This window comes from Streptomyces showdoensis, from assembly GCF_039535475.1.
GTDB classification, from domain to species: domain Bacteria; phylum Actinomycetota; class Actinomycetes; order Streptomycetales; family Streptomycetaceae; genus Streptomyces; species Streptomyces showdoensis.
In genome coordinates this window covers 1-45602 of record NZ_BAAAXG010000008.1, presented here as the reverse complement: position 1 = coordinate 45602, position 45602 = coordinate 1, and the positions used below count along the sequence as shown (strand labels likewise).

44 protein-coding genes and 5 pseudogenes are annotated in these 45602 nt (G+C 67.8%); 23 read left to right on the top strand and 26 right to left on the bottom strand.

Annotation, left to right across the window (positions count from 1 at the left end; translation table 11 throughout):
- Both ABD981_RS04765 and ABD981_RS04760 read right to left on the bottom strand, forming a co-directional pair.
- Positions 1-345, bottom strand: a 345-nt coding sequence (locus ABD981_RS04765) for a hypothetical protein (protein WP_345528035.1), incomplete at its 3' end; no start/stop codon positions are given.
- A 548-nt stretch (positions 346-893) separates the two neighbouring features.
- The gene (locus ABD981_RS04760; protein WP_345528033.1) at positions 894-1301 is read right to left on the bottom strand and encodes a hypothetical protein; all 408 of its coding nucleotides are present in this window, start codon (positions 1299-1301) and stop codon (positions 894-896) included.
- Between the two features lie 1179 nt (positions 1302-2480).
- On the opposite strand from ABD981_RS04760, the gene ABD981_RS04755 reads away from it, so the two are divergent.
- The 3 genes and pseudogenes from ABD981_RS04755 (at position 2481) to ABD981_RS04745 (ending at position 4527) form a co-directional block, all read left to right on the top strand.
- Positions 2481-2828 carry a hypothetical protein gene (locus ABD981_RS04755; protein WP_345528031.1) on the top strand — a complete coding sequence of 116 codons (348 nt, stop codon included), beginning with the start codon at positions 2481-2483 and terminating at the stop codon, positions 2826-2828.
- A gap of 314 nt (positions 2829-3142) precedes the next feature.
- Positions 3143-4017: pseudogene (locus ABD981_RS04750) on the top strand (IS5 family transposase).
- A gap of 72 nt (positions 4018-4089) precedes the next feature.
- Positions 4090-4527 (top strand): HflX-like GTP-binding protein, encoded by a 438-nt coding sequence (locus tag ABD981_RS04745; protein WP_240495456.1) that lies wholly within the window; start codon positions 4090-4092, stop codon positions 4525-4527.
- Between the two features lie 751 nt (positions 4528-5278).
- On the opposite strand, the gene ABD981_RS04740 is transcribed toward ABD981_RS04745, so the two are convergent.
- Positions 5279-5518: a hypothetical protein gene (locus ABD981_RS04740; protein WP_345528029.1), complete on the bottom strand. Its 240-nt coding sequence runs from the start codon at positions 5516-5518 to the stop codon at positions 5279-5281.
- A 123-nt stretch (positions 5519-5641) separates the two neighbouring features.
- Between ABD981_RS04740 and ABD981_RS04735 the strand changes: the two genes are divergently transcribed.
- The 3 genes from ABD981_RS04735 to ABD981_RS04725 all read left to right on the top strand — a co-directional run bounded on the left by ABD981_RS04735 (position 5642) and on the right by ABD981_RS04725 (position 8493).
- Entirely contained in the window at positions 5642-6127 is a 486-nt protein-coding gene (locus ABD981_RS04735) for a GNAT family N-acetyltransferase (RefSeq protein ID WP_123955134.1), read from the top strand.
- A gap of 384 nt (positions 6128-6511) precedes the next feature.
- On the top strand, positions 6512-7102 hold the full coding sequence (locus ABD981_RS04730) for an RNA polymerase sigma factor (RefSeq protein ID WP_123955135.1): 591 nt from the start codon (positions 6512-6514) through the stop codon (positions 7100-7102).
- A 62-nt stretch (positions 7103-7164) separates the two neighbouring features.
- Complete coding sequence (locus tag ABD981_RS04725; RefSeq protein ID WP_165591023.1) at positions 7165-8493, top strand: helix-turn-helix domain-containing protein; 1329 nt, start codon at positions 7165-7167, stop codon at positions 8491-8493.
- A 337-nt stretch (positions 8494-8830) separates the two neighbouring features.
- Here the strand turns inward: ABD981_RS04725 and ABD981_RS04720 are convergent, their stop codons facing one another.
- Positions 8831-9301, bottom strand: coding sequence for a hypothetical protein (locus ABD981_RS04720; protein ID WP_123955137.1), 471 nt, complete (start codon positions 9299-9301; stop codon positions 8831-8833).
- A gap of 273 nt (positions 9302-9574) precedes the next feature.
- Between ABD981_RS04720 and ABD981_RS04715 the strand changes: the two genes are divergently transcribed.
- Both ABD981_RS04715 and ABD981_RS04710 read left to right on the top strand, forming a co-directional pair.
- On the top strand, positions 9575-9877 hold the full coding sequence (locus ABD981_RS04715; RefSeq protein ID WP_046911494.1) for a hypothetical protein: 303 nt from the start codon (positions 9575-9577) through the stop codon (positions 9875-9877).
- A gap of 217 nt (positions 9878-10094) precedes the next feature.
- Positions 10095-10310: a hypothetical protein gene (locus ABD981_RS04710; RefSeq protein WP_240495457.1), complete on the top strand. Its 216-nt coding sequence runs from the start codon at positions 10095-10097 to the stop codon at positions 10308-10310.
- Between the two features lie 514 nt (positions 10311-10824).
- Here ABD981_RS04710 and ABD981_RS04705 read toward each other — a convergent pair.
- From ABD981_RS04705 to ABD981_RS04695, 3 genes and pseudogenes are all read right to left on the bottom strand, one after another.
- Positions 10825-11226: pseudogene (locus ABD981_RS04705) on the bottom strand (ATP-binding protein); the annotation flags it as partial.
- Between the two features lie 299 nt (positions 11227-11525).
- Complete coding sequence (locus ABD981_RS04700) at positions 11526-11942, bottom strand: restriction endonuclease (protein ID WP_240495458.1); 417 nt, start codon at positions 11940-11942, stop codon at positions 11526-11528.
- Positions 11943-12328: 386 nt separating this feature from the next.
- Positions 12329-12514 carry a hypothetical protein gene (locus ABD981_RS04695; protein ID WP_046911496.1) on the bottom strand — a complete coding sequence of 62 codons (186 nt, stop codon included), beginning with the start codon at positions 12512-12514 and terminating at the stop codon, positions 12329-12331.
- Between the two features lie 404 nt (positions 12515-12918).
- Between ABD981_RS04695 and ABD981_RS04690 the strand changes: the two genes are divergently transcribed.
- Positions 12919-13383 (top strand): hypothetical protein, encoded by a 465-nt coding sequence (locus tag ABD981_RS04690; protein ID WP_123955138.1) that lies wholly within the window; start codon positions 12919-12921, stop codon positions 13381-13383.
- A gap of 193 nt (positions 13384-13576) precedes the next feature.
- Here ABD981_RS04690 and ABD981_RS38765 read toward each other — a convergent pair whose 3' ends face one another.
- From ABD981_RS38765 to ABD981_RS04640, 11 genes are all read right to left on the bottom strand, one after another.
- Positions 13577-13705 carry a hypothetical protein gene (locus ABD981_RS38765; protein ID WP_382748794.1) on the bottom strand — a complete coding sequence of 43 codons (129 nt, stop codon included), beginning with the start codon at positions 13703-13705 and terminating at the stop codon, positions 13577-13579.
- On the bottom strand, positions 13684-13971 hold the full coding sequence (locus ABD981_RS04685; protein WP_382748796.1) for an NUDIX domain-containing protein: 288 nt from the start codon (positions 13969-13971) through the stop codon (positions 13684-13686). Before ABD981_RS04685 ends, ABD981_RS38765 begins: the two co-directional genes overlap by 22 nt.
- A 147-nt stretch (positions 13972-14118) precedes the next feature.
- A complete protein-coding gene (locus ABD981_RS04680) occupies positions 14119-16065 on the bottom strand; it encodes a DUF3732 domain-containing protein (RefSeq protein ID WP_046911497.1) in 1947 nt (648 codons plus the stop codon).
- A 21-nt stretch (positions 16066-16086) separates the two neighbouring features.
- A complete protein-coding gene (locus ABD981_RS04675) occupies positions 16087-16575 on the bottom strand; it encodes a three component ABC system middle component (protein WP_046911498.1) in 489 nt (162 codons plus the stop codon).
- Between the two features lie 3 nt (positions 16576-16578).
- Entirely contained in the window at positions 16579-17805 is a 1227-nt protein-coding gene (locus ABD981_RS04670; RefSeq protein ID WP_240495459.1) for an ABC-three component system protein, read from the bottom strand.
- Positions 17806-17996: 191 nt separating this feature from the next.
- On the bottom strand, positions 17997-18557 hold the full coding sequence (gene tpg / locus ABD981_RS04665; protein ID WP_046911499.1) for a telomere-protecting terminal protein Tpg: 561 nt from the start codon (positions 18555-18557) through the stop codon (positions 17997-17999).
- A 10-nt stretch (positions 18558-18567) separates the two neighbouring features.
- Positions 18568-20790 (bottom strand): telomere-associated protein Tap, encoded by a 2223-nt coding sequence (tap, locus tag ABD981_RS04660; RefSeq protein ID WP_046911500.1) that lies wholly within the window; start codon positions 20788-20790, stop codon positions 18568-18570.
- 261 nt (positions 20791-21051) lie between these two features.
- Positions 21052-22434 (bottom strand): hypothetical protein, encoded by a 1383-nt coding sequence (locus ABD981_RS04655; protein WP_046911501.1) that lies wholly within the window; start codon positions 22432-22434, stop codon positions 21052-21054.
- A 50-nt stretch (positions 22435-22484) separates the two neighbouring features.
- On the bottom strand, positions 22485-23303 hold the full coding sequence (locus ABD981_RS04650; RefSeq protein WP_123955139.1) for an AAA family ATPase: 819 nt from the start codon (positions 23301-23303) through the stop codon (positions 22485-22487).
- The gene (locus ABD981_RS04645) at positions 23297-24094 is read right to left on the bottom strand and encodes an AAA family ATPase (RefSeq protein WP_046911502.1); all 798 of its coding nucleotides are present in this window, start codon (positions 24092-24094) and stop codon (positions 23297-23299) included. The genes ABD981_RS04650 and ABD981_RS04645 overlap by 7 nt, the downstream gene beginning before the upstream one ends.
- Positions 24091-25605: a Mu transposase C-terminal domain-containing protein gene (locus ABD981_RS04640; protein WP_046911518.1), complete on the bottom strand. Its 1515-nt coding sequence runs from the start codon at positions 25603-25605 to the stop codon at positions 24091-24093. Before ABD981_RS04640 ends, ABD981_RS04645 begins: the two co-directional genes overlap by 4 nt.
- 892 nt (positions 25606-26497) lie before the next feature.
- Between ABD981_RS04640 and ABD981_RS04635 the strand changes: the two genes are divergently transcribed.
- The 3 genes from ABD981_RS04635 (at position 26498) to ABD981_RS04625 (ending at position 27293) form a co-directional block, all read left to right on the top strand.
- Positions 26498-26746 carry a hypothetical protein gene (locus tag ABD981_RS04635; protein ID WP_131723937.1) on the top strand — a complete coding sequence of 83 codons (249 nt, stop codon included), beginning with the start codon at positions 26498-26500 and terminating at the stop codon, positions 26744-26746.
- 19 nt (positions 26747-26765) lie between these two features.
- Positions 26766-27050 carry a hypothetical protein gene (locus ABD981_RS04630; protein WP_046911503.1) on the top strand — a complete coding sequence of 95 codons (285 nt, stop codon included), beginning with the start codon at positions 26766-26768 and terminating at the stop codon, positions 27048-27050.
- A gap of 117 nt (positions 27051-27167) precedes the next feature.
- Positions 27168-27293, top strand: coding sequence for a hypothetical protein (locus ABD981_RS04625; protein ID WP_276205615.1), 126 nt, complete (start codon positions 27168-27170; stop codon positions 27291-27293).
- 202 nt (positions 27294-27495) lie between these two features.
- On the opposite strand, the gene ABD981_RS04620 is transcribed toward ABD981_RS04625, so the two are convergent.
- From ABD981_RS04620 to ABD981_RS04610, 3 genes and pseudogenes are all read right to left on the bottom strand, one after another.
- The gene (locus tag ABD981_RS04620; RefSeq protein ID WP_046911504.1) at positions 27496-28227 is read right to left on the bottom strand and encodes a DUF2625 domain-containing protein; all 732 of its coding nucleotides are present in this window, start codon (positions 28225-28227) and stop codon (positions 27496-27498) included.
- A 158-nt stretch (positions 28228-28385) separates the two neighbouring features.
- Positions 28386-29627, bottom strand: coding sequence for an IS110 family RNA-guided transposase (locus tag ABD981_RS04615; RefSeq protein ID WP_046911519.1), 1242 nt, complete (start codon positions 29625-29627; stop codon positions 28386-28388).
- A 407-nt stretch (positions 29628-30034) separates the two neighbouring features.
- Positions 30035-30803, bottom strand: a pseudogene (locus ABD981_RS04610) (IS5/IS1182 family transposase).
- A 324-nt stretch (positions 30804-31127) separates the two neighbouring features.
- Here ABD981_RS04610 and ABD981_RS04605 point away from each other — a divergent pair.
- The 6 genes from ABD981_RS04605 (at position 31128) to ABD981_RS04580 (ending at position 35547) form a co-directional block, all read left to right on the top strand.
- Entirely contained in the window at positions 31128-31817 is a 690-nt protein-coding gene (locus ABD981_RS04605; RefSeq protein ID WP_345528011.1) for a hypothetical protein, read from the top strand.
- A gap of 54 nt (positions 31818-31871) precedes the next feature.
- Entirely contained in the window at positions 31872-32216 is a 345-nt protein-coding gene (locus ABD981_RS04600) for a DUF6479 family protein (RefSeq protein ID WP_345528009.1), read from the top strand.
- A 1058-nt stretch (positions 32217-33274) separates the two neighbouring features.
- Complete coding sequence (locus ABD981_RS04595; protein ID WP_046908791.1) at positions 33275-33517, top strand: hypothetical protein; 243 nt, start codon at positions 33275-33277, stop codon at positions 33515-33517.
- Between the two features lie 7 nt (positions 33518-33524).
- Positions 33525-33881: a DUF2071 domain-containing protein gene (locus ABD981_RS04590; RefSeq protein WP_338058642.1), complete on the top strand. Its 357-nt coding sequence runs from the start codon at positions 33525-33527 to the stop codon at positions 33879-33881.
- A 320-nt stretch (positions 33882-34201) separates the two neighbouring features.
- Complete coding sequence (locus ABD981_RS04585; RefSeq protein WP_240495295.1) at positions 34202-34525, top strand: hypothetical protein; 324 nt, start codon at positions 34202-34204, stop codon at positions 34523-34525.
- A gap of 413 nt (positions 34526-34938) precedes the next feature.
- Positions 34939-35547, top strand: coding sequence for a hypothetical protein (locus ABD981_RS04580; RefSeq protein WP_240495294.1), 609 nt, complete (start codon positions 34939-34941; stop codon positions 35545-35547).
- Positions 35548-35557: 10 nt separating this feature from the next.
- On the opposite strand, the gene ABD981_RS04575 is transcribed toward ABD981_RS04580, so the two are convergent.
- Together ABD981_RS04575 and ABD981_RS04570 are read right to left on the bottom strand one after the other, a co-directional pair.
- Positions 35558-36319 (bottom strand): transposase family protein, encoded by a 762-nt coding sequence (locus tag ABD981_RS04575; protein ID WP_123954628.1) that lies wholly within the window; start codon positions 36317-36319, stop codon positions 35558-35560.
- Positions 36320-36694: 375 nt separating this feature from the next.
- Complete coding sequence (locus ABD981_RS04570) at positions 36695-36904, bottom strand: hypothetical protein (protein ID WP_165590958.1); 210 nt, start codon at positions 36902-36904, stop codon at positions 36695-36697.
- 108 nt (positions 36905-37012) lie between these two features.
- Between ABD981_RS04570 and ABD981_RS04565 the strand changes: the two genes are divergently transcribed.
- The 5 genes and pseudogenes from ABD981_RS04565 to ABD981_RS04545 all read left to right on the top strand — a co-directional run bounded on the left by ABD981_RS04565 (position 37013) and on the right by ABD981_RS04545 (position 42507).
- Positions 37013-39940 (top strand): NACHT domain-containing protein, encoded by a 2928-nt coding sequence (locus ABD981_RS04565; protein ID WP_240495293.1) that lies wholly within the window; start codon positions 37013-37015, stop codon positions 39938-39940.
- Between the two features lie 175 nt (positions 39941-40115).
- Positions 40116-40478: a hypothetical protein gene (locus ABD981_RS04560; protein ID WP_240495292.1), complete on the top strand. Its 363-nt coding sequence runs from the start codon at positions 40116-40118 to the stop codon at positions 40476-40478.
- Positions 40456-40671: pseudogene (locus ABD981_RS04555) on the top strand (helicase associated domain-containing protein); the annotation flags it as partial. The gene ABD981_RS04560 and the pseudogene ABD981_RS04555, both read left to right, overlap by 23 nt.
- Before the next feature lie 39 nt (positions 40672-40710).
- The gene (locus tag ABD981_RS04550) at positions 40711-41391 is read left to right on the top strand and encodes a helicase associated domain-containing protein (protein WP_240495291.1); all 681 of its coding nucleotides are present in this window, start codon (positions 40711-40713) and stop codon (positions 41389-41391) included.
- Between the two features lie 528 nt (positions 41392-41919).
- Entirely contained in the window at positions 41920-42507 is a 588-nt protein-coding gene (locus tag ABD981_RS04545; RefSeq protein ID WP_420865743.1) for a restriction endonuclease, read from the top strand.
- Between the two features lie 621 nt (positions 42508-43128).
- Here ABD981_RS04545 and ABD981_RS04540 read toward each other — a convergent pair.
- From ABD981_RS04540 to ABD981_RS38760, 3 genes and pseudogenes are all read right to left on the bottom strand, one after another.
- Positions 43129-43749, bottom strand: coding sequence for a ParB/RepB/Spo0J family partition protein (locus ABD981_RS04540; protein ID WP_240495290.1), 621 nt, complete (start codon positions 43747-43749; stop codon positions 43129-43131).
- A 135-nt stretch (positions 43750-43884) separates the two neighbouring features.
- Positions 43885-44714 (bottom strand): annotated as a pseudogene (locus tag ABD981_RS04535) (IS5 family transposase).
- 27 nt (positions 44715-44741) lie between these two features.
- Positions 44742-44951: a DUF5959 family protein gene (locus ABD981_RS38760; RefSeq protein WP_382747609.1), complete on the bottom strand. Its 210-nt coding sequence runs from the start codon at positions 44949-44951 to the stop codon at positions 44742-44744.
- Positions 44952-45602 lie beyond the last annotated feature (651 nt).

Here is a 45602-nt window from a genome sequence, read left to right as displayed (position 1 = left end):
GGCTGTCCACGACACCTGCAACGTCCCGGATAGGGGTTGTTCGGTCACGGCCACGAACGGAACCAGGTCCTCTGACAAGCCGACGCGCACGTCCTCCTCGGGGAAGACAACCGTGTTCCCAACCACCTCGATCTCCCATGTATGCGGCAGGGAGGCAGGCATGACACCCAGGGAGGGCTGCAAGAGGGAGGGAGGAAAGCCGCCATACAGGTCTCGCTTCACCGGCCCGTAAGGGCGGGGCGCCTTGGGCAGCTCTCTCGAGACCGGATCGCTCTTGTCCTGGTCATCGGGGTCCATCGGAGGCAGGGCGAGTACGCCGTCCGGCAACTCCAGCCTGATCTGCACGTCCTTGAGGTGGATGTGCGTGCGATTGTGCAGACGCAGCGCGATGCGCGGTGCGGCGAGTGCCGCGACTTCCGGCAGTGTCTTCGGGAGGGCGTTCCTGAGCGCCTCCAGATACTGGTTGACCTCTTCCAGATACCCTTCGCGGCTGCGTGGATCCGGGGTCGATCCCGGATAGGAGAAGCCTCCTCATCATCTGCTCCATGGCCAACCCCCCTGTAGCAGACCGCAGAGGTCTGACGAGGCGCTCGCGTTCCGCGTCGACAACGCGGTCCAGGTCGTCAGCTGGAGTGACTACATGGGGCACGACACCCTGTTGCACGGAAAGCGTCAGGTCGAGCGCCTGGTGCCTACGCAGGAGGCGCTCGCCCAGACGATCGATGTCAACCGCTCGGGCACGGTCCGTCCGGCCGTACGCCGTACGAAGATCGTCGCTTCGCGGATCGTTTCCTTGTCCTTCGTCTGCTCCGATTCACCCCGTGGAGGCGGCGGGATCTCCTTACGGATGCAATAGATCGGATCGCCCCAGCTCGGAGGACTGACCGTGACGATCAGGACCGGAAGCCGTTCATGCCCTTCCTCGCTGACGTGGACGTAAGTGGTGCGCCAGTCGATTTCCTCACCGACGTACGGCGCGTGATCCACCGCTCCAGCTCGACGCTGTCGAGTTCGTCGACGCCGTAGTAGCCCTCTGGATCGACCCCGACTACCAGGAGCCCGTATCCTTCCACGTTGCGCAGGGCAACGTCGGGCTGGCGGTTAGCGAAACCGATGATGGCGCGTGCCAGATGTGCACGAGCGCTCTTGTCCGCCTTGTTCTTCGGCTGAAATTCCAGCGTCGACTTCCACTCCAGCCAGTCCAGCTCGTCCGCTGCGCTCGCCGCGCGGACCGCCTTGACCAACTCCAGATACTGCGAGGCACGGACCGGTGGACGGCGTGTATCGAACTCCAGAGCCATTAGCGAGTCACCCTTCACTCAATCCCAGCAGTATCCCTGGTGAGCGTGGGACTGCGGAGCGCCTGTCCTACCCGCTCCCGCTCGTCGCCGCGGACACGCCACTCGGCCCAGAGCAGGCCTCCGCCGGCCAGCGAATCAATCAAACGTTGAGGGGCGGCTGTCGCGCAGGCTGTGCCCTCGTGTGCGTAGGCTCCAGCAGTATGGCCGCCGACAGCATGGTGCAACTCATCTCCTACCTCACCGCGCAGAAGCCGAACGAGATCCTGGGCACGCCAGAGAGCGAGTGGGTCGACTTCAAGAGCGTCCCGCCCCAGCGGGCCGTACGACCTAACGGACCGACAAGGGGAAGTTCGAGCTCGCCAAGGACGTCGCCGCGTTCGCGAACGCCGGCGGCGGTCTGATCGTGTGCGGCTTCAAGGCCAAGAAGCGCCCGAGCGAGCTCTATGAGGTTGCGGAGAAGGTGACGCCCTTCGAGAGGAAGGTGGTGAACACCGACTCCTACAAGGACGTCCTCAACGAGTACGTACGCCCACTGCTCAAGGTTAAGTTCTACTGGTACGACCACCCCGCCGCCGACCCGACGGCGTCCGGGCACTACTTCGTAATCGAAGTACCGGCGCGCCCGAGTCCGAGCGATGGGCGCTCGTCACACGCGGGATCACCGAGAACGGCCAGTTCGTCAAGGGCAGCTGGACGGTCCCAATCCGCAACGGCGACACCACGGTCTACCTCCGGCCGGATGAGGTGTACCAGCTGGTGAACGACGGCCTGCGCACTCGGCGCGCGCCCGATGGCCGCCCCCACTCCGGCCGCGGACCGTCGTGAGGAGCCGGGAGGACCTGCGCGTAACCCTGGGAGTTGAGGAGACGCCGGTGCTCTTCTTCCAGAGCGTCCCCGATCATCCGCGCGGGATCTGTTTCCGGCATGTACGGCGACGGCGGCCCTGCGGGATGTCCTGACGCACCAGAGCACGCTCCGGAGTCCCTACGGCTTTCAACTGGTCCTCGGACTACAAGCGTCCAGAGCCTCGTGAGGGCGGTCTCCTCTTGGCGGAACCTCCTCGCCGTGGGTTGCTGGTCGAATCGGATGGGACGGTCACGGCGGCCGCAGCCGCGACCACGGACATGCTCGGCTGGGCGATGGAGCGAAACTCCAGCAGCGAGGGACGCCCGGATCAGCGTGTTCGTACTGACCGAGATCACCCTGGAGTACTTCCGGCTGGTCGACCAGCACGTCCTTCCGCTGGTCGACGGCACATGGACGCACCGAATCGTCGCATCGGAGTTCACCCGCCCGCCCGCGCGCACCCTAGCCCCCGGTGACGACCCCACCTTCCCGCTCTTGGGCTCACCCCAGCCGGCCACAAGTAACGACTGGAACCACAGCTGGAAGGCCCTGGGGGAACCCGAGCGCGACGCCTACGAAGCCCTGCGACACATCTACGCGCTCTTCGGCCTCGACATCACCGCCAACCCGTTCCTCGACACGGACCGCGTAAGCACAGCCAAACTGCTGGAGACGAAGTAGCAGACCCAGCGAGCATGCCCCGGATCCCGACCGGGGCGCGCTGCCTTCCCGGCTCCTCCCGCTCCTTGAAGACCCGCTCTGGGATGTCTACGCGGGGCGACCGATGGTCCAAAGGTCACCGGGGGCTGCGAACAAAGGCCCGGTGGGCGCATATGTGGCGCCGGAGCTGTGCCACGGGAATCTCGTGACCGCGCCGGGCGAAGCGTCCCGGAGTTCCCCTGAAGATCGGCGCGGTCCTTGGCCAGGCCGTCGCCGTCAACGCCGACTAGGCCGTGTATCGAAAGTGGATCTTGGGCTGTGAATGATCATGGTTCATGGGGCGGGGAGATCTCACGGACAAGCAGTGGGCCGCGCTGGAGCCGTTGTTGCCGAAAGGGGCGAAGGCGGGGCGGCCCCCTGTCTGGCCTCGGCGGCGGTTGATCGACGGCATACGGTTCCGGGTCCGGACCGGTGTGCCGTGGCGGGATGTGCCCGTCGAGTACGGGCCGTGGGGCCGGGTCTACGACCTGTTCCGCCGGTGGCAGCGGAACGGCACCTGGCAGCGGATCCTCACCCGGCTCCAGTCCCTGGCCGACGCAGCGGGTGCGATCATGTGGGACCTGAGCGTCGACTCCACGGTCTGCCGCGCCCGCCAGCACGCGGCTGGGGCCCGGAAGTGGGGTGACCTGCAGAAGGAACCGCCGGGTGGCGTGTTCACCGAGCCGGTCGATCACGGGCTGGGACGGTCGCGCGGCGGGTTCACCACCAAGTTGCACCTGGCGGTCGAGCGGGGCCAGAAGCCCCTGTCGATCGTGATCACGGCAGGACAGCGCGGGGACTCGCCACAGTTCGAGCCCGTGCTGGCAAAGGTTCGCGTGCCCCGCATCGGGCCGGTCCGGCCACGGATCCGGCCCGACCGCGTGCGGGCCGACAAGGGCGTACGCCTCCCGCAAGAACCGCGACTACCTGCGCCGCCGCAGGATCCGCTGCACCATCCCTGACAAGGCCGACCAGGCACGCAACCGCCAAGCTCGGCTCCCGCGGCGGCCGACCGCCGCACTTCGACCCGGTCGACTACCGCCAGCGCCACGCGGTCGAGTGCGGGATCAACCGCCTCAAACGCCACCGGGCGGTGGCCACAAGACACGACAAACTTTCCGTCCGCTACGAGGCCACCGTCACGATCGCCGCCATCAACGAGTGGCTCTGATCTTGCTCGCTAAGCTCGGTCAGAGAGAAATCCGGTATCACCGCAGGCAACAAGGCATTTAGCCTGTGGCGCATGCATCAGCCTCGAAGGCGCGACCGGCGCCTGGCTCGCCGCGTGCCCTCGAAGCCGACCCAGCGCCGGGCGTTCCGACTCACGAACGTGGGCGCTGATGTAGTCCTGGTTGGCTACTTCTCTGCGAAGCAGAAGGACTTCGAAACGCTCATGGTGTCGGCAGCCAGAGAACTGGCAGCGCGCGGCGCTCGGGTCGTCGTGCAGATTGTGCAACGGCGAGGCGTCTCGGCCGGCGGGGTCCAGAAGATGGATCTGCCCTACTCCTCGCGGACTCTGCTGAGCTACGGGAAAGTCCATGAAGTAGCTCAGGCCTGTGACCAGGCCAACGCTGACGCCGTGATCTTTGTTGCCTCCTTGACCGAGCGCCAGCAGCGCACGCTGACAGGCATGCTTGACCGCCCCGCTGTGAGTCTCTCCAGCATTCTTGCTGCCAACTGACAGCTCACTCGAAGCGGGCTTCTGATACACGCCCTAGCTGTCCCGGCTCGAGGCCGGCTACCGTGCCGCAGCTGCTGCCAGCGTTCGTCGCTGAGGTTCGCCCCGCACCGCGGGCACACCGAGCGCTCCGCCTCCCGCTGTGCGGCGCGGCGCTCCCTGTCCTCCGCGTCGGCGCGGGCCTCCTGGGCGCGGCAGAGGGCGTGGCCGTCGGGGTTGTCGAGTGCGGCCGTCAGCGTCTGCTCCCCGGGGGCACACCCCGAGGTCGACTGGGCGCAGCTGCGTACAGTCGGCAAGGGCCGGCGCTCTCCCCTCGCCGGGCTTCAGACGCAGCCGGCCTGAGCTCCGCGGTCGGACCCTGATGGGCGACGCCTCTTCCAGTCCGCTATCGCGGGGGAAGGGGCGTCGCCCTGGCAGCCCATCAGAAGCTGCGCTGTGCGGGAGGGGCTCCTACCTTGGCGGTGGGACGGCGTACAGGACCGCCGCCCCTTGCTGGTCGATGCTGGCCCCTCTCCATCCCCTCCCGAGGGGCCTGGTGCTCTGGCTGTTGGCCCGTGGTGGTGCCCGGCTTCACGAGGGGCCGGGCACCACCACGGAGCCGATCGGTATCCCGCTCTCAGCCTGGCGTCTGCGATGGCAAGCCAACCGTGCTTAGATTGCACGAAGCTCGGAGCTGATCCCCATGCCGTCGAGGTCGCTCACGAGCCTCCAGTAAACGTCGCTCTCGTAGAAGCTCGCTGCATCGCCGTTCCCCTCAGCGGGGTCGATCTTGTCCATCTCGGGGGACGTCGTAGGCCACCGTGTAACCAGCCTCTGCGTCGTTCCACTGGACCCGGACCACCATGTCCGCTGTGCCGATGTCGTAATAGTCGTTCCCGTAGTTCTTAGTGATGTACTCGAACGGGTACGTGAACGTATAGCTGTCGTCCTCCTTGATCGACCGCAGGTAGTCCAGCTCGTTCTCGAAGCCATAGTTGTTCGACTCACTCCACATGGAAGGAGCGTAATGCTCTGCACCTCTGCCAGAGTCGACACCATGGGCCAGCAGGCAAAGCGCTCGTAGACCTCGGCGCCCGTAGACGGTGCCTCCGCGCCGCGGTCCTGGAACACTTGGGTCATGCCGCTCATCCGTGACATCGTCCAAGCCGATTACTCGGTGGTGGAGGAGCTGCTGTACTCGAATCATCTGGGAGACGGCAGGTTCTACGACCCCGAGGGCCTGGACGTCGTCGTGGCCGAGCTCCAAGGGTCTGTCGTCGGGGTCGCCGAGTTCCAGCTCCACTGCGACTTCGGGCACGACGAAGGCCGGGAGGCGCATCCCGGCGAGCAGACGTTCATCTCAACGATGGCGGTCGCCCTTACCGGTCGTCGCGGCGGGGTCGGCCGGGCACTTCTCACTGAGATCGCCCGCCGGGCCCAGAAGGCCGGCGACACGTTCCTGGCCCTGGTGCCGCAGGACGGCGCCGACGCGGCTGACCGGCAGGCGTTCTTCAAGGCGTGCGGGTTCACGCTCTACGGCCCCGCCGGCCCGGGCGCGGCATGGGGCTGCCCGGTCTCGGAGATTCTCGCCGTGCGGGGCACAGCTGACGCCGCTAGTGAGTGACGTGTCTGGTCAGCTTCGCCATCGCGAGCGAGCGCGGGACTTCGTCCGAAGGAAGAACGGCGGGGCTGGGGGTACCCGAAACCGGGTTCTGCACCGATGTACAGGTGACAGTGTTTCGGTTGGGTAGGGAGTGGGTGATCCTGCAGTGCTGCGGTCGATGGGTCCTAGTGAGCTGGCGTTGGCGATCTCCGGCTTATGTGGTGTGACCGTTGCGGGGCTGCGCATCCTGGGAAAGGTCCTCCTTGCCCGAGAGCAACGCCGGTCCATCGCGACGGTTATGGACGCAGCCGGAGCGAGCGGGCAGGCGGTTTCCGCACGTCAGAGGCTGTCTGAAGCCCAGTGGTCGGTCCGTGTCGGCGCCGACATCGACGTCGACGAGGCTCGATGACATCGACGGAGGGCAGCGGTCCCGCAGCCCGAGCCGCAAAGGATCCTGAGCGCCGGAAGGCCATGAGGGACTTTTACCTGGCCCAGCACCCCAGGCTGGACGCGTTCGTGGCGCGCCGGGTGGGAGGAGCGCAGGAGGCGGAGGACCTGTGCCAGGAGACCTGGCGTTTGTTCTTCGTCAGGTATGACCACCACGTCGAGTTCTACGACGAGCCGGCGAAAGCGCTCTACTCCATTGCCCGATGCCGCATCGCGGAATTCTGGGAGAGGCGCGGCATCGCGCGGGAGGTCCCCGTCGACGAGCCGGAGATGGCCTTGCTCATGCGCGTGATGGTCACGCACCTTCCTGTGGCGATCGAGCGGGGCGTGGACGTCGAACGGGCCCTGGCCGGCCTGGCACACAGGCAGCGTGTGGCCCTCTGCCTCCGGTACCTCGACGACCTCAGCGTCGCGGAGGTCGCCGTACTCATGGGGATCGGGGAGAACGGAGTGAAGAAGCTACTCAAACGGGCCTTGGCGACGCTCCGCGGCGCCAGCGCTCTGGAGCACTACCGACCGATGGCCACGGGAAAGGGAGAATGCGAGTGAACGCCGGTACCTGGCCGCCTCAGCCCCCCCTGAGCGGCTCCGAGGGCGGTTTCGAAGCGGTCATGGACAGCATTGAGCAGCTCACGGATCACGAGCGGGCCACGGTGGTCCTCCAAGCCGAGCAGGCCGAACTGGGCCATCAGGCGTACGCCCTTGGGCTCGAACTCCTCGCACAGGGGCGCAGGGACGAGGCGAAGAACTGGCTGAGCACCGCGGCCCGCTATCACGTCAGCGGCGCCTTGGAGGAGCTGGACCGTGACGGAGCCCGAGCGGCCGCCGCGCCGGCGGCATCCGTCATCCCCCCGCTTCCCACTGGCAGGCACCTCGCTCCTCTGGACCGGGACGGAGCCCGAGCGGCCGCCGCGCCGACGGCATCCGCCACCCCCCGGCTCCCCGCCAGCAGGCGCCTCGCCCCTGCGGCTCAACGCATTCTGTTGGGCGCGCGCTTGCGTGAACTGCGTGAAAACCGTGGCATCACCCAGACCGAGGCCGCGCTGCGGGTCCACGCCTCGACTGCCACGGTCTCCCGGTTCGAACACGGACAGCCCGTGCCAGGGTCGGCGGACAAGCTGGAACGGCTACTCGACCTGTACGAGGTTCACGACCCCTGGGAAAGGAACCGCCTCCTTGACACCCTGAACGCGGCCCAGGGGGAAAGCTGGTGGCACGAGTACAACGACATCACGCCCGAGCGGCTGAGGCTCCTCTTCGACCTGGAGCAGAGCGCTGATTCCATCCAGACATACGAGGCGCGACTCGTTCCCGGCCTGCTCCAGACACCCAAGTACGCGAGGGAGATCCTCCGGACTGGGTTGCCTCTTGATGAGGAGGAAACGATCGATCGCCGGGTGGAGCTGCGTATGAAGCGCCAGCAGCTGCTGGATTCCATCCACGCTCCCAAGCTCCACGCTGTTCTCGACGAGGGGGTCCTACTCCGCCAGGTAGGTAGCCGCCGTGTGATGCAGGAACAGCTCGAGCACCTTCTGCGTCTCGCGCGGTGGCCCAACGTCACCATCCAGATCGTGCCCTTCCGCGCAGGGGGTGTCGTGGACATCGGCGAACCGGTGACGATCCTGCGTTTCGCGGAACGGCTGCTGCCTGACATCGTCTACACGGAACAACTCTCCGGCGCCCAGTACATCAGCCGGGGAGACGCCCACTCGCGGTACCAGGAGCAGTTGTACCGGTTGGCTGACGCTGCCGAGCGACCGCACAACACGGAGAGCATTGTCCACGCAATCCTGGGGCACGCCGAGACGTTGCGGGAGGCTCAGGTGCGGGGTCCCGACGCGGCGGTCTACAACGGATTCATGGAACGCGTCGCGACCGAGGCGGCACCCCCCGACTTGACGTCCGGGATCCTCCGCGACCTCATCGCGTCCTGCGGCTGACATTGACAGCTCCCGTGCGCCAGGCCGTCGACGTCCGGCTTGGTGGCGGCCTCTTCGGCTTCCGCTTCGAAGCCGCAGGCAAGGCGTAACAACTCCCTCATCGCGTGTCCGGCCACGCTGCCAACCGGCAATCGTGGCCGGGCCCGATCTACCCCTCCACGCGGCCGCCGGCCCGGGATACGGATCACCTTTCCCCTCGGCTCTCGCGAGGAAGGGTGTCGTTTTCTGAGGAGGGCTTGCCCACGGCCTCTGAACTGCACGAATGGAAGATCGCCGACTTCGGTGGTCCCACCTCTGGTCACACCCGCAGTCCCCCGCCTGGTGCATCGAGCCGTGATCATGTGGTGGGTGCGGCGCAGAGCTCGGAGACGATCGTGAATGAGGTCGTCACCATCGGCACGGCCATAGCCGGCGGCATCGCCGCGTGCGTGGTCTTGCCGTGCGCCATGCCGTTGCGGATCTTCCGGCCGTAGTCGAGGTACTCCGCCTGCCGGCCGGTCAGGACGCCGGTCTCCGCGCCCTGCTGGATGAGGTTCTGCAGCGGCTTCTTGCCCGCACCCGGGATCCGGTCGCGCAGCACGATCTCCACCGCGATCAGGGAGTGCAGGACCGCCACGGTGGAGAACTCGAAGCAGTAGTACGACTGGCGCAGCAGCTCCCGGGCCGTGCGCAGGACGGTCGCCGCAGCCTCGGGGACGCCGTCGGGCACGACCAGGTCCGCCACGAGGTCGTGCATGTCGGCGTACTGGCCGACGAAGTAGTGGGCGCGTTCGTCGGGCACGGGGAACGGGAGGCGCTGCGTGGTCATCTCCGGAGTCTCCCAGTGGTGTACCGGGTCCGGCAGCGGCTTTTCCCCATCCGTCACTCAGCGTGCCGGGACGGAGATCTCTCCCCCACCGAGGTGGGCGGTTTGTCGCACCTGGTGGACCCTGTCAAGGGGAAACGCACGGCCGTCCGAACCTGGACAAGGGGGGTAGGTGGTCACCTTCGGTGCGCGGACTCTGTCCACAGGGCGACTCCCCCAGGCTCTGGATCTGGGGCCGTTGCGATCCGCGCGGTGGCCCGTACGTGAGGAGCCGTCATGCCCGACACCATCGCCCTGCCGCTCGCACCGATGACCCCGCACGCGGCGATCAGCGCGTTCAGCTACCTCCGCGCCGTCCAGGTCCAGGACGACAAAGCGGCCCCGGAAGCCGAAGTCCATCAAGGCGGACTCCTGCCCACTGTGCCTCCGGCCGCTTCGCCCCGAGTTCGGCTGCTCCCGCGAGTCAGCCCAACAGGACGGCCGGCCCGCGTCTGGTTCGCGGGGTACCGGTGTGACGGCTGCGAGGCCACCCGGCCCCAGCAGTTCTGGGACGCGATGCGCGACCGCTACGAGACCTGACGCGGACCTTGCGAACACTGCGCCCCGGCTACCGGAGTGGCGCCCACCCCGGCCCACTCCAACCCAATCGAGCGTCATCGAACGCACACCAGCGCACGCCAGCCCCAACCAGCCGAGACCGCTGAGCAGACCACGTCCCCGACGCCCTTCGACACGAACAGCCACCCCCGCCCTCGGCCACCGGGCGGGGGCTTCGTGCTTTCTGGAGAAGTTCACCGTGCCCACGTACGAGGCCCTGCCCCGCTTCACCGGAGACCTGGACCGCCTCACCCCCGAGCAGCGCCGCCGCTTCCGCCAGACCGTGGCGGCCTTCGTCGACGACCTGCGCACCGGCCGCTTCCGCGCCGGCCTCCGCGTCAAGCGCGTCCAGCGCGGGGTCGGCATCTACGAACTGACGTGGTCCATGGGCACCGGACCGGCAGGGTGGCTATGACGACTTCTTGGGGATTCGTTTGTCGAGGAGTTCGGGAAGCGTGTGACCCGGGGTGCAGTGATCAACATCGACAAGTTTTGATGTCGATAGCGGTGCGATCACGGGTTGCGGGGTCTGCTTCATAATCCAGCTGTGGACATATCCGATGAGGGACAGCCGCTCGATCCCGTCTGGCATGAGATTAACAACAACGTGTATGGCGGCCTGGCAGGAGCCCCGAGTGCATCGTGGGTGGCCAAGCGGTTCATCGGGGCCGGCTGGAGATCCCAATCCGGCTCGTCGCGGGAGTCGTATGAGGTCGAGACCAGCTGGTGCCGGATCGAGGTCGACCCGACCGACGGGGACACGCTCCTGAACGGAGTCGTCGATCCTCAACGGTTCGAGGATCTCGCTGCGCTGCTGACCCGGCTCGGTCTGCGGTTCAATCTTGAGCTCTATGACGATGACGGGGAACTGCTACGGGAGATCGAAGCTGGAACCCCGTCAACGCCTCATGACGCAGCTCCTCAGCCTTTCAGCCGGCTGCTCGCTCCGCTTGGGCTCGGGTGGAGGCGAGGCGGTAGGAGTCGGTGCCGGTCTCGATGATGGTGCCGTTGAACGTGAGCCGGTCGACGATGGCCGCGCAGAGCCTGGGGTCGGTGAAGGTCTTGGTCCAGCCGCCGAACGACTCGTTGGAGGCGATGGCGACGCTGTTCTTCTCCTCGCGTTCGGTCAGGACCTGGAAGAGGAGCTCGGCGTCGTGGCGGTCGAGTTCCATGTAGCCGAGCTCGTCGATGCAGAGCAGGTCGACTCGGCCGTAGCGGGCGATCGTCTTGTTCAGCTGCTTCTCATCCGCGGCCTCGACCAGCTCGTTCACCAACTTCGTCGCGAGTATGTAGCGGACGCGGTAGCCCTTCATTGCGGCCTCGGTGCCCAGCGCCGCGCACTCCCCCACCAACCGCCCGCCATCGAGGACGAACCCCGCTGGGGCGCAAGGCCGGCCGAGACGGCCGCGGCCGCGCTCGCGGTGGCCCTCTCCGCCTACGGGCCAGGGACGTACGCGCGCGTCCTCGCCTCCGGACAAGTCACCGCCGGCCTCTCCCCCACGGCGCCGTCCAGGTGACCGGCGCACTGAACACCCGCCCTGCACCCCGCTGCCGGACCGTCGCGGCCCCAGCGCCGCTCGCTCGGGAACGGCTGGAAGGGCATCGACGCTGGCTGCTGAGCGCTAAGAATTCAGTTGTCCGGGGCGAGTTTCTGGTTGGTGCCGGACCGGCCGATGTCCAGGTCCAGGAGCGCGGTCAGAGCGGTGCCGCTGTTCCAGAAGCCGAGGAGGTCGACGTCCACGAGGACCAGACCGTGGCGGGCTGCGAAGGCTCGCGCCTGCTTGGTGAACTTGCACGAGGCGACGAAAAGCGGGACGTCTGCTCCGTGTTCGCTGCGGGCGGTGCCGTTGAACTTCTGGAGGTCCGGGCTACCGACGGTGCGGTGTTTCGCGTAGCGCTTGCACTGCACCACGAGCTTCCGGCCATCCGGCAGCCGGCCCGTCACGTCGGCGCCCAGGTCGTTCGCAGCACCCACGCGGCGCACTCCGGTGCAGCCGTCTCGGCGGCAGAGTTCCGCGACGTATTCCTCGAAGTCCGAGGGGCTCATGGCCCAAACGGCTTCAAGTGACCGCTGGGCTTGGATTCGGGCTTGCTCGGCCAGGCGCGATTTCTCTGCCTCGGCCTCACGACGACCAGCCCTGGCCTGTAGTCCGGCTACGACAGCCACGCTGAGGACGGCTAGTACCACAAGTGCAACTGTGACGGCTCCCATGCCAAGTCCTCCCCCGGCATCTCCGGTAACCAGCTACTGCTCCCCACTATGGGCACGCTCTACGCGTGCTGCGGCGTGTGTCGCCACGCTGGAGAGGGTTGCCTGGACCAGCGAGGGACCCCCTTCGGGCCGCGCGAGGGGCACTCCCCCAGTCCCGTGGGAACGGGGCGAGGTCGGGGCTGTCTCTCAAAGAGAGGCAGCCCCGTGCTGGGACCTGGCGCCTAGCCAGCGCGCCTCAGCCTTTGGGCGGCCTGCTCCAGGATGGTGGCGAGCTGCAGGCGGGCCCCGTCATTGATTCCTCGTGCGAGATCCTGAACGAGTGCCTCGGTGCTGCCGGCGCGCTCGACGTAGCGGTGCAGGAAGCGGCTGCGCTCCGCATCGCTCAGCGCGGTCAGGGCATGGTCCATAGCTGCGCGGCCGTCGCTCCAGGCGTTCTCAGTTGGCCGTACGGGCGTACTGGGTTGCCCAGGTGCGGACCGCGGTTCGGGTACGTCCGCGCCCTCCGCCTGGTGCGGCTGTGCCGTGCGCTGGGCGCCTTCCTGCTGCTGGGGGTTATCACGGCGTGATAGGTCGCCCGGCTCTGTCGCGTTCCTGTTCTTCGTCTCCGGCACCGTGGTCGGCGCCGGTTCGGGAGTATCACGGCGTGATACCCCGCGCTTCGCGACGGCTCGCTCCTCGCTTGCCTTGGCACGTTCGTCTGCCTTCGCCTGATGCTGCTCGGGCGTCAGCTTCGACAGGTTGCGGACGTGCTCGACAGTCCTGCGGCCTTCGACGAGGTCGGCTGGAGGGCAGGGGCGAGTTCCTCGCCGCCATGCTCACCGCGGTCATCAACATCTGGCTTGCCCGGCGAAAGAGCCGGGAGGAGGAGATCAGCAGGCTCCGGACCGCCTTCGCCGAGGCGTTCGCGGCCCACAGTGCCTACAAGGAGATGCCCTACGCCATCAGACGGCGGAGATTTGATGCCTTGCCAGAGGAGCGCGTGCGGCTGTCGGAGTCGTTGCGGGAGATCCAGGGCAACCTCTCCTACCATCTTGCGTGGACGAAGATCGAATCCGAAGCGGTGGGCGCTGCTTACGCTGAGCTCGTCCAGGAGCTGCACAAGACGGCCGGGGTCGCCATGCGTGCGGCTTGGGAGGCGCCTCCCATCGAGAACGACACGGCCATGAACATCCCGCCGGCGCAGATCGACCTCAGCGCGCTGCAGCCGCTGGAGACTGCCTACATCGCTGCCGTCCGGGCGCACCTGGACACGGTCAAACCGTGGTGGTCCCGGTAGAAGCACTAGGCCATGCCAGGCGTATGGCTCCTCTATGGCTTGTGGGGTCCGGGGCGTGGCAGAGATGGTCTGCACGCTGTGGTCCGGTTGCGGCTGGCACGCCTGCAGCACTGGCTTGCGAGGTAGGGGAAGGCCGCCAGGACCGGCGCCGTTCGAGTCCGGCACTGGTTGGCGTGGTGAGGTGCTCGAAGACTCAGAATGAAGTCGCCTCGGCTCCGAGGGTCGCGGTGCCGATAGCTCCCCTCAGCACGTGGGCGATCTCCTCGGGCTTGAGGTCGATGCCGTTGAGCCCCTCCAGGGTCAGCGGAATCTCCTCCAGCATGTATTCGCCGCGGTCCTTGGCGCAGAACTCCGGGCCGGTGCGGTCCTCGAAGGACCAGGTCGCGATGCGGGCGAGGTAGAAGAGCTGGCGCTCGTCGTCGGACTCATCGTGTGGAGGAGGCGGACGATGTCGGCCTTCCCCGCGATCTCCTCGTGGATCTCCCGGTACAGGGCGGCCTCACGGGACTCGTCACCGGGCTCGACACCGCCGCCGGGCAGGACCCAGTACACGGGGATGCCCGGCCGGGTGCGGCGGATGGCTAGCATCGTGTCGTCAGCGTGACCAGGACGGCACGGACTCGTTCGATCACTTCGGTTCGTCCCCTTGCTCGTCGGCGGTCTCGGTGCAGCAGCCGGCCGTCGTCGACCTCAACGCGCTGCCCCGTGATAACGAGACAGGGAGGGCTCAGGTCGTCACTCGGCGGAGATCCAGTCTGTGGGAATGAGTGCGACGCCGCCTCTCCAGTTTTCGACGACTCCCTGCTGGAACCAGTCGTCGCGGAGGTTGACGTGGTCGCAGACGATGACCTGGAGAGCTCCGCCGTTCTGCTCTACGGCCTGGGAGATGAGGGCGAAGTAGGCGCGGACGGCTTCCCAGTCGGCGTCCTCGACGGTGACCGCGTCGTGCACCTCCTCGGGGAAGAACGCCTGGGTGGGCTGGTCAAGCATGAGGAAGCCCGGGACCGGACGGTTGTGGCGCTGCAGGTAGGTGTGCAGGGCGAGGTGGGCGACGAGGTGGTAGCCGATCCAGTTCTTGGCACTGCCGATGCGGGTGAGGGGCAGTCGTCCGGCGGGGGTGCGCAGGACGACGTTGAGCAAGGTGGGGCTGATGCGGACCTCTTCGGCGGTGTCGGCGTGCTCGAGGCCGAGGGTTCGCGCCCAGGTGGTCATGAGGTCGGCGACTTCGTTCAGCCGGTTCTCGGTCTCGGCGCCGACTTCGTCGGCGTCCACGAGAAGCTGGAGGGCTTCGGCCTGTTCGGTCAACCTGTCGCCGTGCCGCAGGAGGTCGCCGAGGTCGTCCTTGCCCTGGGGGCTGGTGCGCTGGAGTTCTTGGAGGATGCGTCCTTGGACGTGGGCGAGGTAGGTGCGCTGGTCCTGGGCTTGGCGGAGTTGCCGGTCGCTGGCGTTGAGGGCTTCGAGGGTGGCCGCGTTGTTACGCAGGCTTGCCTGGATCTCGCGGGTCTGTGCTTCGAGTGCTTCGAGGTGCTGGTTCCGGGCCGGCTGCAGTGCGGCCAGATCGTCCAGTTCTGTCTCGAGGCGGCGGGTGAGTTCCTGGAGGTCGGAGACTCGAGGGTCTGGGATGGGGAGGTGCTGAGAGCACAGGGGGCAGGTGTGGGCGTCGCGGTCGTGGGAGGCGTCGCCGAGCAGGCCGATGGGCTTGAGGCGGCTGAGCTGGACGTGGAGTTCGCCGGTGAGGGCGGTGCTCTCTTCCTTCCAGCTGTCGAGGATGGTGCGGGAGTTGTCAATCTCCTGAAGCTGGCTGCGCAGGGCGCGGCGTTCGGCGGCGAGCTGTTCACGCCTGGTGTCTGGGCCGGAGACGAAGGAGGCGTCGGGAACGGCGTCGAGGGCTTGGCGCAGCAGGGTGTCGAGGGCGGTTGCGGTGGGAGCTTCGGGGACGGTGTCGATGAGACCTGCGTCGGCTGCCATGCGTGCCAGGGCGACGCGGGGGGCTTCGCCGCCTTCTACTCGGCGCCGTGCCTCTTCGATCTGCTTGTTGACCCTGCGCAGGGCTTTGTTCAGTTCGGCGAGTTCGTGACGGCGGGCTGCCTGTTCGGGGCCTGCCGCGCCGAGAAAGTAGGGAAGGGTGTCCTTGATCGCCTGGGCGATTCCCTGCTCCCCCTGGCGGTGGAAGAGGAGATTCTGGTTGGCGATCTCGTTCTGCTTCTGCAGGCACAGCAGGACGGCCTGGGCGATGGAGACGTCGAAGGCGTGACGGCCGGCTCCGGCGGGGGGCTGGAAGCGGAATTCCTCGATGCCGATACGGGCGCTGAGCTCGGTGCGGATGGCGGCGGCGTCAGCGTTGACGTGCATCTGGTCTGCCGCAGGGACATCTAGTGTGTGGTCGCCGATGACGAGCATCGCCTTGTTCGTCGAGGCGCCCTTGGGCGCGGGGCGGCCCAGGAGGAGACGGGTGGGGCCGATCTGTACGAGGAGCGCGTACCAGGCGGTGGTGTCGGTGATGACTCCGTCTGGAAGGGTGAAGGTCTGCCGGCCGAGGCAGTACTCGACGATGCTCAGGACCGCGGATTTCCCGGTCTCGGACTCTCCGGTGAGGATGTTGAGGGTGCCGGGGCGGAAGCGGACGACGCGGGGGTCGGGGCGGCCGTCTCGGTGGTAGAGGGCGAGGGCGATCAGGTGCATGGGGCAGGGTCCTTTGTCGGGTCAGGGCCTTACGCCCAGCAGCGTGAAGAGGGTGGCGGTGTCTGTCGCGGCGAACCAGCGGCCCACGAGAACCGCGGCGCGTACGCAGGTGGCGGCTTCGCCGGCGGGCTGTGACGAGTCGGGCTTCGCGGGTTTGCGGGTGGCCCGCAGGCCGCCTCCGGTCAGCGCCAGGGTGCCGTGGCGGATGCCGAAGCGGATACAGCCTTGGGTGTAGGCGTGCAGAGCGGGTGCGCGCTGAGGGAATGCTGCGCGGATCATGGTGTTGTCTGCCAGCCATCCGGCGAGCTGGGTGCGGGTGTCTCGCGGCAGGGCGCTCCGGGAGTCGGGGGGCAGGACCAGCGGCAGGACCAGGAACGCGGACGGCCAGGGCAGATGGGATTCCGGCTCGGTGGCGGCTGCGGCGTACGCGGCAGCACTGTGGCTGAGGATGTAGGCGCCGAAAGCAGGGTTGAGGAGGGCCGCTGCTTCAGGAAGCTGGGTGGTGGTCATGTGCTACTCCCCCTTCGTCTGCGTGCGCGGGGGTGTCTTGAGCAGGTCCTCGAAGTGGGGGTGCCAGCCCAGCGGCTTGGGTTCGTTGCGGGCGTTGTCGGCGAGTGCGTGCAGGGTGCCGCGGGCGATCCACCGTTTGCCGAGCTGGCGGAGTTTGATGTCCTGCGCCGCGGTGAGGGTGGCGTCGAGGATGGTCTCGCCGACGGCCTGGGCGTCGTCGCCTTCTTTGCCGGCATCGAAGCGGTCGGCGTACTTGGCGAAGATGAGGTTCCATTCCTGGCGCAGGTCGCTGTCGAACTGGGTGAGTTCCCCGGGGGTGACGTGATGGTGGTAGAGCCAGCGTGAGCGGTGGGCCCAGGCGTGGTGGTACTCGCCGATGTGGGCGCGGATGCTGCGGTTGCCGAGGCCGATCAGCTTGAGCTGTTCGACGAAGACGTGGCCGGTGTACTGGGCGATCTCCTGCTCGGTGAGGTCGTCGAGGCTGTCGACGACGGGCAGGGCGGTGTGGGTGTACTTGCCGGAGACGTAGTCGATCTGAGTGCGCAGTTCCTCGGCGCTGACGGACATGCGCCGGCCGGGATTGGTGTGGTCGAGCATGTCGAGGGACACGTTCCACCACCAGCCTTTCAGTTCCTCGAGGATCGCCTGGCTCTGCTCGTCGTTCTTCCAGATTCCGATCACTTCGCGCAGCGTAGAGTCCACCTCTGACACTCGCGGCGCGGAATCGTCGAGGACGATGGCGCCCACGAGGGCAGCGCGCGTCGAAGCGGTGCAGGCCATGAACCGGGATCGCCAGGGCAATGTGGTTTTGGCGCCGTCGGGATCGCCGGCGATGGCCTCGAGTTCTGCCAGTGCAGCGGTGACATCCCGGGCGTCGTGTCTGAGTTTGGCCAGAACATTGCCGGGCGAGACAGTCTGTGTGGTGACGAGCCTGAGCATGGGAAGCTGCCCCGCCGGCAGGTGTTCGAGCGCGTCGCACCAGGAGTTGATCGAACGCCACAGGTCGGCACTGGTGGACCCCAGTTCGCCGGCGTGTCCGTGGTGTTTGGACTGGACGAGCTCGACCGGCGTGCCGTGGCGGAGGAGGTCGATGTCGTCGAGCATCTCCATGCGGAGCTCGGTCTGCGGGTCCCTGAACCATCGGCGGGCCAGTTCCACCAGGGCCCATTCGCACTGGTAGAGGTATCCGACCATCTGGCCGGCCGCGGAGTGCGGCATCTTCTGTGTCACGATTGGCGTAACTATAGTTACGCACGGTCATGCTAGGCAAGGAGAGTAGCTCTTCTCCCCAAGGGGGATTCTTCGGTGCGAAGTGCGGTTCCGCTGACTGCCACCATCCTGTGACCACGGGCCTGTCTTGGCGGCGCCTCTCGCGCTGCGGTTCAGTTGCCGGGGCGGTGCCTCGTCCTGTGGTGGGATGGTCAGAGGCCGAACTCGATGTGCTGGACGTCGAACAGATGCACTTCCTCCAGGCTCCCGGCCCGCGTCCCATGGTTTTGGAAGTAGGTCTCCTTGAGTCCTTCGGCAGCGATCTGCTGGAGCTGGCTCTCAGAGGCGCCCTGCTCCTGCGCTGTGAACAGGCGCTCGGCGAAGCGCGGCGGCAGCGCTACGGTGAGGTGGCGTTCGCGTGCCTCGTCCGTGGTGCCGACGGGCGCGCTGTAGCCGAGGCGGCCCTGGACGTCGATGACGAGGCCGCTGCTCGTGCCGGCGGTCTTCTTCGCTTGCGCCTTCACGCGGGGCTGCCACCGCTTTTTCACCTCGCTGGACAGTCGGGCGGCGAGGTCCGGGCGCGGTTTTTTGAGCTGGTTCTTGATGTACCGCTCGACGGTGCGCTGGGAGATCCCGAGGGCTTGGGCTGCGGCCTTGGTTCCTTTCAGCTGCTTGACCAGGTAGCGCATCTGGACGCCCGGGCTCTTGGGTGCTGGGCGTGTGACGGCTTGTTCTAGTGCGTTGTTGAGTCCCTCGCCAACGGACTTGGTCATCTTTGGTGTCCTACTCCCCTGTGTCGGCGGTGGTGACGTCGCCGGTCTTGATGTAGCGGGCCAGGTTCAGCTCCGGTGCCTGGACGCGCTCGCGGAGCTCTTCGGCCCACAGGGTCGTCTGGGTGCCTTCGTGCTTGACCATTCCGGGTGACACTCCGAGCCGGAACGACCCGGGCACCGTCTTACCGGCGTCGTCGTAGGGCAGGACGTCGAGTGGTGAGGGTCCGTCGGCGGCGTAGACGGCGCAGTCGGACAGCACAGCGACCGGGTAGCGGCCGGCGGCGGCGGCCAGTGCCACCATCTTGCGGTGCATGCCGATCCGGGCGCGGGAGATCACGGCGGCGCGGATGTCCGGGCGCCACGTCGGGCGGGTGAGAGCCGGCCAGGGCTGTCCCGGCCGCCAGCCTCCTCCGCGTGCCTTCTCCTGGAACTTCCCGATGCCGTTCTTCACCGTCGACTTGATCGCGTCCAGGACGATCGCCGCCTGCGGGTCGCGCCGCTTGTAGCCGTCCATCGCCGCGAGCAGTTGTGGTGGTGTCAGGTTCTCGGTGACGCCGAGGTCGGCCATCGTCGACACATAAGCGTCGCGCAGCCGCTTGTACCAACCGTCGAGGTAACGGCCCGATTCCGTGCGGATGAAGGCCTCGGTGGGGGCGACGTCGTAGCCGAGTTCGGCGGCGTAGGCGACGGTCGGGGTCGCGTACCAGGCAGGCCCTTCGGGACGCTTGCCGGTCGGAGTGAACGGGCTGGGCAGGAGATCGCCGTCGAGGGTGTGCCACTGCTTGCCGACCTGCACGCGGGACAGGTCGACGTGGGAGAGGTCGACCAGCCACGAGCCGGGTGTCTTCGCGTCGAAGACGGGGTGGGTGACGTGGACGGGCGGGGTGGCGAGGCCGACGACCGCGCCGTTGGCGCTGGCGGCGAAGGCCATGTTCACGTCGATGCCGACGAGATGACGCTTCATGCACTCGTCGTCGGTGAGCGGGCGCGCCCAGTCGTAGGCCTCCTCGAAGAGTTTCTCGGCCGGGGTCCGGACGTGGAAGCGGGGCAGGTGGGAGAGGACGGGGTGGCCGTCGGTCGCCTCGCACGGCGCCGGGTCCATCGGCTCCTTGCCCAGGGAGCCGGGGTTGTGCTCGCTGTGCCGCTTGCCCGTCTCGTCCGGGGCGGAGGCCCGGGTCGGTGGGTGGAGGGCGGTCATCAGCTCCAGGCCGGTGACGGCGGTGGATCCTCGGGGGGTCATGACCCGGGTGGCGTATGTACCGAGAACGGAGGCGAGTTCGGCAGGGGGGAGGTCCGCGGCGTGGCCCCAGCTGCGGGTGTCGAGCGCGTTCCAGGACGGGATGCACAGCTGGACGCAGGAACGGCGGCCGCCCTGGGCGGGGCGGTAGATCCGTGCCCAGGGGCCGAGACCGCGTTTCGTGAGCTGCCACTGCTCCCGCGTCAGCTGGGCGATCGCCTTGTGGGCGTCGGGCAGGCGGCCGGCCAGGCGTTCCTGGTCGGTGAGCTCGGCGGGCAGGCCGAAGCGCTCCAGGGCGGTTTTCGTGAGGACGAGCAGCGGGTCGGCGTCCTTACCCGAGCCGTTCAGCCGCTGCGCACCCACCTGTGCTTCGGTCAGTGTCCACTCCACCAGCGAGGGCAGTGTCTTCGCGGGCACGTCCAGGACCAGACCGCCCACGCAGTACGCGAGAACCTGACCCTCGTCATCGACGTCGATGACGGCCAGCGGGCCATGCACAAACCTCGGATCGGAGGCGGGGGGCGCGGCGGTCACGGGCTTCGAAGCGGCGGCCTTCTTCGCGCCCGGGCGCCGCAATGCCGTTGGACGAGCTGTAGCCGCCGGGCTGGGTGCTGCTTCGAGCCTGCGGGGCTGTCCGGGTGCCGCAGCAGCAGGTGTCGGGGCCGGGGGCGTCTCCGGCGCCGGGGCGCATGGTTCCTCGAGCCTTGGCGGCTGCTGAACCGGGGTGGTGGACGCCTCCGGGGCGGGGGCGGGATACTTCTGCGCCCATCCCTCCAGCAGACGCTGATACGGCGCGCGGCGCGGGGGCCGTGGCTCGCTGCGGCCCGCCTCCCAATTCTTCACCGTCTGCGTACTGGTCTCCAGGACCTGCGCGAGCCGCGCCTGCGTGACCCCGGCCGCCTCACGCAGCCGCGCCCGCTCCGCCGGCGGTGGCATCTCCGGCTCCCCGGCCAGCAACGCATCCACCGCATCGAACAGCTCATCCTGAGTCGGCATACCCCAGAACCTAACAGATTTACCTACAGATTTAGCCTTTGCTTTACCCCCTTCCGGGTGACCCAGGCGGGCACGCCGTCCCGGCTGCACCACAACAACGAGCACAGACCGACGAGCGCCGTCAGCGGCGGTCCCCCGGCGAGAACCCCGGGTGCTGCGACGTTGCCCGGTAAGCCGGAGGGCCCTGTGCAGTCCACTGACGAAGGCACACACTGCGGTTGTGGACGGGCGGAGCGTCGGGGCTCGGTCACCCGAGGACTTTCAAAAGGGCGCAGGGAAGTCAGAAGTGCGCGGCGCGGGGGTGTGCAGATGCCAGGCGTGGGTGGCGGTGTGCCAATCGTCCCCGGCGTGGCGGGCCAGGGCGGGGATCGGGAGGCCGACGTCGGCGATGAGGGCCTCGAAGCGTGGGGTGGTGCCGAAACAGTTCGCGAACAGGCCGTGGTGGTCGTAGGTGCGCGGGGTGCGGCGGCGGAATGCGACGGCTGTCTGCAGCAGGGGGCGTGCGCGGGGTGGGACGGCGTACATGTGGCGGGGGCCGGGTGGTTCGCCGATGTTGATGCGGGAGTCGCGGTCGATGGCCAAGGTGCTGTGGGCGTGTTCGATGCCTGCGGTCTGGGTCATGGAGAGCAGCGAGGTGTCTGTGCCGGTGAACAGCAGGGCGGCGATCGCGGCGGCGCGCAGGGGGTTGGGCAGGCGCGTGGTGATCGTGTGCACGGTTTGCGGGGTGAGGGGCTTGGTGGTGATGCCGGGGCCTGTGCGGGTGGTGAGGTCGTGGGGTACGTCGAGCAGAGTGGAGCGGGAGAGGAAGCCTGCCTGGGCTCCTCGGACGCGGGCCAGGGTGTGCTGGGGGCTGGGGCTTGAGACGGTCAGGCGGGCAAGGAACAGCCTCAGGGCTTCTGTCTGCTGGAGGCTGAAAGGGGTGCGCTCGTCGCGGCGGCTGGTGGTCGGGGTGTTCTCGGGGCGGGGTGGCTGGGTCCGGGCCAGCCAGGTGCGGGCGGCTGCGTAGCCGGCGCGGTATTGGCCGTCGGTGTGGGCGAAGTCGGCTGGGTTCAGGCGGCGCCGGCAGTCCTCGCGGAAGACGGGCACCGGGCTGTGCGGCAACGGCGGTAGCCGGTAGGTGTGATCGTGCGGTGGGGAGCCGGTGCGCCGGCCGGCGGCCGGGCCGATCGCGTCGAGGACACAGGTCGTGCCGCGTGCGGCCACCTGGGGGTCGAGACCGGCGGCTGTGAGGTGCTCGAGCAGGCTCCGCTCGCCATCCCGCTGCGGGGTGTGCGCCAGGAGCGTGAGGCGGATGCCGGTCTGTGCCACCCAGACGGCCAGCCGGCGCAGGCGTTCAGCACTCAGGCGGTGAGCACGCAGCACGATGACGTCGCGTATGCCGGTGGTCAGGGTCCAGCAGGTCACCGCGCGCCAGGCCGGGTTGGTGGACATTCGCTCCGCCTCCGGGCGGAAGTACCCTTCACGGCCCATGGCGCGCAAGACGTCCAGTGCGAGGTGGGCCGGGCTGGTGGTGTGCGGGGTGGGTTCGACGGTGATGCGTCGGCGGGCGGGGTCCGCCCACTGGTGGGCGGACCGGTCGACCGCGTGGTCGTCGTCGGTGTCCAGGAGGAGTCGGACCGGCCGCTTCACAGAAGTCGCCGGCATCGGCCGGCTTTCCGCCCTCGTCCGGGCGATGCTGCTGAACTTGGGTGCGGTCACGGGCGCCGTCCGCCGTCGGCTCGGTCGGCCACAGCCTGCAGCATGACCCGGTCTGGCTTCTTCGCCCCGTGGGCGGCCATCGCCCGCTGGGTGTGCCGGGTCAGCACAGCCCACCGGCGCAGCACGCCGCCGGCACATCGGGCGTCGAGTGCGTCGAGGTCACCGGGCGCGACGCCCTGCCACAGCGCATGCAAGGCGGGAACCGCCTGCGGAATGCGGTCGCGGGTGAGCGGCTGCACACAGAGCCAGCTCGTCGTGCGGGTGGCGAGCATCCGCTGGGCACGCAGGAAGCGTTCGCCGCACGCCGGGGCGGTCAGGACCACGCACAGCCCCTGGGAGAGCTCGTCGTGCAGGAATCGCAGATACTCCCAGCACGACGGTGACAGCCGGTGGGCGTCCTCGACCACGACAATCCGCGGCCCCTGCGCGAGGGCGCGGCGGATCAGCGTGTCGGCAGGGGCGGGGTCGGCAGGCGCCTGGCCGGGGAGCCTCAGTGCCTCGTGGAGGGCGTCACGCAGGTCTGCCGGTGACGGCTGAGCACGAAGGTCCAGGGGCAGCAGCTCGCCGAGGCGGCGTGCGGCAGTGTGGACGGCGAAGGTCTTGCCGACCCCGGCCTGTCCCAGCACGCACACGAACCGGCCCTTGGCGTAGGCGTCGGCGAGCGCATCGCCCACGGCAAGCAGGCCCGGGGTGAGCAACGTGCGCAGACCTGGGGTGCCAAGGAAGTGCAGACCTGTCGGGGCAGCGTGTCCCATCGCATCGAAGAGGTCCGGCGCAGCGGCGGCACTCTGAACAGCCAGCGCAGTGGTCAGCAACGGTTCAGGGCCCAGTCCACGATGCGGTCGTCGACGTTGTCGGCCTTGAAGTGCTCCATGCCTTTGATCACGTGCTTGGTGACCTTCGCCCACTCACGGAAGGACCCGAGCGCGTACTGGGTGTCGACCCGCTTCAGCAACGCCTCCTGTACGCCTTTCCATACCGGGTGGGAGTCGGGCACGACCTTGAGGACCTCGTCCTCCCTCATCGCCGGAATCTCCAGGCGGATATAGATCCGCGAGGCCAGCGCCGGGTCGCTCTGCAGCGTCTCGTACGCCTCTCGGCCTCCGACGAAGACGATGGCAGGCTTGGGATCGCAGGTGTCCCACAGCTTGCGCAGGAACTCGAAGTTCTCCCGCCGGTACTGCTGGGCCTCGTCACACACGATCACATACGGGCGCCGGGGCAGCGTCTCGCGCAGCAGCTTGTCGAACGCGGTCGGCGTCCCCGGCATCTTGCAGGACAGATTCATCTGGTGGAACAGTTCCTCGCGCAGGTCCTTCGGCCCCGGGCGGGAACGAGCGAAGTCCAGCGGGAGGATCAGATCTGGGTTCATCTCCTGGATCGTGGCCCGGGTGCCGAAACTCTTCCCCAGCCCCGCGTCGCCGTAGATCACCGACATGGCCCGCGATTCGACGGTGTCGACGACGGTGTCCTTGATCTGCAGCAGCGTGTCGGTGGCGACCAGTGAGGAGTCCTTAAGGCCGAGGAAGAACTGCGGGCGCAGATCCGGACGGCGCGGCGGCCCCGACTCGGGCGGCGCGGCAGAAGTGGCGGCGGTGGTGGTCATGCGTCCTCCGAAGACGGATCGGCGGGGGCAGTGGCCTGGCCGGGGCGCACCCAGCCGGCTGGGACGGGCGTCAAAGGCTGATACGGCTCCACGCGCCGGCGAGGCGCGGCAGGCGCTGACCGGCTGGGGCCCGCGAGTTCGGCGAGCGCCTCTTCCTTGGTCATGCGGGTCGCAGAGACAGGCAGTTGGGGTTCGGTAGCCGGCAGATAACGGTCGTGCCTGCGCTCACCGGAGCGCTTGAGGGCCCGGCGCAGCTCAGCGCTGTGCTCCCGGCGGTCGGCAAGGACCTTGGCGCGCAGCTCCTTCGTGGCCTCGTCACTGAGGAACGCCCGGCCCAGGTAGCGGTCCCCGCGGAAGGTGTACAGGTCGATCTCGTGGCTGTGGTGCGGCATCCACCGCACCCGTACCTCGACCCCGATGCGGCCCACACCGTTTTCCGGCATGTAGCAGCGGCCCGCGAACTCCACCCCGTGGCTGGTGATCTTCCGAAGCCGGTGATCACTCTCCAGCATGAACGCGCGCAGCTCGGCCGGGGTGGGCTCGGGACGGATCTCGGTCGGGTCGGCCAGCCACGCCTCCAGCGGCGTCAGCCCGGTGCGCTTCACCACGTGCTGGGTGTTGTGCTCGGTGACCCACTCCCCCAGGAGCTCCACGAATGCCTCGAAGGTCAACGGCGGGTCCGTCTCGCCGACACGGCGGCGGTGATCGAGCAGGGGCGCCTTGGTGTAGCGGGGCAGGTCGGCGAAGAAGCGGGTCACGCCGGTTCGGTTCAGCCGCTCGACACCGCCCTTGTGGCGGGCGCTGCGCACCCGGTGTGCAGGGACACCGAGCAGGCCGAAGGCCCGCCGGACTGTCTTGGACAGGAAGTCGGCACCGCCGTCGACCCGTACCAGGTGCGGCAGTCCCCCGGCCGGCCCGTAAGGATCCTCCCGCAGGACCGAAGCCCGCACCGCCGCCAGGACCGAGCCGCGGTGCGCACTGCCGGCGGTGACCGCCCAGCCCATCACATAGCTGGTACCGCGGTCCTCGAACCAGGTCACCCACACCTTCGACAGCTTCTTGTCGGGCATCATCACGACGAGCGGAGCCTGCTTGTGATCCCCCTCCCACACCTGGTTCCGGGCCACCGCCGGGCGATGGAAGGCGGGGTCGAAGCCGCGGGCGGCCGGAATCCCCTCCCGCAGACCCGCCATGAAACCAGGGTCCAGGTCACGGGCGATCGCGTCGTGCAGCGTGGTCAGACCGACCGGCTTCTCCCCCGCCGCCTCGGCCACGCGCACCAGGTACTCGTGAGCGCGTTTCACATTGCCCTGGTGGTCGGCGAGGACTTCGATGATCTCCTCAGTGATACGGAACCGCCTGCGCTCCGGCTTCTCCGTGCTACCCGTCTCCTCCGCGCGGGCCAGCCAGCGCCACACCTGCCGCACGCTGACGTCCACTGACTCGGCGACCAGCCGTACATGCGCCGTCCTCAGCTCCCCCGCCCCACGCAGCTGCAGCAACCGGGCCACCGCAGCGGGCCGCAACTCGTCCCGATGCCGCCCCAAGCCCGCCTCCGCAGCCTCCGGGGCGACATCCCCTCTCGTCACCGGTGCCGGCAGCCGTAAAGCGGGCGGGCGGATAACGGCATGGTGATCACGTACAGCCTCCAGCAGTTAACGGCGTTGCAAGATAGCGAAGTCCAGCCAGGCGACCGAGCGAAAGATGTGCCTGACGTGAGACTAGATCCGGCACCACAGGCAACCACCCGGCCGATCACCACGACGGGTGACACCCATCCGTTTCACTCCCACCCCCTCGCCGCACGCGCTACGTAAAGCACGCCGGGCGGAGCAAGGAACCGCAAGCGCAGTCCACAGCCCGAAGGCGCCCATCTCCAGCGGAAGAAGCCCCCCAAGCGACAAGGCCGTAATCACAAAGGAGGTTCGGCGAACGTGACACCAGCCGATACGGCTTCACGTCACTGCAACGCTCGGAGAACTGCCACCATGATCAACCGATCTAGCAGCCCTTGAACAGCACGAACACGTCTACACGTCAGTGACGTAGAACGCCGAACATCCCAGTGACATCACGACCGAACCTCACATGATCTTGTTCTGGAGCGAGGTTGCTGACGGGCCGTCACTACGGGTACGGGTCGCGACCTGTCCGTTTCGCCTACGACGAGGAGCTCCAGACATGAACCGAATCCGACGCATCCTCTGCGCAGCGGTCTCTGCGGCCACTGCGGGGGCGCTCCTGCTGGGGGCTGCCCCGGCAGCGTTGGCCGACGCCGGCTCCCCGGCCTCGTCTGCTCCGGGGGCACTGCCTGAGGGGGCGCTGTGGGAGGCGTCCGGGCCCGCTCCGGGTCCTGGCGGGACGCCTCAGATCACTCCGTACTGGGAGTTCAACTGGGGGATCGTGACCGGGACGCTGTATCTGAACCGCAACGAGACACGTAACGCCCGGGACGCGGGGTACATCGTCGCTCTCGGGGCGGCTGTGTGCTCGGCCGCCGGCGGTATCTGCATGCCGATCGCGGCCCAGGCCGGCGGCATCGCGATCGCGGCGGGCCGGTACTACGAGGAGGGCAACTGCGTGAAGCTGAAGATCATCGGCCCGACGCTGAAGCCGGAACGCCAGAAGCGCGCCGCCAAGGGATGCTACTGATCACCAGGGGGTATGTCCGATGCGCTGGAACCCCAGCGACGGCCTGTACGCGGTCTTGCTGATCTGCTGGGCGGGCTACTTCGCCCTCCTGGCCTACCAGCGCGCCCGCCGTGACCGGCAGGCCACCGACCGGCTGATCCTCAAGCACCCCAACGTTTGGGCTGCTTTCCATGGCCTGGGCGCCGGCATCCTGCTGTCCTTCCTTCACCCCGCGTACGGGCTCCTGGCCGCCGCGGTCGTCTTCGGCGCAGTGCGCTGGACCGCGCCGAAGACAGCCCGGCGGCGGACCACCCGGACACGCTGACCCCCGGTGGCCGCTTGCCCGGCCGGGCAAGCGGCCACCGTCAGGGCCGTTCACCGCGGAGCTGGACCTCGCGGCGGCACTCGGTGCAGTCGGGCAGACGACGCGGCGTGGCGGCGGTTGTCGTACGACGAGGAGACCACCGTCCTCGCCCTGTCGACCGCCGCGCGCGGGGTCGCCGTGTGGGGCGTGGACGGGACGATCGAGCGGCTGCGGGCCCTGCGCGAGAGCGTCTCGCGGCCGTAGGGCCGGCGGTGGAGGTCCCCGCCGGCCGCGCCCCGGCCTGGAGAGAGAAGACCTCCTTGCACGGCTACGCGTACAAAGACACCTCATGCAGTTAAGCCGTCAAGCCGTGGGGTGATCGCCGCCCCATCGCGCCCGCACAACATCGGCCGAGTTGACCAGCTCCGGGCCTAAGCTGACGCACCAGGACGGTCGGCGAAGCCAGTCACAGGTCGCCCAGGAACCCCGGATCGGACGGCCCCATCTGGCGGGCGAAGTCCGCTGCGACTCCCAGCACCTCGCGCATCGGCACAGGTCGCCGACTCGTGGCTGCGAGATCGGCGTGAGCTTCCTCGGACCACAGGAACGGATACACGGACAGGCCCTGCTCGAAAGCCAGGGCTTCGGCCTCCTCGCGCCAGCCGGGCCAGCGCGTTCCGTCATAGAAGGTCTCCAGCCTGCCCGAGAGCAGCCAGGAGACCCACCCGGAGTGGCCCATCTCCATCGCCTCCCACTCCAGAGTGTCGGGAGCGAAGTACGTCATCTGTCCAGGTGCCCCGGGGCGGCCCGCGGCCGCAGGATCGCCACCGTTCAACGCGAAGACCCCTCCGACGATGTCGTGGCCGACGACAAGGCCTGTCGCAGGATGCCAATTGGGATCGAAGTCCGTGGGGAAGCGGTTGACCTGCGCCAGACTCGGAAGCCGCCCACCCTCGACCGAACCCGAACCCCCGCCGAACACTCGCAGCCACCCGTTGTCCACGAGCAATCCGCCGGTGTGCAAGGCCAATGCGCCCAGCGCCGATCGTGCGGTGACCTGCATCTGCAGAAGGCACCGGCGGCTCTCACTGGGGTCTCCGGGCAGCACGTGGACCGGCACGGAGCTCGCCCTGAGAGCCCCCTGCAGCTCCGGCCACGCCGGATCTTCCACATTGACCAGTTCATCGATGCCTCGCATCCGACGATGGTCGCACCTTCCGGTATCGCCTCATCGTGTGGGCTGGACAGCGGTCACTCGGAGGACGGGACGACGAGCCGGGCGGCGATCGTTTGCGCTTGGGGTCTCAGGGGCGTGGTCGTCGCTCGGCCGCCCCCGGACGAGCTGTCCCGTTCATTTCACCTAGCGGCTGTCCCGGCTCGTAGCGGCTGTGTGGGAAAGGCGATCGATTCATCGAAGGGAGTGCGCGCCAGGAGGCAGTGGTGGAACTGGCCGAGCATCCGGTTGAACAGGTGCCGCAGTGCCTGCATGTGCCAGTCCCCTCCCGCTCGGCGGCGCCGGTAGTGGGCCTCCGCCCCGGTAGAACCGCTGATGGAGGCGAAGGCCCACAGGTGGCCGACGTGGTTGAGCCGGTTGTTTTTCACGAACCGGCGGCCGACATAGCGACGCTTGCCAGAGGCCCGGGTGATCGGGGCCGAGCCAGCGTAAGCCTTCAGCCCACCAGCCGTGGCGAACCGGGTCCGGTCGTCTCCGATCTCGCCCAGAATGCGGGCACCGACCTGAGGGCCGATGCCGGGAAGGCTCAGCATGATCGAGGCGTCCGGGTGCGAGCGAAAGGCCTCCTCAGTGGCCCGCGCCAGGTCGTCGACCGCCTGGCAGGCCGCGTCCAGCTGCAGGAGCAGGGCCTGTGCCTGCTTGCCCATGGCGTCCTCAACGAGGGGCAGCTGCCGAGGGGCTTCCTCGCGGAAGAGCTGCTGGATTCGTTCGGCGTCGGTTTCGATGCCGCGGCGGCGGCCGGCTCGCCGGAGCATGGCGGTCAGCTTCCACATCTGCAGCTTGGCGGCCAAGGCAGGTGTGGGTGCGACGGCCAGGATCCGGCGGGCATCGGGGCGGGTCAGAGTTCCCTGTTTGTCCCGGAAGGCCTCGATCATCGCCGGAAAGTATTCCCTGAGCAGGGATCGGAGCTGGTTGGCGACCTGTTGGCGGTTCCAGACCGCGTCCTGCTGTGCGCGGGCCAGGACGGCGACCGCCTGGGCCAGGTCGGTGTCGGCGGGCAGCGGGCGGTGCATCGGAGCGTCGGTGCGGATGATGTTCGCCAGCACCAGGGCGTCGCCTGGGTCCGACTTCTTGCGGCTGACGCCGTGCCGGTCACGGTAGCGGGAGGCGGCCATCGGATTGGCGGCGTAGATCTGCCGGGGGCCCTGCCTCAGCGTGGCGACCAGTAGGCCGCGGCTGGTCTCGATGGCCACCGGGATCGGCGTCTCCGCGGAGTCGCCGTGCTCGACCAGGAGGTCCAGCAGCAGCCGGTAGCCGTCCAAGTCATCATTGATCCGGCACTTGGCCAGCAGCTTGCCGGTGTCGTCCACGAGCGCGACGTCGTGGTGTCCCTCCGCCCAGTCGATCCCACAGAACACGTCCACGAATCCCGCCCCTTCTCCGGTGCTGATCTCGAAGGCGAGCACGCGGGGCCGCACGGCGCACTAATTCCAGGGCTCCAAGGCCCGCCACCTCATCAGCCGTGCGCGGCACCGCCAGACCGCACGGGCGCACGCCGTGTCCAGAGCTCGAAGCTCGTGAGGAGAAACGCGTCACCGTGCGGCAGCTCATCCATCGAGGATCCCGAACCCGACGGGCCCGCGGGGCAGAACGTGCGAGGACCGGCCGGCGCCCAGCGCCACCAGTCTTTACAAAGGCCTCGCACGGTCGGAGGTGTCGTAGGGGTCACCACGGCACCGACCGGACCACACACGTCCTGCCCCGGGCTGAACAACGCCGCCCCGGGCCCATCAGAGATCCAGGACCTCTAATTACTGAGCCTTTTCCAACCTCACGCTGACGCGTGGTGAAGGACGAGGACGGCCTTCACCACGTCGGTGATTCGGTTGGTGCTGCAGCGGAGCTTCCGCAGGAGACGCCAGCCCTTCAGGGTGGCCGTGGCCTGCTCGCCGAGGCAGCGGATCTTGGCGTGGGTGGTGTTGTGGCGGCGCTTCCACCGTTTGAGGAGCCGGCCCCGAAACGGTACGAGGACGGGGTTGCCGGCGCCTTGGTACGCCTTGTCCGCCCAGCATCTGAGTCCTGCTTCGGCGAGGGCTTCGATGATCCCGTGCTGCCGTGCGGCGGTCAGGTCGTGGGTCGAGCCGGGCAGAGCCGGCGAGGCCCAGAGCAGCCGTCCGAGCGGATCGGTGAGGACCTGCACGTTCATGCCGTGGCGCTTGTGCTTCCCGGAGTAATGGGGGGGGGTCGGCGGCGATGCGGTCGATCGGCAGCAGGGTGCCGTCGAGGATGACGAACGCCTTCTCCCGGATCGTCCGCATCGCCTCGGCCAGGGACGGGGCAAGGCTTGCCAGGGCCTCGACGGCTTCGCGTATGTATCGGTAGGCGGTCGCGATCCCGACGCCGAACCCGGCGGCCAGCTGGGCGTAGGTGTCACCGCATCGCAGGTGGGCCAGGGCGAGCAGAGCCTGTCGCGAGGCGGGAAGGCGTCGCCAACGCGTCCCGATCTCCCGCCGCCTGGCCTCCAGCCGTCCGGTCAGGAACCGCAAGGTGCGGCTGGACAGATCAAGCTGCTCACCACGCGGGGGCGGTGAACAGACGATCTGTGAGGCTCACAGGTACCGCCAGCTTGGAAAGAGCTCAGTGACAGCAGTCAAATGAGCCTCATGCCGCACCGACGTAGCCAGCAACTCCACCGAGCCGAGTGGTGCTCCCGGAGGAAGGCGAGCTGCTGCTGGACGCCGGACGGCATCAGCCGCGTGCACTCCTGCCGGCGTATTTCTCGAAGTGCTCACCCACGTACAAGTGAACGTGCTCAGTGGAGTGCCGTATCGGGCGGGGCAGATGGCCAGGCAGTGTCGCGCTGTGGGCCCAGGTGGGTGAGGGGTGTGCCAGAAATTTGCGTGCAGAGGCTACGAGCTTTTGGCATGATCGCCCGGTTGTCCTACCGTGCCTGGTTCTGGAGGAACACCACGGCTATCAACTACGAGCTCGCTCCGGCCTGGCTGCCGTGGTCTGCCGTCGATCCCGACCGCATCGCCTTCGCCTGGGACGAAGCGGAGGCATCCGAGATCACCACGGTGATCGCCTCGATGGTGCCTCCTGACGATGCCGGGTGGGAAGACAAACATCGCTTCACCACCGAGGTCACGGCGCTCCTGGCCGCCCGATACGGCCGATGGACCTGCGGCTGGCATTGGGCGGTCGGCGAGGGTGGCGGCGGTGGCGTCGTCACCCACTGGTGCTGCACCTCCCATTCCATGGGTGGGCCCGCAGCAACGGCCGCCAAAGTGGTCGCGTCGCTGCTGGAATGGCGCGACTGGCTGGAGGAGTTGGCTGAGCGGTTCGAGCGGTTGGCTCCATCCAGCGGAGCGAATGCCGAGGATCGCAGCTGGCACCTGGAACGGGCGGCCATCCGACTCGTGACCGTGGTCATGGACCGCACGGGTGCCGAATGCGGCTGGTACGGACTGAAGCGACCCAGACCCGGCCCCCGTCCCTCCCGCACCACACCCTCAGACGGTCGGCCGTCCTTCAGCCCTCGCACCCCGCCGAGGGCAGTCATCTGCCCTGGAGGAGGCGGTGACCACGCGCGGGGACGGTGGGGGGGTCTCTGAGCGCTCTTCTTCCGTCATGTCTTCCTGCCGGCGCCTGGCCGATTTCTCCCGAAGATGGACTTTTCGTTGTTTTTGCATCCGTCTGCGGAGCGGGGGCTGAAGCAGGGGCAGATCCATCGCTTCGCACCACGGGAGGCCGCTGTGCTCGTTCTGATCGGAGTGATCGTCGTCGCCGTGCTGATCGGCGCCTTCGTCCTGGGGTCCAAGGTCCGCGACGAGGAGACTGCGCCGCCGGATCCCGCCTCGCATCCTCTGCGCCCCCTGACCGACCGTCTGCCGGGCGAGATGTCCGCGTACCGAAGGCCCTTCGAGGTGCCCCGCACCGACTGGGCCAACCGGCTCCGGCCGCATCAGCTCGGGGCCAGCACAGAGGCATCGCCGGTACCCCCGCAGGAATAGCCGCGGTCGGGCCGGGGGCTTCCGGGCGACGGCAGGATCCGGGCGACGGAGCGCGGCCCCCCGGGGTGAGCCCGGCACGTGCGGCTGTGTGACCGGACCCGTTGGGAAGAGGCGCATTTTTCGCTGCACCATCAGTGCGTGTTGCCCTGATGCATCGGTGCGGCGAACGTCAGGAGGAACGGTGACCCTGCCAGAGGAGCATGACATGGTCTTCGCACCGTATCCGGCTTCGGCGCAACGCAGCCGGCAGGCGCCGCCCGCGCATCCGCTCACATCTGCCTTCCGGGCCGGCAGTTCGGCGAAGAAGCACCGTGCCCCGGAAGCGGAGCCCGCGAGGCGGTTCGCCGGCGGCGATCCGCCCGCCTCGGTCCCCGCACTGCACGGACAGCGCTCTCCGCTGGTTTCCCCGCCTGCCCGACGCCCCGGCAGCACCCGGGACGCGCAGGACGTCACCCCACCGGTGTTCCGCTCCGCCCGGCACGGCCGCGCGCTGACGGATCAACCACAGGCGGCGCGTGCCCCGGGAAAGGAGGAGGGCGCTCAGACACTCAATCGCGTGCCCGTCCTGAAGGGCTCGGACCGACGTCACGCTCCCTCTGCGGTGGACCGCGTACGCCCGCCCGGGCCGAGGACTCCTCCGCGGGAGACAGGCGCTCACCCTCTCCGTCGCATCACTCCCACGCTCTGTCAAGGAGATCTCATGTCCCCTGCCGAGACCCACACGCCCGGCGCCTGCACCCCAAGAGCAGGCCTCTACGAGTGCGACTGCGCCGCCGGGCACCTCTGGCTCATCGATCTGGCCGGTCACGCCTTCCCCTCGTTCCCACCCGGTTGCTCCGCCGGCCTCTGGCGGGCGAAAGACCCCGGGACCACTGCCCCGGCCGGCCCCGAGAGCGACTCGAAGCTGTGAGAGGGCCGGCCAGGGCGCTCCGCGCAGCGCCCCAGCCCCCAGGCCGGCGCCACCAGCGCCGGCCGACGACCACGCGCTCCTGAGCGGACCTGTCTGCTCACTCCCGAGCAGACGCCCTCGTCCTACTCGACGAAAGCGGGAAACCAAGATGATCGTCAAGAAGCTCCACGAAGCAGGAGTCACCAGCGAACACGCCTACCTCGCGGCCTTCGGTTCGATCGGGCTGTCGCTCGCCTCGTGGCTCACCTCGCGGCGAAGCGAGAACCTGGAAAGGGCCGACCGGTGGGGAATCTTCGTCGGCGAGTGGGCGCCCACGTTCTTCGCCCTGGGGCTGGCGCTGGCGAACTACGAGCGGGAGGAAACCCCTGTAGGCCCCGCCGACGCCGGGTAGCACCCCCATGGTGACGCCGTCGGGCAAGGAGGAGAAGAAAGCCATGGCGAGGCCGCGCCGCAGTTGCGATGGATCACCCGTGCGCCGGGCGGAGCGATACGCGGTGCCGCAGCCAGTGCCGGCGGCCGCTCCACAACACTCTTCCGGAAGCGTCTTCCGCCAGCGATGGACCGATCTGGTGTTCGTGCACTGGGAGACATCGCCAGACGCCGTCGCCCATCTGTTTCCCAAGGGAACGCAGCCGGACGTACTCGACGGGAAAACCTACGTCGGCCTCGTCTTCTTCGGCATGCTGTTTTCGACGGCGTGTTTTGACCCCACTGGAACGGTTTCGCCTGGCCCCACTTTTGGGCCGTGTGGGTGACGGGTCAGGGCGGTGCCTCGGAGGAACGGTTTGAGGTGGCCCCACCCCTCGATCGGGTGACGTTTGGCGGGTGTCCTGGGACGGAGCCGGTCAGGTGCGGCTGGCGATCGGCGGCGGCCGGTAGCGTGTGGTCCACGGAGCCCGCTCGGCTGCTTCCTCTGACAGGAATGCGGACGGGCGAGCGCCTTGTTGCCCCCGCCGATGAGGTCTGCTCGGGTCGTGTTCGATCGCTCCCAGGATTGTCTCGACTGAGCGCCGCGAGATGCGTGGCCCAGGAGTTAGGCTCCGTTCGAAGTTCGAACGGAATCCAGGGGGCGAAGATGAAACAGTGGCCTGAGGGGCCTGCCGCTGATCCGGAGGCGGCCCGGGAACGCTATGCCACTGATATGCGAGCAGAGCGCAAAGCTCTGCGAGAGGTGTTCAGGGCCGATCTGCCGGCCGCGCACTTCGGCCTTGGGATCGTCGTCGTGGCGAGTGTGGTCGTGGGCTTGTTCGCGGGACCCATCGTCGGAGCCCTCGTGGCTGGCTCCTTTGCCGCTCTGTTCCTTGTCGCGCTGGTGGTCATGCTCCTTCGTGGCATCAGGAGGCTGGACGCAGGTCGGCGGGCCTATCTCTTCACCTTCGGCTGGGCGAACTGGGTCTAGGGAAGGCGTGGGCTGGCCGGCATCGGCCTGGAGCGTGTCGACGTCGGGGACCGGGACCAGGTGCGAGCGGCGGAACCGGCCGCCCTCGTGCTCGACGCCGCCCTTCTCGTGGGCGCCCTCGATGCCGGGGCGGCAATAAAAGGCGTCGAAGCCGATCTTCCGTGGGTTCAGGAAATCTGAAGGCTCCGTAGCGCGAACTCAGGGAGGGGCTCGGTGACTCTGCCGCGTGAAAGGGGCCGGTTGCCACAGCGGAGCCCCGGTAGTGGGCGACGGACCTGTATCCGGCTCAGGTAGAGCATGCTCGGGCACCGGCCCATGACCGCGATCCGGTGGCATCTGCGGGAGACTGTGGGGTGCCTACTTCCAGATCGCTTGCAGCCCCCGACGAGATACGTGCGTATCTCATCGATCAGTTGAATCTCGCCCTGTGCCGTCCCGGAATGTTCGGGAAGGAGTCGGAGCTGGCCCTGCGCATGCTGATCGACCACTTGTCGTTCGTGGAGTGCCAGCCCGAGGCTTTGGCCGAGCAGCAGCGGGTCTGGAAAGAGCGCGGCGCCTGGTCCAGCACCGGCGTCGCGGGCGTGTTCCGTGATCTGATCCCGGAGCGCTATTACGAGTACGGCATTGCCTCGGTGTATGCCGAGTTCGCACACCGCCGCGGCTGGCTCAAGCCCGACCGCGTACTGGACCCTGACGAACACGCAGTTCTGCGGGGTGCGGTCCGCCAGTGGGCAGGCGAGGACCGCGTGTGGACGGACGTCGTCGACGAGTTCGGCATCCCGTCCATGCTGTTCGGCGGCAACAACCCCTACTACGGCAAGACCCTCAGCTACCTGACTGAGAACCCGGAGGAACCGATGGTGTCCTTCCATCTCTGGAACGGTAGTGCTCCGGGAGCCGAGCAATCATGGCCACCTCCGCACAAAGAACCCCTCCTGCTTGCATTGCGCTTCGGAACGGGGTCCTTCCGCCAGACCTTCACCTTCACCCCGGAGGGGCGGCGACGGCTCCCTGTGGAGTAAAAGCTCAAGATCAGCGGGTGCTCGGTGCCTGCTCTGCTTCCGATTCGGTCACTGCGCTGGTGTAGCGGAGGCTGGCCTTGGCGCCGAGGGAGAAGACGTCGGCGAGGTGGAGGGGGTCCGCGCCGTTGGCGAGGGCTTCTTCGAGGATGCGGTCCTGCCTCAGTTGGTCGACGCCCACGGGCAATTCCCTGACCAGTCTGTCCATCCAGAACGTGCCCACGGCCGTTGCAGTGGTGGCGGTGTTCCTGGTGATCAGCAGATGCGGGTTGGTGCTGTTCGGCCATCGGCGCTGACGGTAGGCGAGGCACTCACTGATTACCTCGGCTGTGTTGTCGTCCAGGGGACGGTTCAAGCCTTCGGGGACGATTCGCAGGACGGTGCTGCGGCTGACAGGGACGCCGATCAGTCCAGCGAGCCGTTCGCCCGCTCGCCCAGCAAGTGCCAGGCCCAGCGAAGCAAGCGTCGACCGCAGCCTCTCGGTCCAGCGGCCATGCCGACGCGTCAGCCCTGGAATCCGTTCCACGAACGTCCGCCGCCGGCACCCCGGCGTCTCGCAGGCGAAGCGGCGCACTCGCAACGACAACACGACAGGTCTACCCGAGACCGGCAGATCGCCGGGAAACCGCAGGTAAGAGCCGTGAATGCGAGACGACCATGATCCACAACCTGGGTACGCAGAACCGTCGGCCGTACTGCGGAGCTCGACGCATAGGCCCTCGTCACCTGTGTCGACGGAGGTCACGGCAACGTCGGCGAACAGCGCGAACAACATCTTTGAAAGGCACGTCCTGGTCCTGGAGCTTCACCCTGCCGTGCATCAAGCCCGCCCCTTTTCAGGCAACTTCGCGTTCGAACCGACCTCTCCCGATAGTCACGGATGGTGATCACGCCACAGAACTTGAGCCAGAGCCGCTTCTGACCTACGTAGCCACCCCACCGGCCGCCGAGGCGCGGACCGTCAGACGGCCATACGACCAGGTGACATCCCTGCCAAACACACCACACAGAACCGCGCACTATGGATAATCCCTGTCCTGTAGTCGACGCCCTGACGCTGGCCGCGCTCCAGCGCTGAGGAGTAACAGCGCCCGGCCACGGGCGGGCGCCATGGTCTCGCCTGCAGGCCTGGGACAAAGTCATCTTCGGTTTACAGCGCCGCGAGGACGAAGGTCAGCAGCGCCAGGGACAGGGTGACGCTGCCCGCGAAGGCCACGGCACCGCGCAGCAGAGCGGTGGCATAGGTGGCTCCGTCGATACGAGCGAGCAGACCGGCCGCGGCTCCTACGAGCGTGCAGAAGAGCGCGACGACCGCCAGGAGCAGGACCAGGAGCATCAGGTGGATGGATGAGGTGTTCATGCCTTCTCCCCAGAACGTTCGACGACGGTGACTCCGGGGAATTTCGCGGTTTCGGTGTTCACTGGGGTTCAGGGCGAACAAAGATGAACGAAGACGGTCGCCCGGGGGATGGAGAAGCAGGACATGGGGGACGCGCACGAGGACCCGTTGGCGGAACTCGCGCTACGGTTGCGTGCCCTCAGGGCGCAGCGGGGTCTGCAGATGAGCGGGTTGCAGCAGCGGACCGCGCTGGGGCGGACAACGGTCAGCCAGGCGCTGAACGGCCAAGTGGTTCCCTCTGAGACCACGCTGGTGGCCCTGGCGAAGGCGCTGGGCACGGATGTGGAGCCATTGATGGCCCTGCGCGAAGCCGCTGCCCGCGTACCCCAGGTGTACCAGGGCTCTCCAAGGAGAGTCACCCGCAGGCCGGTGCGGCCCAGGGTGCAGCCTTCGTTCGAGGAGCGGTACCTCAGCTACGTGACGGAACGGCATTCCCAGCTGACCGTCGTAGGGCTGGACCTGAGCCGGCCGGAACGTGCGCGCTGGCCGCTGGACGCGGCGTACTTGAGCTTGGAACTGGCGGAGCGGCCGGAAGACTGGCCTGCAGGCAGTGAGGAATCGAACCGGCCATCCGTCGTGGTGAAGCGTGCCGAGCACGCGTTGGCCGACTGCCGACGCGTTCTTCTGCGAGGGCTCGCTGGCAGCGGAAAGACAACGCTGCTGCAGTGGCTGGCTGTCGCCACGGCGCGCGATGAACTGCCGGAAGAACTGGCGGACTGGAGGGGGCGGATTCCGTTCATCCTGCCGCTGCGGACGCTGGTGAGGCGTGGACCCCTTCCGGAGCCACACGATTTCCTCTCTGCGGTCGGCACCCCCTTGGCCGCCTCACAACCTGAAGGCTGGGCCGATGCCGTACTCGCCAGGGGGGAGGCACTCGTCCTGGTCGACGGCATCGACGAGGTTCCTCAAGAGCAGCGAGGGGCCACCCGGGACTGGCTCGAGCGGCTCTTGGCGGCCTACGGGGACGCACGCTTCGTGGTCACCACGCGTCCGTCCGCTGTACCAGAAGGCTGGCTGACTTCGTCGCGCTTCACCGAACTGTCAGTACGGCCTATGAGTACCGCTGACATCGGAGTCTTCGTCGGCCGGTGGCATACCGCCGCCCGGCACAGCGCAGCAACCGACGCCGAACGGTCACAGCTGAATGCTCTCGAAGCAGCGCTCCAGGTGACAGTGCGTGCTCAGCGTGACCTGGCGCAGTTGTCCAGCACACCCCTGATGTGTGCGTTGATCTGCGCGCTGCATCGGGACCGCCGCGGCCACCTGCCCCACAGCCGCATGGAGTTGTACGAGGCAGCACTGTCGATGCTGCTGGTGCGCCGTGACCTTGAACGCAGCATTGATGTCCCGGAAGGCATTCAGCTCACCGAACACCAGAGCGTCCAGCTACTGCAGCGTCTGGCCTACTGGCTCATCCGCAACCGCCAGACCGAGATGGAACGGACCACCGCGATGGCCCTGGTCGACGACGCGCTGCCGGCCATGCCGACTGTGGCCGAGCAGGGCACAGCCGACCAGGTCCTGACCCACCTGGTCGGCCGCAGCGGGCTCCTGCGCCAGCCCACCATGGACACCGTCGACTTCGTCCACCGCACTTTCCAGGACTACCTCGGGGCCAAAGCCGCCATCGAAGCCCACGACTTTCCCCTGCTGGTCAACAACGCACACGACGACCAGTGGGAAGACGTCCTGCGCATGGCCGTCGCCCACGCCCGCCCAGCCGAAAGCGCTGATCTACTCCGCCGCCTCGTCGAACGCGGTGATGCCGAGGGCGAGCACAGGGGCAGACTCCACCTCCTGGCTGCCGCCAGCCTGCAGTACGCCACCGAAATCGAACCCGAGGTCCGCAGACTGGTCGAACAACGTGCGCGTGTCCTGATGCCTCCCCGCTCCCCGGAAGAGGCGACGACACTGGCCGCGCTCGGGCCAGGCATCCTGGATCTGCTTCCGGGGCCCGAAGGCCTGGAACATGACGAAGTAGGCCCCGTCATCCAGACTGCCGCCACCATCGGCGGCGACCATGCTTACGCCTTCCTCAGCCGCTTCGCTCAGTCACTGGCTCATGAGTCAGCACCCTACGAACTCGTCGACGGCTGGAAGAACTTCGATTCTGCCCCATACGCACGGGACATCCTGCTCCCCTTCAGGGACTGCCTACCTCTAGTCGTACACACTCATGAGCAGCGCAACGCCCTGCGGCTACTGGCCCCCATTTACGATGTCACGTTTCAAGAAGCCTTTACCGCAGAAGAAATAATTGAACACCTCTCACCCGAGCACACCCATGAGCTGAACGTCTATTCCGGCCAAGTGCTGACAGACTTGAAATTTGTCCGGCAACTCCCCGCTTTGAAGGAACTGACCCTGTCTGAGTGTGAACAGCTCACACACATTGAAGACCTTGCCGGACTCCCACTATCAAGCCTGAGCCTCCTACAGTTTCCAAACGGGGTCTCCTTCGATGCTCTGGCTTCACTGCCGGAACTCACGAAGCTTGCCCTCTACGCCCGCCTGCCATGGACCAGCCTGGAGGAGATGCCTGCACCGCTGGACCTGACCGCACTGCGCCTAGCCCGCTGGATCGATACACCCCTACGAGGCGTCTCCAAGTGGCAGCAGCTGGAAGAATTGGTAATCAACTCAGCACCCACACCTACAGAGTGGCGAGAAATCTCCTCCCTACCGCACCTGACGGAACTCTACATTTCTGAGTATGATCTCATGCAGGCCGCACCCATACCCCACGTGACATACCTGCAATTGTCACCCCTCGACGCAGATGCGCAATTGCACCTCGTCCCTGACATATTTCCTAACCTGAAGAAACTCTTCGTCAACTGCCGCGCATCGCTACCCGATATCACTGACATCACTCCCCTTGAGCGGATCGACGGACTGCAAGTATCTCTGCACTACGCACAAAGCGTCGTTGGCCTCGAAGGATTTAGCCCGGATGCTGTTCACCTGTACCCACGACCCCGCATAGCGAGTACTTGACCCATTCGGCTCAGATACGCGCGAACAAAGTCCTACGTGCCCCGTGACGACCCGTCAGTCTGCGTGGCTCGCTCGGCCCGCTCTCTGTCAGGCGCACGCTCTCCGAAAAACCAGAACAAACGTCACTCACGCTCTCCCCCACCTCTAGATAATCGACACCCGGGAGTGCGAGGGCGTGATCTTCTGCGACGTCCGCGGCTCGATGCCGGACCTGGTCCAGGCCGTCGGCCGCGCCCTGCGGATGCACCCCGGGCAGGGCAAGATGGCCACTCTCCTCGTGCCAGCCTTCCTCGCCACCGGCGAGACCACGGAGTCGCTGCTCACCTCCCCCGCGTACGCGGGCCTGGCCAAGCTCCTAGCTGCACTGCGCGCCCACGACGCCCGCATCGAGCAGGTCACCAACCCGGGCAACCCGACTTCTGCACGCCCCGACAGCCGCACCCCGGAACCCGCCGACCGTGACGGTGCCCCGGACGACGGCCAGGACACGGTGAGCGGCCCCGGCCCGCGAGCTCCTGCGTTTCTCGCAGCCCCGTGAGGCGCACCAGCTGGCCAGCTTCGTCCAGCTACGGGTCCTCAACGCCGAGCGGGTCCAGTGGCGCCGCGGCCTCCAGGCCGCCCAGCGCTACCGGGCCGAACACGACGACCTCCGCGTCCCGTACGGCTTCCGGACCCCCGACGACTGGTCTCCCGCCGGCTTCCCGCTCGGCATCTGGATCGCCGACTGCCGCCGCCACCACAAGGCCGGCAATCTCGACGGTGCCCGGATCGTGCAGCTGGAGAAGCTCGGCATCCTCTGGAGCCTCTTCGACGCACGCTTCGACGAGGGCCTGGCCGCGGCCGCCGCCTGGGCCGCCGAATCCGGCGTCGGCCTGGCCGCCCCCGTGGACGCGGACCTCGACGGCTACCCCGTCGGCCGGTGGCTGAAGAACCAGCGCGCGGCCGCCCGCAGGACGAAGGCGCCTCTGTCCCCGGAGCGCCGTGCAGCCCTCGCGGAGATCGACCCCGGCTGGTGCCCGGAGTGGAGCATCGACTGGCAGCGGTCCTTCCGTCTCGCCCAGCGCCACGTGAACGCCGGCCGTGCGCTCCCGGCCAGTCCCGGCCTCCCGGTCCAGGACGGCGAGGACCTCGGGCGCTGGGCCGCCGCACAGCGCCAGGGATTCGGGAAGCTGACGGGCGAGCAGCAGGAGCTGCTCGCCGAGCTCGGCATCACGCCGGCTCCCGCGCCCGCCAAGCGAACCCGGGAGGAGATGTGGGCGCACAACCTGCGGGCTGCTGCCCAGTTCCGCGACCGAGTCGGCAACCTCGACGTACCGCGCAGTCACACCGAAGAGGTCGATGGTGAAGCGGTGCGGCTCGGTGCCTGGATCAGCCAGCAGCGCGTCAAGGCCGAAAAGCTGTCGGTGCAGCGGGTCGAGGAGCTGTCGGCCCTCGGCATGCGCTGGTCGTAGCGGACCACGCCGCAGCTCCCCAATTGGGGAGCCCAAGGCAAGATGACCCGGCCCGGAGACCCAATCTGACAAATTCGGCAATCAGAGTTGAAAAGCGACGCCCAGAATGGGCCCTACGCGCGACGAACTCGGTGTGCCCGGTGTGGATCGACCTTTGATCACCTGGGAGGCCCGTAGACGGCTCCTCATGGCGTTTCCGATCCTTGGAGGGGCCGCCGATTGCGGCAAATGGGTGTCCTGGCGCCGCAGCGACACCTGCGCGCGGATCCGGCCGACTGAACCCATCGCAGTGCTCCTCGTTGGGCAAGCCTCCCGCTGCGTCTGTTCGGGAGGCGGGCAAGCTTTTGGGCAAGCCGCTCTGAGGAGGCTGGTTGCAGACTCCCACCGCCGGTGGGAGGCGGCCGCTCGCTCACCGGCGCCTCCGGGGCCCGCGCGCCGTACCCCGTTCGAGGAAGGCCAGCCATGACCGGACGCCGGTACCCGACGCGCACCGCTGCTCCGCGACGACCAGGACGAGGGCGCCGAACGGTGCGCCGAAGGAAGGGAGGCCAGGGCAAGGACGCGGCCGGCCTCCTGGCGGCGGCCGCGCTTATGTCCGTCTTCGTTCCGCAGGCTCGGCAGTGGCTGGAGCTCCACGGCTCCGGCATTGCCGTGGTCGCCGCCGCGGCCCTCGTTGCCGGGGTGCTCATCCTGCTCCTCGTCAAGGCCGTACGGTGCGGCTTCTCGACCTGGGCCGGACGGCGCCGTCGGCCGGAAGGCTGGGACATCCGATTCCTGGACGGCCTCCATCACACCGAGTTCGAGGAAGCCGTGCGGGACCTGATGCGCCGCGATGGCGCCCGCGATGCCGTCCGCGTGGGTGGCGCTGGCGACAACGGCGCGGACGTCAAGGGCACCGACCCGGTGGGCCGGCGCTGGGTCATTCAGTGCAAGCACCGCCGCGACGGAGCGGCAGGAGCCGCAGTCGGCACGCCGGACCTCCATGTCCTCAACGGGACCGGCCGCCTGTCCACGGGGGTGATGTCGTCGTCCTCGTCACCAACGGCAGGATCACCGCGCCTGCGGTCAAGTTCGCCCGCAGCCAGCGCCTGCACTTGGTCGACCGCGCCCTTTTGAACGTGTGGGCTGCAGGTACCTCTCCCCTGTGGGCTCTGCTGTCAGACCTGCCAGCCCCCCCCCGACAGGTCGGGCCGTTGTCTCGCCGAGCGCGTCCACGGCGTCTCCGGCATCCGCTTGGCTGGGACCCTGCCCGGCAAAACCTTGAGTTGGAACGCAGGAAGCCGGGTCCTTTGTCGACCCGGCTTCCTGTCCCGTGAGGGGTCAGATCCTGCTGTGAAGCTCCTCAATCAGCGCTTCAAGCTCCTCGGCAGAGAGGGCCTGGACGATGTTGTCGGCCTGCTCCTGCGGGGTGGCGCCGAGGTGCTGGCGCAGGCGCATGGCTGACTCGGGGATCGGGTGCGGGACCGAGGTACTTGTCCGGATCCGTGGGTTGTTCGGTCTGCGCGGCGGTACGTCCTGGCGGCACGGAGTTGTTAACCGCGGTCAACACTTCCGCCCCGCCAGGCAGGGGATCGGGCCGAGCCTCGGACTGGGGGGTCGACTCCTCGCCCCGCCGCGACGGGGTTGTTGACCGCGGTCAACAACCCCGTCGCGGCGGCTGACTCCAGCATCGCCCTCTTCTGCGCCTTGGCTCTGGCCTCCTCCGCCTTGTGGGCTGCGAGGAGCTGGAAGAGCTCTTCAGCAGAAGGCGCGGTGGGGGGCTTTGAGGCGCCGGGCCATCCCGACCGCGTCCCTGGCCGAGGTCTCTCCGGTGCTGACGGATGCACGGACCTCCGCCGGCAGGGCGAGCAGGCCGAGCTGGTTGGTAATCCACGCTCGCGACTTCCCGAGCTGCTCGGCCGCGCGGGCCTGGGCTCCGTGCCCGCCGCTCTTCTCGGCGCATACGTCGACCAGCTGCTGGACGCCGGTGGCGCGCTCGACGGGGTCGAAGTCGGCGCGGTCCAGGTTCTCCTTGAGCAGCCGGTTGAGGAACTCCTCCCGGCTGTCCGCGAACTCGTCCCGGATGACGAAGTCGAGGGTGGGCAGCTCGACGTGCATGGCGCTGCGGAAGCGGCGCTCACCGTTGACGAGAACGTACTCAGCGTCGCCGATCTGCGCTGCGTGGTCGGGCCACAGGGACAGGTACGCGGCCCGGGTCACGACAACGCAGGCTGCGAGCTGTGCCTGGCGGAGTTCCTCGCCGAAGCGCGCCTGCTCTTCCGGGCTCCCGAAGTTCCGGCGCGGGTTGAGGGGCGTGGAGGAGACCTGCGCGAGGGGGATCTTGATGATGGCGTACGAGGGGATACGCCCTTCCGCCACGGCCTTGGCACGTCCGCGGTCGCTGAGGGCGGGTCCTACCTGGATGGCGGATGCCCTCTGGAAGGACGGGGCCATCCCCGCGTGCGCGGGGAGCAGATGACCGCGCAGAGCCGCGCTAGGTTCTGTCGTCAAATGTCACGCCCACATCAGGAGTGATGCGAGGGTGACGGCTGCTTCGTAGGACTGGGCGGTCTTGTCGTAGCGGGTGGCGATGCCGCGCCACTGTTTCAAGCGGTTGAAGCAGCGTTCCACGACGTTGCGGTGCTTGTATGCCTCGCGGTCGAAGGCCGGCGGGCGGCCTCCGCGGCTGCCTCGCCGGACCCGGTTGCGGACCTGGTCGGCACGCTCGGGAATCGTGTGCGGGATGCCGCGGCGCCGCAGCCAGGCGCGGATCGCTTTCGAGCTGTAGCCCTTGTCGCCCAGGACGTGATCGGGCCGGGTCCGGGGTCGTCCCGGGCCAGTCCGGGGCACCCGTATCTGGTCCATCACGGCGGTGAACCGGGCGCAGTCGTTGGTGTTGCCGCCCGTGACCAGAAAGGCGAGCGGGCGGCCCCGGCCGTCACAGGCCAGGTGGATCTTGCTGGTCAGACCGCCTCTGGACCGGCCGAGGGCCGGGTTGCGGAGCCCCCTTTTCGGGCCCCGGCCGCATGCCGATGAGCGCGGACGACGGTCGAGTCGACCGACACCAGCCACTCCACGTCGCCTGCCGCGTCCGCCTTCGCCTGGGCGGCCCGCAGCATCCGGTCGAACGTGCCGTCCGCCGCCCACCTGCGAAAACGCGTATGCAGCGTGGCCCACGGACCGTAACGCTCAGGCACATCCCGCCAGGCCGTCCCGGTCCGGAACTTCCACACGATCCCGTTCAGCACCCGGCGGTCGTCCAGCCGCTTCCGCCCCCTCAACGACTCGGGCAGCAACGGCCGGACGAACTCCCACTCAGCATCCGACAGTTCATGGCGACGTATCACAACACCATGATCCACCAGGCAAGATCATTTGAAGATACTGCCTAGCAGGCCTCGATGGGTTGCAGTCCAGTCGTCGGGCAGGGCGATGGGCACCCATACGGTCGTCATTGAGACGAGATCGTGTTTAACCATCACCTCGGGGTACTCACGCTCGTCGTTCAGGTGGATGCAGAGAGACGGCCTGCGCTGGACATGCAGCCAGGCAATGGCCTCGCCGACCCCTAAACAGTGCAGAGCCTCGGCTCACGCGCCTGCTGCCTGCTGTTTGCTGTCTGCTCATAAGGCCAGTTGATGACGTCATAGCCGTACGGCTCCTAGAAGGAGATGGCCGGCCGGGAAAGAGTAGGGGCACGGAACGCCTCGCACCTTCCCGCGCCACCACCCCCGGCGCACCGGCTGGCCTTTCGGTCCATCACCCCGGACCAGATGGGTACGCGTCGGCCTTGTCAACTCGACACCGGCCTCGCGGCTTTCGTGACGGCCACCCGGGGTTCTCAAAAATGGCCTGCCCCAGCGACGCGTGGTGCAGCGTGGGGGTCTCTGGTCCGGCCGCCGCGGAGCACCACAGGCGGTCAGGCTCTCCCGGCTCGGAAGGCAGACGAAGTCCTGAGGCTTCCTGGGTGCCGGGCTACGGGCGACGCCCGGACGTCAGAGGGGAATCGGTTGGCCGGATCCGCGGAATCCGCGTGCAGTATGTCAAATTTCTCAGGATCTGCTCAGCAATCTGACGAGGCGTCATGTCTTTTATTCATAGAATTCAATTCGATTTGGAGATCTCCATGCGTAAGCGACTGATTACGGCGGCTATTTCAGGCGGAATCATTCTTGGTGTAGCGGCTCCGGCAACGCTAGCCATGGCTGCTGACGAGCCTCTGGCGGTGAGCA

Bases quoted from the DNA above. Each gene is read 5' to 3' on its own strand.
- ABD981_RS04695 (WP_046911496.1), bottom strand. From the start codon at position 12,514: ATGGACCATGCCCTGACCGCGCTGAGCGATGCGGAGCGCAGCCGCTTC.
- ABD981_RS04570 (WP_165590958.1), bottom strand. From the start codon at position 36,904: ATGAACACCTCATCCATCCACCTGATGCTCCTGGTCCTGCTCCTGGCG.
- ABD981_RS04725 (WP_165591023.1), top strand. From the start codon at position 7,165: ATGGACAGCATTGAGCAGCTCACGGATCACGAGCGGGCCACGGTGGTC.
- ABD981_RS04690 (WP_123955138.1), top strand. From the start codon at position 12,919: ATGCTCACCGCGGTCATCAACATCTGGCTTGCCCGGCGAAAGAGCCGG.
- ABD981_RS04600 (WP_345528009.1), top strand. From the start codon at position 31,872: ATGGACTTTTCGTTGTTTTTGCATCCGTCTGCGGAGCGGGGGCTGAAG.
- ABD981_RS04700 (WP_240495458.1), bottom strand. From the start codon at position 11,942: ATGAGCCCCTCGGACTTCGAGGAATACGTCGCGGAACTCTGCCGCCGA.
- ABD981_RS04630 (WP_046911503.1), top strand. From the start codon at position 26,766: ATGCGCTGGAACCCCAGCGACGGCCTGTACGCGGTCTTGCTGATCTGC.
- ABD981_RS04565 (WP_240495293.1), top strand. From the start codon at position 37,013: ATGGAGAAGCAGGACATGGGGGACGCGCACGAGGACCCGTTGGCGGAA.
- ABD981_RS04715 (WP_046911494.1), top strand. From the start codon at position 9,575: ATGCCCGACACCATCGCCCTGCCGCTCGCACCGATGACCCCGCACGCG.
- ABD981_RS04720 (WP_123955137.1), bottom strand. From the start codon at position 9,301: ATGACCACGCAGCGCCTCCCGTTCCCCGTGCCCGACGAACGCGCCCAC.
- tpg (WP_046911499.1), bottom strand. From the start codon at position 18,557: ATGACCAAGTCCGTTGGCGAGGGACTCAACAACGCACTAGAACAAGCC.
- ABD981_RS04605 (WP_345528011.1), top strand. From the start codon at position 31,128: ATGATCGCCCGGTTGTCCTACCGTGCCTGGTTCTGGAGGAACACCACG.
- ABD981_RS04680 (WP_046911497.1), bottom strand. From the start codon at position 16,065: ATGCACCTGATCGCCCTCGCCCTCTACCACCGAGACGGCCGCCCCGAC.
- ABD981_RS04590 (WP_338058642.1), top strand. From the start codon at position 33,525: ATGGTGACGCCGTCGGGCAAGGAGGAGAAGAAAGCCATGGCGAGGCCG.
- ABD981_RS04585 (WP_240495295.1), top strand. From the start codon at position 34,202: ATGAAACAGTGGCCTGAGGGGCCTGCCGCTGATCCGGAGGCGGCCCGG.
- ABD981_RS04740 (WP_345528029.1), bottom strand. From the start codon at position 5,518: ATGTGGAGTGAGTCGAACAACTATGGCTTCGAGAACGAGCTGGACTAC.
- ABD981_RS04760 (WP_345528033.1), bottom strand. From the start codon at position 1,301: ATGGCTCTGGAGTTCGATACACGCCGTCCACCGGTCCGTGCCTCGCAG.
- tap (WP_046911500.1), bottom strand. From the start codon at position 20,790: ATGCCGACTCAGGATGAGCTGTTCGATGCGGTGGATGCGTTGCTGGCC.
- ABD981_RS04620 (WP_046911504.1), bottom strand. From the start codon at position 28,227: ATGCGAGGCATCGATGAACTGGTCAATGTGGAAGATCCGGCGTGGCCG.
- ABD981_RS04655 (WP_046911501.1), bottom strand. From the start codon at position 22,434: ATGCCGGCGACTTCTGTGAAGCGGCCGGTCCGACTCCTCCTGGACACC.
- ABD981_RS04735 (WP_123955134.1), top strand. From the start codon at position 5,642: ATGCCGCTCATCCGTGACATCGTCCAAGCCGATTACTCGGTGGTGGAG.
- ABD981_RS04575 (WP_123954628.1), bottom strand. From the start codon at position 36,319: ATGTTGTTCGCGCTGTTCGCCGACGTTGCCGTGACCTCCGTCGACACA.
- ABD981_RS04730 (WP_123955135.1), top strand. From the start codon at position 6,512: ATGACATCGACGGAGGGCAGCGGTCCCGCAGCCCGAGCCGCAAAGGAT.
- ABD981_RS38765 (WP_382748794.1), bottom strand. From the start codon at position 13,705: ATGCTGGAGGAGATTCCGCTGACCCTGGAGGGGCTCAACGGCATCGAC.
- ABD981_RS04645 (WP_046911502.1), bottom strand. From the start codon at position 24,094: ATGACCACCACCGCCGCCACTTCTGCCGCGCCGCCCGAGTCGGGGCCG.
- ABD981_RS04595 (WP_046908791.1), top strand. From the start codon at position 33,275: ATGATCGTCAAGAAGCTCCACGAAGCAGGAGTCACCAGCGAACACGCC.
- ABD981_RS04745 (WP_240495456.1), top strand. From the start codon at position 4,090: ATGCATCAGCCTCGAAGGCGCGACCGGCGCCTGGCTCGCCGCGTGCCC.
- ABD981_RS04685 (WP_382748796.1), bottom strand. From the start codon at position 13,971: ATGCTAGCCATCCGCCGCACCCGGCCGGGCATCCCCGTGTACTGGGTC.
- ABD981_RS04675 (WP_046911498.1), bottom strand. From the start codon at position 16,575: ATGACCACCACCCAGCTTCCTGAAGCAGCGGCCCTCCTCAACCCTGCT.